A 48,911-nucleotide genomic window follows, 5' to 3' on the forward strand; every position below is an offset into this window, starting at 1 on the left:
GGCCTGCCCGGCCTCCGCAGCCGCCCTCGCCTTCGCCATTGCTCCCCCTCACGGTTCCGGCCGGAATACCGCGGCACCCCCGAGCCCTCCGATGAGACCGTATGCGCGACCGCCGTACACCCGTGCCCCGATCGCGCGGCCGTCACTCCAACCGGCGATCACGGGTACACGCGTTCGCGTTACCCCGGCTCTGTCGGGCAGCTGTGCGGGCGCTCCGCGCCAGGAACCGGATACGGCGACGCTCCGCGTCGCAGCGCCCGGATGTGATTCCTCCCCGGCGTGAACGCCGGGGCATCCTCGCAAGAAACGGGTGAAGTCCGGGACGCAGGCCTCCCGGTACCGCTCACCGACGACGGCCCCACCGTCCACGAGGCGGACCTGGACGAGGCGCTCAACCGCAACGAGCTCGCCCGCGCCCTCCTCGCCACGGAGACCCTCGCGGAGGCGGAAGCGCACAGCCGCGAAATCTGCGGCTACTCGGAGATCGACAACGAGCGCACAAGGGCCAGTCGGCTCAGCACCCAGCCGGAACAGCGGCTCGACCCGGAAGGCACGCTGCGCCAACTCGACCGGTTCGAGGCGGAAGCCCGCGGCCGCGGAGTCACCCACACGACATTCCGCAGCCTCACCGAGGCCCTCGGCCTCAACGGCAGGCAGCGCTGGGACCTGAGAGCGCTCCTGCTCAGCAGCCGCCCGGCCCAGTACGCGGCCCCCCTCTGGTACATCCCTGCCTGAGCGGCCCGGCTCCCTCGCCGGACGGGCGGCCCACCGTGCATCGATCCGGATGAGCGCGCGGGCTGCTTCTGGCATTTTTGGCCTGCAAGGAGTGTCGTTTCCCTACGCTGGATTTGCGGTACAAGTAGGGCCGCGGGCCAGGGGGTTTGAGGATGAGTGCGGAGATCGTTCAATTTGTGGGGCAGGCGGGCCCGTATCTGACAGCAGCCCTGGGGGCCTATGGCGCAGGGGTGTTGACCCGTTCCGAGAACGCCGCGGTGGAGGCGACCGCGAACGTCGGGCGCCGGATGCTCCAGGCGGTGTGGCGTCGTCGGGACGAGCAGGGGCGCGCCGAGCTGGAGGCGGCTGTCCAGGACGCGGCCGAGGAGACCGGCGATGAGGACGCGGCTGCAGCACTGCGGCAGCAGATCAAGCGTGCGGTACGCGAGGACGCCGAGCTGCTGCGGGAACTGGCCGAGTTGCTGCCCGCGGCCGGTGGGCCGGTGACGGTGACCGCGTCGGGTGAGCGGTCCATCGCCGCCCGGACGATCGGTACTGCGATCACCGGTGACAACGCCACGCTCAGGCCGTGAGCAGTGATCACCCGGCCACGCCGAGTGGGCCACAGGCCTCGGGCCCGCGATCGGTCGCTGCCGGCAGCATCGGGGTAGCGATCACCGGTGATGGCGCCCGGGTGGTGATGCTGCCGCCGGAGGCGGTGCGCTGGGCGCGGGAGGTGAGCGCGCCGCCGGGGGCGGCGAATCTGCCGGGATCGGCGTCCGGGGTGTTCGTGGGCCGGGACCAGGAACTGAAGCGGCTGCGGGGGTTGCTGGCCCGGGAGGGTGAGGCCGCGGTGACTCAAGCCCCGTCCCGGACGCGGGCGATCCACGGGCTGGGCGGGATCGGGAAGAGCTCTCTCGCGCTGCACTATGCCCATGAGTACCGGCGGGACTACACGCTGGTGTGGTGGATCGCTGCTGAGTCCACCGAACAGATCGTCACGAGTCTGGCCGCGCTGGCAGTGAGGCTGTGCCCGCAATGGGCGGGAGCGGTGGGCGTGGAGGAGCGTGCGGCCTGGGCGATCGTCTGGCTGCAATGGCATCCGGGCTGGCTGCTGGTCTTCGACAACGTCGAGGACCCGACGGACCTGCGCCACTACCTCGGCGCCCTGGCGGACGGCCATCACCTGGCCACCAGCCGCAAGGCAACCGGCTGGCACACCATCGCCCCGACCATGGCCTTGGGTCTGATGGACCCGGACGCGTCCGCGGACCTGCTGTGCACACTCGCCCTCGGACAGGGACAGTCACCCACCCCGGAACAGCGCCGTCAGGCCGATGATCTGGCCGCGGAGGTCGGGTATCTGCCGTTGGCGCTGGAGCAGGTGGGGGCCTATCTGTACCAGACAGGCACCGATCTGGGCGTGTACCAGCAGTTGCTGGGACGGGTCCTCGACAGGGCAGCGGACGGCACCGACCCGGAACGCACGATCGCCCGCATCTGGCTCCACACCCTGACCGCGGTCCAAGCCCGTGACCCGCTGGCCGTCAAGTTGCTGCAGACGATCGCATGGCTGGCCCCCGATGACATCCCCCGGACCCTCCTCGCCCCGCTGGCCACCGACCCGATCGCCCTGGGCGACGCGCTGGGCGTGCTGCACGCCTACAACATGATCGCCTTCACCGCCGACCGCCAGGGCATCACCGTGCACCGCCTGGTGCAGATGGTGCTGCGCACCCGCGCCACCGCTGATCCCAGCACCGCCGCCCCGGGCCGGCAGGAGGCCGAACAGGCTCTGAAGCAAGCGGGCCCCGACGCGGACGATGCTGCCACGGAGGCGAACACGCGGTGGGAACGCCTGCTCCCCCATGTCTTCGCCCTCGCCGAATCCACATCGCCGAGCCGCCCCGCCTCGACCCAGGCCGTCGGCATTTACCGCGCTGCCGCCCAATACCTGTTCCGGCAGGGCCGCGATGCCCACTCCATCCCCCTGCACAGAGCCGTCCTCGCGCAGTCCGAGCAGGCGCTGGGTGACACCCACCCTGACACCCTGATCATCCGTAACAGTCTGGCCGGCGCCTACCGAGCGGCGGGGTATCTGGAGCGTGCCATCGCGTTGTACGAGTCCACTCTCGCCCAGCGCGAGCAGGTACTGGGTGACACCCACCCGGACACTCTGATCAGCCGTAACAGCCTGGCCGGCGCCTACGAGGAGGCAGGGGATCTGGAGCGTGCCATCGCGTTGTACGAGTCCACTCTCGCCCAGCGCGAGCAGGTGCTCGGTGACACCCACCCGGACACTCTGATCAGCCGTAACAGCCTGGCCAGCGCCTACGAGGAGGCAGGGGATGTGGAGCGTGCCATCGCGCTGTTCGAGTCCACCCTCGCCCAGCGCGAGCGGAAGTTCGGTGACACCCACCGCTTCACCCTGAACACCCGCAACAACCTCGCCCTCGCCTACCTGACGGCGGGGGATCTGGAGCGCGCCATTCCGCTGTTCGAGTCCACTCTCGCCCAGCGCGAGCGGGTGCTGGGCGACATCCACCCCTCCACCCTGACCAGCCGCAACAACCTCGCCCTTGCCTACAAGGCGGCGGGGGACCTGGAGCGCGCCATCGCGCTGCACGAGTCCACTCTCGCCCAGCGTGAGCAGGTGCTCGGCGACACCCACCCTCGTACGTTGACCAGCCGTATCAACCTGGCCGGCACCTACCGGGCGGCGGGGCATGTGGAGCGTGCCATCGCGTTGTACGAGTCCACTCTCACCCAGTCCGAGCAGGTGCTGGGCGACACCCACCCTGACACCCTGATCATCCGTAACAGTCTGGCCGGCGCCTACCGGGCGGCGGGGCATGTGGAGCGTGCCATCGCGTTGTACGAGTCCACTCTCGCCCAGCGTGAGCGGGTGCTCGGTGACACCCACCCCTCCACCCTGATCAGCCGCAGCAATCTCGCCATTGCCTACGAGGCGGCGGGGGATATGAAGAGGGCCCTCCCGCTGTACGAGTCCACCCTCGCCCAGCGCGAGCAGGTGCTGGGCGACACCCACCCCGACACTCTGATCAGCCGTAACAGCCTGGCCGGCACTTACCTGGCGGCGGGGGATGCGAAGCGTGCCATTCCCCTGTTCGAGGCCACCGTCGCCCATCGCGAGGAGGCGCTGGGCGGCACCCACCCCGACACCCTGATGACCCGTAACAGCCTTGCCCTTGCCTACCGGGCGGCGGGGGATCTGGAGCGTGCCATCGCGCTGTACGAGTCCACTCTCGCCCTGCGCGAGCAGGTGCTGGGCGACACCCACCCCTCCACCCTGATCAGCCGCAGCAATCTCGCCATTGCCTATGAGGAGGCGGGGGATCTGGAGCGCGCCATTCCGCTGTACGAGTCCACTCTCGCCCAGCGCGAGCGGGTGCTCGGTGACACCCACCCCTCCACCCTGACCAGCCGTAACAACCTGGCGGGCGCCTGCCGGGCGGCGGGGGATGTGGAGCGTGCCATCGCGTTGTACGAGTCCACCCTCGCCCTGCGTGAGCGGGTGCTCGGCGGCACCCACCCCGACACCCTCGTCACCCGCAACGACCTCGCCCGAGCTCGCCGGACGGGCTGAAATCCTCAGCCCGTCCGGCGTTCGACGCCGGGGCCGTCCAGGCCGAACGGGGGTCTGGGGGCGGGACCGGACAGGGGCGGCGGGGGCGAAGAACCGCCCCGCACCCCTCCCCGGCCGCCGGAGGCTATGCGTGCTCGCGCCACCGATTCGTGATCGGCAGCCGCCGGTCCTTGCCGAACCCCTTCGCGGAGATCTTGGTGCCCGGCGGATACTGCCGCCGCTTGTACTCCGCCGTATCCACCATCCGCAGCGTCTTCACCACCAGCTCCCGATCGAACCCGGCCGCGACGATCGTGTCGGCCCCCTCGTCCCGGTCCACGTACCGTTCGAGGATCGCGTCCAGGACGGGATAGTCCGGCAGGGAGTCCGTGTCGACCTGGTCGGGGCGGAGCTCCGCGCTCGGGGGCTTGGAGATGGAGTTCTCGGGGATCGGGGGAGTCTGGCCGCGTTCCACGGCCGCCCGGTTGCGCCACTCGGCCAGCCGGAAGATCGACGTCTTGTAGACGTCCTTGATGGGGCCGTACGCGCCCACCGAGTCCCCGTACAGCGTCGAGTACCCCACCGCCAGCTCGGACTTGTTTCCCGGCGCCAGCACGATGTGCCCCTCCTGGTTGGAGATGGCCATCAGTGTCGTGCCGCGCAGACGGGACTGGAGGTTTTCCTCGGCCAGCCCCGTGAGGCCCAGCGAGGACATATACGCGTCGAACATCGGCTCGATCGGCACGGTCCGGAAGTTGAGCCCCGTGCGCCGCGCCAGCTCCGCCGCGTCGCCCTTGGAGTGGTCGGACGAGTACTTCGACGGCATCGAGACGCCGTACACGTTCTGCGCGCCCAGCGCATCGCACGCGAGGGCGGCGACCAGCGCCGAGTCGATGCCCCCGGAGAGTCCGATCAGCACGGACCGGAACCCGTTCTTCGCCGCGTACGCCCGCAGGCCTACGACCAGCGCCGAGTAGACCTCCTCGTCGTCGTCGAGGCGCTCCGCGTACCCTCCGGCGAGCTCCGGCTCGTACGCGGGCAGCGGCTCCTCCGACAGCACCAGCCGCTCGATCCGCAGCCCGTCGTCCACAACGCTTCCATCAGCGACTTCGTCGCGGGCGGTCACCGGCGACACGGCCGCGGCCGGCAGCTCGAGGTCCAGTACCACGCACTCCTCCGCGAACTGCGGCGCCCGCGCCACGACCTCCCCGTCCCGGTCGACCACGATCGAGTCCCCGTCGAAGACGAGCTCGTCCTGGCCGCCGATCATGGCGAGGTAGGCGGTGGTGCAGCCGGCCTCCTGGGCCCGCTTCCTGACCAGCTCGAGCCGGGTGTCGTCCTTTTCGCGCTCGTACGGGGAGGCGTTGATGGAGAGCAGCAGCCCGGCCCCGGCGGAGCGGGCGGCCGGCACGCGTCCGCCGTCCTGCCAAAGGTCCTCACAGATGGCCAGGGCCACATCGACCCCGTGGACCCGCACGATGGGCATGGTGTCGCCGGGCACGAAGTACCGGAACTCGTCGAACACGCCGTAGTTCGGAAGGTGGTGCTTGGCGAAGCGCAGGGCCACCCGCCCTCCGTGCAGCACAGCGGCGGCGTTCCGCGGGGTTCCGGCCGGCTGCCCGTACTTCGGCTGGGCGCTCTCGGACCGGTCGAGGTAGCCGACGATCACCGGCAGCTCCCCGAAGCCCTCGTCGGCCAGCCGTACGGCCAGCGCGCGCAGCGCCGCGCGGGAGGCCTCGACGAAGGACGGCCGCAGGGCCAGGTCCTCGACGGGATACCCGGTCAGCACCATCTCGGGGAACGCCACCAGATGCGCTCCCTGCTCGGCGGAGTGCCGGGTCCAACGGACGATCGCCTCGGCGTTGGCGACAAGATCGCCGACGGTCGAGTCGATCTGATTCAGGGCGAGGCGTAGTTGAGGCACGGATCCAGTGTAATCGTCAGAGCGACACAATGGGGTGTGGGGCGCCCCACGTACGAACGCCCCACACCCCGGACCGGCCCGGCTTGTCAGTGACCGATCAGTGACCGCGACGCGCGCGATACGACTCGACGTACCCGGCGGCGGGCGTACCCACCCCGGCAGCACCTGGCGCGGCCCTACGAACGCGCCCTCGCCCCCCGCTCCTTGAGCATGTCGGCCATCAGGTCGATCTCCGACTGCTGCGCGTTGACCATGCCCTGCGCGAGCCGCTTCTCCACCCCGACCGCGCACTTCTCCACACAGCCCTTGGCCATGTGGATGCCGCCCTGGTGATGGTCGGTCATCAACTGCAGATAGAAGACCTCGGCCTGCTTGCCGCTCAGCGTGGCGAGCTTCTTCAGCTCGGAGTCGGTCGCCATGCCGGGCATCAGCGCGCCGTCCTTGCCGGACGCCATGTCGCCCATGCCCATCCACGTCATGGGCGCGTCCGACGAGACCTTCGGCAGCTCCCACAGGTCGAGCCAGCCGAGCAGCATGCCGCGCTGGTTGGCCTGGGTCTGTGCGACGTCGTACGCGAGCCGCCGCACCTCTTCGTCGTCCGTGCGGTCGCGCACGATGTACGACATCTCGACGGCCTGCTGGTGGTGGACCGCCATGTCCCGGGCGAAGCCCGCGTCCGCGGAGTCGGTGGAGGGCGCCTTCGTCCCCGGGGCGTCGCTCTCGGCGACCGCGTACGTGATCGCCCCGGCGGCGACGAGCACCGCCGCCGTGGCTCCCGCGATCCAGCCCGCCTGTCGCATCTGCTTCATCCGGCTCACTGTGACAGGCCGTTGGTGCAGGCGGCGCCCGGCTCGGGCGTCTGCTTGCCCTGCACGAACTCCGAGAAGAACTTGTCGACGTCGGCGTCGCTCGCGCCCGTCACCGTGCGCTGCTTGCCCCATGCGCTGAGCATGATCGGATCCTGCTGGTCCTGGACGGGGCTCATCAGGGTGTACGGGGTCTTCTTGACCTTCTCCGCGAGCGCCTTCACGTCGGCGTCCGAGGCCTTGCTGTTGTACGTCACCCACACCGCGCCGTGCTCCAGCGAGTGCACGGCGTTCATGTTGTTGATCGCCTTGTCGTAGACGTCGCCGTTGCAGTTCATCCACGCCTGGTTGTGGTCACCGCCGACCGGGGGTTCCATCGGGTACTTCACCGTCTTGGTGACGTGGGTCTGGCTCAGTGTGCCCTTCCACGTCTTCACCCCGTCCGCGCCCGTGACGAACTTCCCCGATGACCCCTTCGAGTCGCTCGCCGTGTCGTTCGCGTCCGACTGCGACTGGACCAGGACGACGCCGCCGATGACGAGGCCGACCACGACGACCGCGCTGGCCGTGATCATGAGGATCCGGCTGCGGCGCTCGCGGGCGCGCTCGGCCTTGCGCATCTCTTCTATGCGCGCCTTGCGCTGCGCGGAACCGGTGTTCTTGGCGGAACCCATGGCGAGTCCTTATGGGGGAATGGGACGGTCGGGTCCGCTGATCGTAGTGGGGAGACAGGGACGTTCGTAGAGAGGGCACAGGAATGGCCGAAGGCGTGACCTTCTTCCCGAGGAACTTTCCGATAATTTGAACTATAGATGCACATTATCTATGCTGTCGGAATGCGGCTCCTGCAGTCCACCGACCTGGCCCTGCGCATCCTGATGCGGCTCGCCGTCGCGGGTGAGACCGACCCCACGACCAAGCGGGTCGCGGCGGACATGAGCGTGCCGTACACGCACGCCGCGAAAGTCGTAGCCGAACTCCAGCACATGGGTCTGCTGGTGGCCCGCCGCGGCCGGGGCGGCGGCCTCGCGCTCACCGAGCCGGGTCGTACGGCGTCGGTGGGCGCGGTCGTACGCGCCTTCGAGGGCGACGGCGACGTCGTCGGCTGTGAGGGCCCCACCCCCTGCCCGCTCAACTCCGCGTGCCGGCTGCGGGGCGCCCTTCGGCGGGCCCAGGAGGCGTTCTTCGCGTCGCTGGACCCGCTGACGGTGCAGGACGTGGTCGCCGCGCCGACCGGCCCGCTGCTGCTGGGGATCTCCAGCGGGCCCCGGTCCTGAGACCGGCCGGCAAATAGGGGGCGGCGTCAGTCCTGCGCGAGCCAGAGGTCGGGCCCGAACACCTCGTAGTGGATGTCGGCGGGAGCCATGCCTTTCAGGATGAGCCCGGCCCGCACCGCCCGCATGAACGGCAGCGGACCGCACAGGTACGCGCGCGTGCCCGCCGCGACGGCCACCTCGGAGAGATCGACCAGGCCCGTGCGGTCGGCCTCCGTGGCGTCCCGCTCGTACCAGAAGTGCACGTCCGCCTCCGGGAGCTTCGCGGCGTACGTCCGGTGCTCGGCGCGCAGAGCGTGGTCGGCGGGGGAGCGGTCGGCGTGCACGACGGTGACCGGGGCCCGGTGCCCGGAGAGGGCGAGCTGCTCCAGCATGGCCATCATCGGGGTCACGCCGATACCGGCGGAGGCGAGCAGCAGCGGCGCGTCCGTGGCCTCGAGCACGAGATCGCCGTACGGGGCGGAGACCTCCAGGAGGCTGCCCTCGTGCACGTGCGCGTGCAGGTGGTTGGAGACCTCGCCGTCGGGAGTCGCGGTGCCGTGGACCCGCTTGACGCCGATCCGGCGCACCGGTGAGCCGGGCGCGGCGGCGAGACTGTACTGGCGTATCTGGCGGGCGCCGTCCGGGAGGGTGACGCGCACGGAGACGTACTGGCCCGCCCGGAAGTCCGGCACCGGCCCGTCGTTCGCGGGGCGCAGCTCGAAGGCGGCGACGTCCGCGGTCTCCTCGACGCGCCGCACGACCTTCCAGGGGCGCCATCCGCCGACGCCCTCGTGGTGCGCGTACAGCCGCTTCTCGATGGCGATGAGGGCGTTCGCCATCAGCCAGTAGACCTCGTCCCAGGCGGCCGCGACCTCGGGCGTGACCGCGTCGCCGAGGACCTCGGCGATGGCGGCGAAGAGGTGCTCGTGCACGAGCGCGTACTGCTCGGGCGCGATGCCCAGCGAGGCGTGCTTGTGGGCGATGCGGTTCAGCATCACGTCGGGGCGGGTGTCCGGCTCCTTCACGAGGTACGTGGCGAAGGCGGCGATCGAGCCGGCCAGGGCCCGGCGCTGGGTGCCGTCGGCCTGGTTGCCGCGGTTGAAGAGGTCGCGCAGCAGCTCGGGGTGGGCGGCGAAGAGCCCGTCGTAGAAGCGTTCGCTGATCTCGTCGATGGCCCCGGCGACGGCGGGGAGGGTGGTGCGCACGGTGGCGGCGGACTGCTCGGACAGCATCGGGGACTCCTCTCGTCCGCGCCGCACACTAGTGAAACTTGCATTTGAGATGCAAATTTAGAGGTGAGGGGAGAGCGTGGGGGTCGCCTGTTACGCATACGCGCTGGAGCAGGCAAGATGGGCGACAGGGCGGGACACCTGCTGTACGCGAGGCGTTCAGGCCGAAGTCGGCCGATCGATCTTGGTCGGCAATGCGCATGAAATGCTGTTGTGGTGGGATGCTCAGGTGCCCGACCGCCTCCCACGGGACGGGAGCAGGCGGCCTGACCAGCAAGGATGGGTGGAAGCGGAAGATGGACAAGCAGCAGGAGTTCGTGCTCCGGACACTGGAGGAGCGCGACATCCGGTTCGTACGCCTGTGGTTCACGGACGTCCTGGGCTTCCTCAAGTCCGTGGCCGTGGCGCCGGCCGAGCTGGAGCAGGCCTTCGACGAGGGCATCGGCTTCGACGGCTCCGCCATCGAGGGCTTCGCCCGGGTCTACGAGTCCGACATGATCGCCAAGCCGGACCCGTCGACCTTCCAGGTCCTGCCGTGGCGCGCGGAGGCCCCCGGCACGGCCCGCATGTTCTGCGACATCCTCATGCCGGACGGCTCCCCGTCCTTCGCGGACCCGCGCTATGTGCTCAAGCGCGCCCTGGCGAAGACCTCCGACCTGGGCTTCACCTTCTACACCCACCCGGAGATCGAGTTCTTCCTGCTGAAGGACCGCCCGCTGGACGGCTCGCGCCCCACCCCCGCCGACAACTCCGGCTACTTCGACCACACCCCGCAGAACGTCGGCATGGACTTCCGCCGCCAGGCGATCACCATGCTGGAGTCGATGGGCATCTCGGTCGAGTTCTCCCACCACGAGGGCGCCCCCGGCCAGCAGGAGATCGACCTCCGCTACGCCGACGCGCTCTCCACGGCGGACAACATCATGACGTTCCGCCTGGTCATGAAGCAGGTGGCGCTGGAGCAGGGCGTCCAGGCGACGTTCATGCCGAAGCCGTTCAGTGAGCACCCCGGCTCGGGCATGCACACGCACCTGTCGTTGTTCGAGGGCGACAGGAACGCCTTCTACGAGTCCGGCTCCGAATACCAGCTCTCCAAGGTCGGCCGCTCCTTCATCGCGGGCCTGCTCAAGCACGCGGCGGAGATCTCCGCCGTCACCAACCAGTGGGTCAACTCCTACAAGCGCATCTGGGGCGGCTCGGAGCGCACCGCGGGCGCCGGCGGCGAGGCCCCCTCGTACATCTGCTGGGGCCACAACAACCGCTCCGCCCTCGTCCGCGTCCCGATGTACAAGCCCGGCAAGACCGGCTCGGCGCGGGTCGAGGTCCGCTCCCTCGACTCCGGCGCGAACCCGTACCTGGCGTACGCGCTGTTGCTGGCGGCGGGCCTGAAGGGCATCGAAGAGGGCTACGAGCTTCCGCCGGGCGCCGACGACGACGTCTGGGCCCTCTCCGACGCCGAGCGCCGCGCGATGGGCATCGAGCCCCTGCCCCAGAACCTGGGCGAGGCCCTCACCCTCATGGAGCGCAGCGAACTCGTCGCCGAGACGCTCGGCGAGCACGTCTTCGACTTCTTCCTGCGCAACAAGCGCCAGGAGTGGGAGGAGTACCGCTCCGAGGTGACGGCCTTCGAGCTGCGGAAGAACCTGCCGGTGCTGTAAGCGCAGGTCAAGGTGGGTATCTCGCTGAAACGACACGCTCGCTGAAACGACACGTAGGGCCGACGGTGACCGACCGTCGGCCCTACGGCGTCTTTGACCCGTCAGTCGATGCGGGTGAGCGGAGGGCATTCCCATACCGCGTCCACGACCTCGCGGTGCGGCCGGTACATGCGCAGGATCACGAACCAGGCGCCGCTTTCGGGCGTGGGCAGCCAGTTGGACTCGCGGTCCTCTCCCGGTGATGTGGACTGCAGATGGACCGTCAGACCGTTGTCAGGGTCCATGACGAGCCCGGGCGTGCGGTCCCCGACCGAGTAGCGGCCGGCCGGGTTGGGGATCAGGTTCATGTCCTCGCCGTACGCGGTCAGGGACCAGAAGGCATCGACGGGCGGCATCGCGCCCGCGCCGAAGCGCAGTTCGTACCGGCCGGACGACAGCTTGTTCCCGTCCGCGTCGTCGTAGTTGAGCAGATAGACCGCCTCGTCGGGATCGTTGGCCATGATGCCCGCCAGCGACTGGTCGGCAGCGCGCTTGAGGAAGTCGTCGCCGAAGCGGCCCATCTGCGGTGGCGGATAACGCCAGCCGTTCACCACATGTGCCCACTCACCGCTGAGCATCTGCTGCTTGAGCATCGGCATACCGACAGCCGCGGCCCGGATGAGGTTCTGCTTGACCTGCTCCGGCTGGGCCTCGACATCGAGACCGGGACCGATGCCGACCTCGGCGAACTGCTTGAGCAGGATCGCGTGGTGCTCCGGTGGCGGGTTCTCGGCCAGCATGGCGTTGAGCGTCTTCCAGGGGCCGAGTGGATCCTGCGCGGGCTCCACCGGCGTCAGCACCTCGCGGCTCGCCGGGAGCTGCGCCAGTCCCCCGCCGTCTTTGCCGAAGACGCTGAGCGGAGTGAGCCGGTACTGGGCTTGGAGCGCCTGTACGTTCGGCACATCGGCCTCGCCGTCGACGAGCGTCCTGCCGAGGATCAGGATCCACGGGCTCGGCGCGGTCGCGACGCGGAGCACACCATCGGGAAGCGTCCCGTTCCAGTCCGGACCGACGATCGCGAAATGGCCGGCCTGCGATCCCGTGGAGCGCTGACCTATGTAGTCGAAGTTGTCGGAGGTGATGCCCATCAGCTCGAAGCAGAAGTAGCGATCACCCATGTCCGGGTGCGTGAGGATGACCGGCTCGCTCCGCAGGTCCACCCACGCGGTCGAGTACAGGGTGTCGTTGTTCGGGCATCCGCCGTCCCGGTACGAGGCGTCCAGCAGCCGCTGCGCGTGCCAGAAGTGGTTGACCGCGGCGAACGGCACCGTCGCCGGGTCACGCGCCTGAGTCACCCACTGGTGACGCAGCCGGGCGTTGTAGATGTACGGAAAACCGTAGACGAACGCCTGCTCACCCAGCGTGTAGGCGTACTCCCCACGCCAGTCGCGCACCCGTCCGGTCAGGATGGGGGTCACCGCCTGCCGGACCAGCGGCAGCGCCTGAGGCAGATGCCGGAACCGGTCCACCATGGCCTGGGGGTGCCGTACGGCCTCCGCCGCGGCCCGGCCTGCGGCGGATGCGGCGCTCGCTGCCCGGTTGATGGTGGCTGTGACGCCTACGGCATCGTCCTGCGTCCGCCGAAGCGGACGGTGACGCGCGGACTCGGACATGATCATGTCCCTTCCCCTTGCGAACCCCCCGTACGAACACCCCGTGGGAACACCCCGTGCGAAAGCTCTTTGCACCACTTCTCACCATAGGACTCATCCGGAGGAGCGCCAACGCGGACGAGATCCGGTGGCCCCGTACACCGGAGGAACTCATCGCTCCCTGCCCCGGCGCTTCCCGCAGGCAGTCCGGTTACGCTCAAGGTCGTAGGACCTTGATCCGACAGGAGGCCGGGATGACGGCGGTGCCGGGGCGCAGGAGCACTACCTTCACGCGGCTGCTGCGGCACGGATTCACCGATTCGTCGGCCGCCGAGCGGCTCCTGGAGAGCGCCGAGCTGGCACCCGTACGGTCCGACCCGGTGCTCCTCGACGCGCTGGGCGCGACCGCCGACCCGGATCTGGCGCTGCTCGGACTGGTCCGGCTCGTCGAGGCGCAGGACGGCCACACGGACCGACGGGAACTGCTCGACACGCTGATCGCGGCGAAGCCGCTGCGCGACCGGCTGCTCGGGGTGCTCGGCGCCTCCGCCGCGCTCGCCGACCACCTCGCCCGCCACCCGCGCGACTGGCAGGCGCTCGTGACGTACGAGCCGCGGGACCTGCACCCCGGGGTGGAGGAGTTCGAGCGGGGGCTGGCCGAGGCGTCCGACCCCGTCTCGCTGCGCGTCGCCTACCGGCGCTGCCTGCTGTCCATCGCCGCGCGCGATGTCTGCGGCACCATCGACCTCGCCCAGACCGCCGCCGAGCTCGCCGACCTCGCCACCGCGACCCTGCGCGCCGCGCTGGCCATCGCCAGGACCGCCGCGCCCGACGACGCCGTGCTGTGCCGACTCGCGGTGATCGCGATGGGCAAGTGCGGGGGACATGAGCTGAATTACGTGTCCGACGTCGATGTGATCTTTGTGGGGGAGGCCGTGGACGGGGCTGACGAGCGTAAGGCTCTTCAGGCCGCCACCCGGCTGGCCTCCCACATGATGCGGATCTGCTCCGAGACGACCGTCGAGGGCAGCATCTGGCCCGTCGACGCGAACCTGCGGCCCGAGGGACGCAACGGCCCGCTCGTGCGGACGCTGAGCAGCCACCTCGCGTACTACCAGCGGTGGGCCAAGACCTGGGAGTTCCAGGCGCTGCTCAAGGCGCGGCCGGTGGCCGGGGACCTCGCACTCGGCGCGGAGTACGTCGACACGCTCGCGCCGCTCGTCTGGCACGCCGCCGAGCGGGAGAACTTCGTCGCCGATGTGCAGAAGATGCGGCGCAGGGTGGTGGAGAACATCCCCGTCGCCGAGATCGAGCGTGAGCTGAAGCTCGGGCCGGGGGGACTGCGGGACGTCGAATTCGCCGTGCAGCTGCTCCAGTTGGTGCACGGGCGGGCCGATCTGTCACTCAGGAGCGGTACGACCCTGGACGCGCTGGCCGCGCTGGCCGCCGGCGGGTATGTGGGGCGTGCCGACGCCGTGCAACTCGACGACGCGTACCGGTTCCTGCGGACCATGGAGCATCGCATTCAGCTCTACCGGCTGCGGCGGACCCATCTCGTGCCGGAGAGCGACGCCGATCAGCGGCGCCTCGGGCGGTCGCTCGGGCTGCGCACCGACCCGGTCGGCGAACTGAACCGTGAGTGGAAGCGGCACGCGGCCGTCGTACGGCGACTGCACGAGAAGCTCTTCTACCGGCCGCTGCTCGACGCCGTGGCCCAACTCGCGCCCGGCGAGACCCGGTTGAGCCCCGACGCGGCCCGGGAGCGGCTTGTCGCGCTCGGCTACCACGATCCGGCCGCGGCGTTGCGGCACCTGGAGGCGCTGGCGTCCGGCGTCTCGCGCAAGGCGGCGATCCAGCGGACACTGCTGCCGGTGCTGCTCGGGTGGTTCGCCGACTCGGCCGACCCCGACGCGGGGCTGCTCAACTTCCGCAAGGTCTCGGACGCGTTGGGCAAGACCCCCTGGTATCTGCGACTGCTGCGGGACGAGGGAGCGGCGGCCGAGAACCTCGCGCGCGTGCTGTCCGCCGGGCGGCTCGCTCCCGATCTGCTCATGCGCGCTCCGGAGGCGGTGGCGCTGCTCGGTGAGGGGGACGGCGGCGGGCTCGAGCCGCGCAGCCGGGCGCACCTGGAGCAGGAGATCATCGCCGCGGTGGGGCGGGCCGAGAACGGTGAGCAGGCGGTCACGGCCGCGCGTGGCGTGCGGCGGCGGGAGTTGTTCCGTACGGCCGCGGCGGACATCGTCGCCTCCTACGGCACCGAGGAGACGCCCGCCGTCGCGGACCAGGGCGCGCTCGTGGACCAGGTCGGCGGCGCGGTGTCCGACCTCAACGCGGCGACGCTCGCGGGCACGTTGCGGGCCGTGGTGCGGGACCGCTGGGGGGACACGCTGCCCACCCGGTTCGCGGTGATCGGGATGGGGCGGTTCGGGGGCCACGAACTCGGTTACGGGTCCGACGCGGATGTGCTCTTCGTGCATGAGCCCAGGGACGGGGTGGACGAGCAGGAGGCGTCTCGGGCCGCCAACACCGTTGTTTCGGAGATGCGGCGGCTGCTTCAGGTGCCGAGTGCGGATCCGCCGTTGCTGATCGACGCGGATCTGCGGCCCGAGGGGAAGACCGGGCCGCTCGTGCGGACACTCAACTCCTATGAGGCGTACTACCGGCGGTGGTCGCTGGTGTGGGAGTCGCAGGCCTTGCTGCGGGCCGAAGTCGTCGCGGGGGACGAGGACTTGGGGCGGCGATTCATCGAGCTGATCGATCCGTTGCGGTATCCGGCGGAGGGGCTGGGCGAGGACGCGGTGCGGGAGATTCGCCGCTTGAAGGCGCGGATGGAGTCGGAGCGCATGCCGCGCGGAGCCGATCCGACACTGCACACCAAGCTGGGTCGGGGCGGGCTGTCCGACGTGGAGTGGACGGTGCAGTTGTTCCAGTTGCGGCACGGGTGGGAGGAGCCGGGGCTGCGGACGACGCGGACGCGGGAGGCGCTCGCCGCGGCCTGTGCCGCCGGGCTCGTCTCCGGCGAGGACGCGGCGATCCTCGACGAGGCGTGGGTGCTGGCGACTCGGGTGCGCAACGCGGTGATGCTGGTGCGGGGGCGGGCGGGGGACACGTTTCCGTCCGCCGGGCGTGAACTGGCCGCTGTGGGGCGGTACTTGGGGTACGGGCCGGGACACGTGGGCGACATGCTCGATGACTATCGGCGTACCACGAGGCGGGCTCGGGCCCTGGTGGAGGAGTTGTTCTACGGGGCGTGAGCCCTCCGGGCGTCCGCGGTGCGGTCGGCGGGTCGGGGCCGTGCCGGTACGTCGAGCCCGTCGCCGCCGGATCAGACGTGGGCCGGGCAAGCGAGCCGCTGCTCGATCCGAACGTAAGCGACGGGCTTGCGACATACCGGCACGGCCCCTAGGGCCTGTCCGGCGGATCAGGTCGCAGGGAAGCAACGGCGCCTGATAGCCCAGGTGAGCGGGGTCTGGTGCGTCCAGCTGCAAGGCGGAGGAGGGCGACGACGCGATGGGGGTCCCCCCGCTCGAGCGAAGCCGAGAGTGGGGGAGTCGGCAACCGACGACAACGCCGCAGATGGGCGCACCAGACCCCGCGTCTGCGACCTGATCCGCCGGACAGGCCCTAGGGCCGGAGGGCGGGTGCGGGTGGGTTGGGGGTGGTTGTGTCCGCTGCCCGCTTTCTGCGGGACATCGCCACCCCGGCCAGGACCACCGCCATGCCGGCGATCACCCGGGGGCCGATCCTCTCGTCCAGTACCAGTGCGCCCAGTGCGACGGATACGACGGGGAGCAGATAGCCGACCGTGGCCGCGCTGGTGGGGCCCTCGTCGGCGATCATGCGGTAGTTGAGGTAGAAGGTGACGCCCGTGGCGAGGACGCCGAGGGCGACGACGGCGAGCAGGGCCGTGGCGTCGGGGTGGCTGGGGGCGGCCGTGGGGAGGGCCAGCGTGCTCCAGGCCGTGGCGGTGAGGAGTTGGGCGGCCGATAGGGCGAGGGGCGCGCCGTGGGGGGTGAGGTGGCGGGCCATGTACGCGAAGGCGATCGCGTAGCTCGCCGCGGCGGCCAGGATGGCCAGTGAGCCCAGGCCGACCAACCCCTCGCGCTGCCACGGGGCGAAGATCAGCACGACGCCGGCGAACCCCAGGAGCAGGCCGGTCAGCCGGAACGGTTGGAACGCGCGGTCCGTGCCCAGGAGGGCGCCGAGAAGGAGAGACCACAAGGGGGTGGTCGCGTTGAGGACGCCCGCGATGCCCGAGTCGACCGTCTGCTCGCCCACGGCGAAGAGGACGAAGGGGATGGCGTTGCAGAAGAGGGCCGCGACGGCGAGGTGGCCCCAGAGGCGGCGGGAGCGGGGAAGCCGCTGGCCCGCCGAGCGCGCCAGGAGCAGCAGGACCGCCGTGCCCAGGGCGCAGCGCGTGACCGTGATGTACGCGGGGGACAGGCCGTGGTTCAGGGCCAGTTTGATCCAGAGGAAGCCCGAGCCCCACAGGAGTGCCAGGACGGCCATGCGGAGGGGGCCGGTGAGTGGATGCGGCATGCGTCTACGGTCCCGGACAGCTGGTTTGAGGACAAGCGAAAGGTTTTGCATGCACTGTTAAGGTGAGCTACATGCTTGATGTGCGGCGTATGCAGGTGCTCAGGGCTGTGGTGAGCAGCGGGTCGGTGACGGCCGCCGCGGCGGATCTGGGGTACACGCCGTCCGCCGTCAGTCAGCAGATCGCCGTACTGGAGAAGCAGGCGGGGACCGAGCTGCTGGAGCGGGTCGGGCGCGGGGTGCGGCCGACCGCCGCGGGGCTGCTGCTCACCGAGTACGCGGATGTCATCGGGCGGCAGGTCGCGGAGGCGGAGACCGCCCTCGCGGATCTGCGGGCGGGGCGGACGGGACGGCTCGCGGTGCGCTACTTCGCCACGGCCGGGGCCTCGCTGGTGGCTCCCGCCATCGCCCGGTTTCGCGGTGAACATCCTGGCGTACGGGTCGAGCTGAAGCTGATCGATCCGCAGGATCCGCTGCCCGACGTCAAGGAGGGGCGGGCCGACCTCGCGCTCGTGGTGCGGTCCGGCGGTTCGGGTGGTTCGGGTCCCGAGGGCGTACGGCTGGTGCATCTGCTCGATGATCCGTACCGGGCCGTGCTGCCCAGGGGGCACCGGCTCGCCGGGAAGCGGATGCTCGACCTCGCCGACCTCGCGGCCGAGCCGTGGGTAGGGAGCGAATGGCCGGGGCCCTGCCTCGCCGCCCAGCTCGACGCCTGTGCGGCCGCCGGGTTCAGCCCCGACTTCGTGGTGCAGAGCGAGGACTACGTCACGGCTCAGGGGTTCGTGGCGGCGGGGCTCGGGGTGAGTCTGATCCCTTGGCTCGGACTGGGGGGACGGCATCCGGACGTCGTCATCCGGAAGGTGCGCGCGCCCGAGCCGGTGCGGGCCATCTACGCGGCGGTGCGGGCTACGGTCTCGCCCGGGCGTGCGCTGGACGGGCTGCTGGACGCGCTCCGGGAAGCCGCCCGGAAAGGCCCTGGCCGCATTGACCCTTAGGGCCTGTCGTTTGGATCACGCCGCGGACGCGGGGTCTGGCACGCGCATCTGCGGCGTTGTCGTCGGTTGCCGATGCTCCGCATCGACGCCCTCCTCCGCCTTGCAGCCGCACGCACCAGACCCCGCTCACCGGCGCCGACAAGGCATCGTCGATTCCCCGCGACCTGATCCAAACGACAGGCCCTAGCCGCCGCCACGGGATCCATCCCCGTCGCTCAGGCCTGCGCGGGCAACAAGGGCGCCCCCCGCGTCCCCGGTACCCAGCGCGGCAGCGCGTACGGCAGCGCCCCGTACCAGAGCCGTGCCACCGTGAACCCGAAGGCCAGGCACAGCATGCCGCCGACCGCGTCCAGCCAGAAGTGGTTGGCCGTGGCGACGATGACGATCAAGGTGGCCGTCGGGTAGAGGAGGCCGAGGATGCGGGCCCAGGGCGCCGAGGCCAGGGCGAAGATGGTCAGGCCGCACCACAGGGACCAGCCGATGTGCATCGACGGCATCGCGGCGTACTGGTTCGACATGTGCTTCAGGTCGCCGGAGGCCATGGAACCCCAGGTCTGGTGGACCAGCACCGTGTCGACGAAGTCGCCGCCGTTCATCAGGCGGGGCGGGGCGAGCGGGAAGAAGTAGTAGCCGAGGAGCGCCACCACGGTGGTGGCGAAGAGGGAGAGACGGGTCGCCGCGTAGCGGCCGGGGTGGCTGCGGTACAGCCACACCAGAACCCCCAGTGTCACCACGAAGTGCAGCGTCGCGTAGTAGTAGTTCATGCCGACGATCAGCCATGTCACCGAGTTCACGGCGTGGTTGACCGACTCCTCGACGGCGATCCCCAGATGGTGCTCCACGCGCCAGATCCAGTCGGCGTTGCGCAGCGCCTCGTGCTTCTGCTCCGGCACGGCGTTCCGGATCAGCGAGTACGTCCAGTAACTCACCGCGATGAGCAGGATCTCGAACCAGAAGCGGGGGCGACGCGGGGTCCGCAACCGGTGCAAAGGTCCTTTCCCCGCGGTTTCCTCCGCGACGGAGTGTGGAGCGGCCTGCTCTCGGCCTTCCAGTGTCGTCACGGTTGTCTCACCCATAGGCACAAAGTCTGCCAGAAAAGCCGTACCCGTCCGATCATCCCTTGGTCGGGTTCTGGTCGCATGTTCTACGCCGGGAGGAGTCCTACGAGGAACGCATCTGCTCCTCCTCAAGGACGATTCCGCTCCCCAGGGGCCGAAGCGGTCGAACCGCGCACCACCAGCTCCGGCATGAACACGAACTCGCTGTGCGGCGCCGGAGTTCCGCCGATCTCCTCCAGCAACGTGCGTACCGCGGCCTGCCCCATGGCGGGGACCGGCTTGCGGATCGTCGTGAGGGGCGGATCGGTGAAGGCGATGAGCGGCGAATCGTCGAAGCCCACGACCGATATGTCCTTCGGAACGTCCAGGCCGCGCTGCCGCGCCGCCCGTATCGCGCCCAGGGCCATCATGTCGCTCGCGCAGACGACCGCCGTGCAGTCACGGTCCATGAGGGCGGTGGCCGCGGCCTGACCGCCCTCCAGGGTGTACAGCGAGTGCTGGACCAGCCGTTCCTCGATGTCGGCGGGGCCCAGGCCCAACTGTTCCTGCATCGTGCGGACGAAGCCCTCGATCTTGCGCTGCACGGGCACGAACCGCTTGGGACCCAGGGCGAGTCCGATATGGGTGTGCCCCAGCGAGACGAGGTGCGTGACGGCCAGGGCCATCGCCGCGCGGTCGTCCGGCGAGATGAACGGCGCCTGTACCTTCGGCGAGAAACCGTCGACCAGGACGAACGGGACACCCTGGGCGCGCAACTGCTCGTAGCGCTGCATGTCCGCCGAGGTGTCGGCGTGCAGGCCCGAGACGAAGATGATGCCGGCGACGCCCCGGTCCACCAGCATCTCCGTCAGCTCGTCCTCGGTGGAGCCGCCCGGGGTCTGGGTCGCGAGGACCGGTGTGTAGCCCTGCCGCGTCAGCGCCTGGCCGATGACCTGCGCAAGGGCGGGAAATATCGGGTTCTCCAGCTCCGGCGTGATCAGGCCCACCAGGCCCTCGCTGCGCTGCCGCAGACGTACGGGGCGCTCGTAGCCCAGGACGTCGAGCGCGGCCAGGACGGTCTGGCGGGTGGTCGCGGCGACGCCCGGCTTCCCGTTCAGGACGCGGCTGACAGTCGCCTCACTGACCCCCGCCTGGGCTGCGATGTCGGCAAGCCGTGTGGTCACAGGATTGGACTGTACCGGCCGGGTCTCACCTTGCCCACCAACCAGACGCCGTGTGCGGGCGGTTGAACGGCCCGCTCCGGGCTGCTGCGTCATCGCGCTCCCTCGTGTAGTGGTCGGCTCGGCGTCCCGGGCGTGCGCCGCGGGAAGGGGTGGCTCCTGCAAGGCGCTGACGGACGATGATCCCCGTACCCGGCAGATGTGGCAAGAGCTTGCAGAGTCTTGCACAGGGGGTCCCATGTCTGCTGAGCGGCCTTGTGCAAGGGTTCTGGGACCGCTGGACAGAGGTCACGGACACGTAACTCTCGGCAGTCCTTGCACTTTTTTGCTGCAAGGTCTTTCGTGGCGCTTACATCGCTGTTACGTTCACGTCGCCCGGCGGACGCAACGGCGCAGTCGGCAAGTCGGCAAGGGGAGCGGGCGGGACCGCTGCCTCAACCACTCGGGCTTTCACCCTCAAGGAGATCTCATGCGGCGTGGCATAGCGGCCACCGCGCTGGTGGCGTCCATCGCCCTCGCGGCGACGGCCTGCGGCGGCAGTGACAGCGGCAGCGACAAGTCGGACGGCCCCACCACCATCACCTGGTGGGACACCTCCAACGCCACCAATGAGGCGCCGACGTACCAGGCCTTGATCAAGTCCTTCGAGAAGGCCAACCCCGACGTCAAGGTCAAGTACGTCAACGTCCCCTTCGACCAGGCGCAGAACAAGTTCGACACGGCCGCCGGTGCCAGCGGCGCCCCGGACGTCCTGCGCTCCGAGGTCGGCTGGACCCCGGCGTTCGCCAAGAAGGGCTACTTCCTGCCGCTGGACGGCACCGAGGCCCTCGCGGACGAGAGCAAGTTCCAGCCCAGCCTGATCGAGCAGGCCAAGTACGACGGCAAGACGTACGGTGTGCCGCTGGTCACCGACACGCTCGCGCTCGTCTACAACAAGGAGATCTTCGAGAAGGCCGGCGTCGAGGCCCCCACCACCTGGGCCGAGCTCAAGACCGCCGCCGCCACGATCAAGAAGAAGACGGGCGTCGACGGCTACTGGGGCTCGACCCAGGCGTACTACGCGCAGTCCTTCCTCTACGGCGAGGGCACCGACACCGTCGACGCCGACGCCAAGAAGATCACCGTCAACTCGGCCGCCGCGGTCAAGGGCTACGAGACCTGGGAAGGGCTGTTCGACGGCAGCGGCCTGCACAAGGCCGACACCACCGTCGACGCGTACGCCCACATCCAGGAGGCGTTCGTCAGCGGCAAGGTCGCCTCGATCATCCAGGGCCCGTGGGAGATCACGAACTTCTACAAGGGCTCGGCCTTCAAGGACAAGGCCAACCTCGGCATCGTCAGCGTCCCGGCCGGCTCCACCGGCAAGGCGGGCGCCCCGACCGGCGGCCACAACCTGTCCGTCTACGCGGGCTCGGACAAGGCCCACCAGGAAGCGTCGCTGAAGTTCCTGAAGTTCATGACCTCGGCGGCCTCCCAGGAGACGATCGCCCTCAAGAACTCCACCCTGCCGACCCGCGACGACGCCTACACCGCAGAGGTCAAGGCCGACCCGGGCATCGCCGGCTACCAGACGGTGCTCGCCAACGCCCAGCCGCGCCCGGCGCTGCCCGAGTACAGCTCGCTGTGGGGCCCGCTCGACACCGAGCTGAACAAGGTCGCCGCCGGCAACGAATCGCTGGACAAGGGCCTGAGCGCCGCGGAGACCGCGATCGCCAAACTGGTCCCCGACTTCAGCAAGTGACCCCGTGTGGCCGCCGGATCTGCCTGAATTGGGGGGACAGATCCGGCGGCCATCGGCCTGCGTGCGCCCAACCCCTGATCTTCCAGAAGGTGTCGAACCATGACAGTCGTCATCGACCGCGCGACCGGTAAGCGCCGTGGTGACCGAGGGCCGCGCCCCGGGCCGCTCCAGCGTCTCAAGCACGGGTACCAGAAGTACTGGTACGCGTACGCGATGATCGCTCCGGTGGTCCTCGTGCTCGGCGCGCTGGTGCTCTACCCGCTGGTGCGGGGCATCTACCTGACGTTCACGGACGCCAACAGCCTCAACTCGGCCCGCCAGATCGGCGTCAACCACATCGACGCCACCTACAAGTTCATCGGCCTGGACAACTACGCCGACATCCTGTGGGGCCCGACCTCGTACGACCGCTTCTGGTCGCACTTCATCTGGACGATCGTGTGGACGGCCCTGTGCGTCCTGCTCCACTACGCCATCGGTCTCGGTCTCGCCCTGCTGCTCAACCAGAAGCTGCGCGGCCGCACCTTCTACCGGCTCATCCTGGTCCTGCCATGGGCCGTACCCACCTTCGTCACCGTCTTCGGCTGGCGCTTCATGCTCGCCGACTCCGGCATCATCAACTCCGCCCTCGACGCGCTGCATCTGCCGTCGCCGCTGTGGCTGGAGGACTCCTTCTGGCAGCGCACATCCGCCATCATGGTCAACACCTGGTGCGGTGTGCCCTTCATGATGGTCTCGCTGCTCGGCGGTCTGCAGTCCATCGACTCGACTCTGTACGAGGCCTCGGAGATGGACGGCGCCAACGCCTGGCAGCGCTTCAGGCACGTGACGCTGCCGGGACTGAGGCCCGTCAGCTCCACCGTCGTACTCCTCGGCGTCATCTGGACCTTCAACCAGTTCGCCGTCATCTTCCTGCTCTTCGGTGACACCGCCCCCGACGCCCAGATCCTCGTCACCTGGGCCTACTACCTGGGCTTCGGTCAACAGCCGCGCGACTACGCGCAATCGGCCGCCTACGGCGTCCTGTTGCTGTCCATCCTGATCGTCTTCACCTCCGTCTACCGACGCTGGCTGGCCCGCAATGAGCAGCAGCTCGCGAACTGAGGCAGGAGTCCCCATGAGCACCACACTTCAGAACTCCGCTCCGGCGGAACGGATCCCCACGGACGACGCCCTGCCGCCCCGCAAGTCGCGCCGGCGCGGAGAGAACAGCCTCGCCGGGTCGATCACCTCGCACGGCATCCTGATCGTCGCCAGCCTCGTCGCGCTCTTCCCGATCGCCTGGCTGGTCTATCTGTCCCTCGGCCCGGACAAGGACGACTATCTGCACCCCGGGCGCATCTTCGGCAAGATGACGCTCGACAACTACACGTTCGTACTCCAGCACACGCAGTTCTTCGACTGGCTGTGGAGCACGCTCGTCGTGTCGCTCGGCACCACCTTCATCGGTGTGCTGGTCGCCGCCACCACCGGCTACGCGGTCTCCCGCATGCGCTTCCCCGGCTACAAGAAGTTCATGTGGGTGCTGCTCGTCACCCAGATGTTCCCGGTCGCCGTACTGATGGTGCCGATGTACGAGATCCTTTCGGAACTCCAGCTCATCGACAACTACTTCGGACTGATCCTCGTCTACTGCTCGACCGCAGTGCCGTACTGCGCCTGGCTGCTCAAGGGCTACTTCGACACGATCCCCTTCGAGATCGACGAGGCGGGACGCGTCGACGGACTGAGCCCCTTCGGCACCTTCGCGCGACTGATCCTGCCGCTCGCCAAGCCGGGCCTGGCGGTCGCCGGCTTCTACAGCTTCATCACCGCGTTCGGCGAGGTCGCCTTCGCCTCGACGTTCATGCTGTCCGACACGAAGTACACCTTCGCCGTCGGCCTGCAGAGCTTCGTCAGCGAGCACGACGCGCAGCGCAACCTCATGGCCGCCACCGCCGTGCTGGTCGCGATACCCGTCTCCGCGTTCTTCTACCTTGTACAGAAGAACCTGGTGGCCGGCCTCACCGCGGGCGGCACCAAGGGCTGACGCCCGCCCAGAGACTCCCGCGCGACGCCGTCGCGCGGGTGGCGGCCGCGGTGACCATCCGACCCCGCTGTCACCGCGGCCGCCTCGTCCCGTTGTCCCGACATATACGCCCATGACCCGAACCCCGTTACGCACGCATCAAGGACGCCATGAGCCAGCACTCCGCCGACCAGGCCCCGACCTCCGCCCTCGCCACCGTCGCCGTACACCGCGACTGGTGGCGCGACGCGGTGATCTACCAGGTCTATCCGCGCAGCTTCGCCGACAGCAACGGTGACGGCATGGGCGACCTGGAGGGTGTACGTTCCAGACTTCCGTACCTGCGCGACCTCGGCGTGGACGCCGTGTGGCTGAGCCCCTTCTACGCCTCGCCGCAGGCCGACGCCGGCTACGACGTGGCGGACTACCGGGCCGTCGACCCCATGTTCGGCAATCTGCTGGACGCCGACGCCCTGATCCGCGACGCCCACGGGCTGGGCCTGCGGATCATCGTCGACCTCGTCCCCAACCACTCCTCCGACCAGTACGAGTGGTTCAAGCGTGCCCTCGCGGAGGGGCCGGGTTCCCCCCTCCGCGAGCGCTACCACTTCCGGCCCGGCAAGGGCGAGAACGGCGAACTGCCGCCCAACGACTGGGAGTCCATCTTCGGCGGCCCCGCCTGGACGCGTGTGCCGGACGGTGAGTGGTACCTGCATCTCTTCGCGCCCGAGCAGCCCGACTTCAACTGGGAACACCCGGCCGTCGGCGACGAGTTCCGCTCCATCCTGCGGTTCTGGCTCGACATGGGCGTCGACGGCTTCCGTATTGACGTGGCGCACGGACTGGTGAAGGCGGAGGGCCTGCCGGACCTGGGATCCCACGAGCAGCTGAAGCTGCTGGGCAACGATGTCATGCCGTTCTTCGACCAGGACGGCGTGCACGACGTCTACCGGCAGTGGCGCACGATCCTCGACGAGTACTCGGGCGAGCGCATCTTCGTCGCCGAGGCGTGGACCCCGACCGTCGAGCGCACCGCCAACTACGTGCGCCCCGACGAGCTGCACCAGGCGTTCAACTTCCAGTACCTGGGCACTCATTGGGACGCGGCCGAGCTGCGCTCCTGTATCGACCGCACGCTGGACGCCATGCGCCCGGTCGATGCCCCCGCCACCTGGGTGCTGTCCAACCACGACGTGACCCGGCACTCCACGCGCTTCGCCAACGAGCCCGGGCTCGGCACCCAGATCCGCACCGCGGGCGACCGCGAGCTGGGCCTGCGCCGGGCACGGGCCGCGACCCTGCTGATGCTGGCGCTGCCCGGCTCCGCGTACGTCTACCAGGGCGAGGAGCTCGGCCTGCCGGACGTCGTGGACCTGCCGGACGAGGTGCGCCAGGACCCCGCCTACTTCCGGGGTGCGGGCCAGGACGGCTTCCGCGACGGCTGCCGGGTGCCGATCCCGTGGACGCGCGAGGGCTCGTCGTACGGCTTCGGAAGCGGTGGCAGCTGGCTGCCGCAGCCGCCGTCCTGGGCCGAGCTGAGCGTCGAGGCGCAGACGGGCGTCGCCGGCTCCACCCTGGAGCTGTACCGCACGGCGCTGGCCACCCGCCGTTCCCAGCCCGACCTCGGCGCGGGCGACTCCGTCGAGTGGCTGCGCGTCCCCGAGGGCGTACTGGCCTTCCGCCGCGGCGAGTTCGTCTGCGTCGCGAACACCGGCGCCAAATCGGTCACGATTCCGGCGTACGGCCGCGTGCTGCTCGCCAGCGGTGAGATCACCGAGGCGGACGGCGAGGCGAAGGTACCGGCGGACACCACGGTGTGGTTCACGACGGCCTGACGACGCCGCTCAACAAGGGCCCGCTTCGGCGGGCCCTCTGCCGTTGACAAAAGATCTGATTCCCGCTGCTACCCGGAGGCGGACTGGGCTTCACGCAACCGCCTCCGGCCTTCGCCGGGACTCGACGCCGTGGAGCGTGCGCGCGTGCTTCTCTGGCTTGGTCGGAGTGCTCGACAACCGCCTCGGCTCGACCTCGGACAACAAGCGGTGAGCGTGGGTCGGTTGAGAAGGGCACATCAAGAGACGGTGTGAAAATTCTTGCTGTGCCTTTCAAGACCCTTGCTGTAAAGCTTTCGTCGGCGGTACGTTCTCGCCGGCGCCCGGCAACGAAGCCGCGGCCGCGGCGCAGCGGGGGTCCGAACTGAGCCGCAAGCGCAAGGAGTTCACGCCTGTGATATCGAAATGGCCGGCGCCACCGAAGCGCCGCACCGCGCATGCCGGACGGGTCGCGACCGTCACCGTGACCGCGCTCGCCGCGGCGGCGGCCGTCATGACCCCCGGCTCCACGGCCTACGCCTCCCCGCCCGGCAGCAAGGACGTCACCGCGGTGATGTTCGAGTGGAGTTTCGCCTCCGTCGCCAAGGAGTGCACCAACACCCTCGGCCCCGCCGGCTACGGCTACGTCCAGGTCTCCCCGCCCGCCGAGCACATCCAGGGCTCGCAGTGGTGGACTTCGTATCAGCCCGTCAGCTACAAGATCGCCGGTCGGCTCGGTGACGCGACCGCCTTCCAGAACATGGTCAACACCTGCCACGCGGCCGGTGTGAAAGTCGTCGCCGACACCGTCATCAACCACATGTCTGCGGGCAGCGGTACCGGCACCGGAGGCTCGTCGTACACGAAGTACAACTACCCCGGCGTGTACTCCTCCTACGACTTCGACGACTGCACGGCGACGATCAGCGACTACACCAACCGCACCAACGTCCAGAACTGCGAACTCGTCGGCCTCGCCGACCTGGACACGGGCGAGGAGTACGTCCGCGCGACGATCGCCGGCTACATGAACACCCTCCTCGGTTACGGCGTCGACGGCTTCCGCATCGACGCGGCCAAGCACATCCCGGCGGCCGACCTCGCCAACATCAAGTCCCGGCTGAGCAACACATCGGTGTACTGGAAGCAGGAGGTCATCTACGGCAGCGGAGAGGCCGTACAGCCCACCGAGTACACGGGCAACGGGGATGTGCAGGAGTTCCGCTACGCGTACGACCTCAAGCGTGTCTTCAACAACGAGAACCTCGCCTATCTGAAGAACTACGGCGAGGGCTGGGGGTACATGAGCAGCGGGGTGTCCGGCGTCTTCGTCGACAACCACGACACCGAGCGCAACGGCTCCACCCTCAACTACAAGGACGGCGCCAACTACACCCTGGCGAACGTCTTCATGCTCGCCTACCCCTACGGCGCCCCGGACATCAACTCCGCCTACGAGTGGTCGGACACGGACGCCGGTCCACCCAACGGCGGTACGGTCAACGCTTGTTGGCAGGACGGCTGGAAGTGCCAGCACGCCTGGCCGGAGATCCTCCGCATGGTCGCCTTCCGCAACGCGACCCGCGGTGAGTCGATGACCGACTGGTGGGACAACGGCGCCGACGCGATCGCCTTCGGGCGGGGCGCCAAGGGCTACGTCGCCATCAATCACGAGTCGAGCATCCTGAGCCGCACCTACCAGACGTCCCTCGCGGCCGGCACGTACTGCAACGTGCAGAACAACACGACTGTGACGGTGAACAGTTCGGGCCAGTTCACGGCGACGCTCGGCACGAACACGGCGCTGGCGATCTACTCGGGCAAGTCCAGCTGCTGAGTGGTCTCAGAAGAGGGCCCGTTCACCGATCCCCTGGTGAACGGGCCCTCTTCGCTGCGGTACGTGAAAGTTCTTGCATCGGTTTCAAGACTCTTGCTGTAAGCCTTGCGTAAGCGATACGGTCACGCCGGCGCCCGGCAAAGAAGCCGAGCCGCGGCGTGGGGTCGGACCCGAATGAGCCGTAATCGCAAGGAGTTCAGGCCTGTGATACCGAGATGGTCGGCGCCCTGGGCGCACCGCACCCCCCATCACACCGCGCGGCGCGGACGGATCGCGGCCGTCGCCGTGGCTGCCCTCGCCGCGACACTCGTCCAGCCCCTCGCGGCTCGCGCCGCGACCCCGCCCGCGCCCCCGTCCGACGCGGCCCTCGCCAAGACGGCCGCCCGCAACGACGCGACCCGCGAGCAGTTCTACTTCGTCCTCCCGGACCGCTTCGCCAACGGCGACAGCTCCAACGACGAGGGCGGCCTGACCGGTTCACGTCTGTCGACCGGCTACGATCCCACCGACAAGGGCTTCTACCAGGGCGGCGACCTCAAGGGCCTGACGAAGAAGCTCGACTACATCAAGGGCCTCGGCACCACCGCCATCTGGATGGCGCCGATCTTCAAGAACCAGCCCGTACAGGGCACCGGCGACGACGCCTCGGCCGGCTACCACGGCTACTGGATCACCGACTTCACCCAGGTCGACCCGCACTTCGGCACCAACAAGGACCTGGAGAGGCTGATCTCCAAGGCCCACGCCAAGGGCATGAAGGTCTTCTTCGACGTCATCACCAATCACACCGCCGACGTCGTCGACTACGAGGAGAAGTCCTACGGCTACCTCTCCAAGGGCGCCTTCCCGTATCTGACGAAGGACGGCGAGCCCTTCGACGACGCGGACTACGCCGACGGTTCACAGGACTTCCCCGAGGTCGACGCCGACTCCTTCCCGCGCACGCCGACCGTGACCGCCGCGAAGCAGAACACCAAGGTGCCGTCCTGGCTCAACGACACGACGATGTACCACAACCGTGGCGACTCCACCTTCGCCGGGGAAAGCTCCGAGAACGGCGACTTCTCCGGCCTCGACGACCTGTGGACCGAGCGTCCCGAGGTCGTCAGCGGCATGGAGAAGATCTACGAGAAGTGGGTTCGGGACTTCGACATCGACGGCTTCCGGATCGACACCGTGAAGCACGTGAACATGGAGTTCTGGACGCAGTGGGCCACCGCTCTCGACGCGTACGCGAAGAAGCGGGGCCGTGACGACTTCTTCATGTTCGGTGAGGTGTACTCCGCCGACACGTCGATCACTTCGCCGTACGTCACCGAGGGCCGTCTCGACTCCACGCTCGACTTCCCCTTCCAGGAAGCGGCCCGCCAGTACGCCTCCCAGGGCGGCAGCGCGCAGAAACTGGCCTCGGTCTTCGGCGACGACTACAAGTACACGACCGACAAGGCCAACGCCTACGAGCAGGTCACCTTCCTCGGCAACCACGACATGGGCCGCATCGGGTACTTCCTGAACCAGGACAACCCGAACGCGACCGATGCCGAGCTGGTGAAGAAGGACAAGCTCGCCAACGAGCTGATGTTCCTCAGCCGCGGCAACCCGGTCGTCTACTACGGCGACGAGCAGGGCTTCACCGGCGCGGGCGGAGACAAGGACGCCCGCCAGACGATGTTCGCCTCCAAGACCGCCGACTATCTCGACGACGACGAGCTCGGCACCGACCGCACCCACGCGAGCGACGCGTACGACGCGAGTGCACCGCTCTACCAGCAGATCAGTGCTCTCTCGAAGCTCCGCAAGGACAACCCCGCCCTCGCGGACGGTGTGCAGACCGAGCGGTACGCCGCCGACGGCGCCGGTGTCTACGCCTTCTCCCGTACGGACGCGGCCACCGGCACCGAGTACGTCGTCGCCGTGAACAACGCCGGCGAGGCGAAGACGGCGACCTTCGCCACGGGTTCGGCGGACATGACGTTCCGCGGGATCTACGGCACCCGGGCCACCGTCACCAGCGGCACCGACAACAAGGTCACCGTCACCGTCCCGGCCGGTTCCTCGGTCGTCCTCAAGGCGGCGGGCAAGCTCGGCGCACCCGCCTCGAAGCCGACGCTCACCCTGAAGGCTCCGGACGCGGGCGCCACCGGCACCGTCGAGCTCTCCGCCGACGTCGCCGGCGGTCAGCTCGACCGAGTCGTCTTCGCCGCCCAGGTCGGCAACGCCAAGTGGCGGACGCTCGGCTCGGCCGACCACGCCCCGTACAAGGTCACCCAGGCCATCGGCAAGGACGTACCGGCCAAAACCGCCTTGCGTTACAAGGCAGTTGTCATCGATTCGGCCGGACGCGCATCGAGCACCACGGCCACCTCGGTCACGGGCACCCCGCCCGCCGAAGAGGTCCCGACGGCGTCCTCGCGCGACTACGCGATCGTCCACTACAAGCGCACCGACGGCGACTACACCGACTGGCGACTCTACGCCTGGGGCGACCTCGCCGACGGTGAGTCGACGACCTGGCCCGAGGGCCACGACTTCATCGGCCGCGACGCCTACGGGGCCTTCGCGTACGTCAAGTTGAAGCCGGGTGCCTCCAGCGTCGGCTATCTGGTGATCGACAAGGACGGCAACAAGGACGTCTCCGCCGACCGCACCATCGACGTCACACAGACCGGCGAGATCTGGGTCGAGCAGGGCAAGGAAACCGTCCTCACGGAGAAGCCCGATTACCCGGCGCAGGACAAGACGAAGGCGGTCCTGCACTACCACCGTGCCGATGGCGACTACGACGGCTGGGGACTGCACGTCTGGACGGGCGCCGCGACGCCCACGGACTGGTCGAAGCCCCTGGAGCCGGTGAAGACTGACGCCTATGGCGCTGTCTACGAGGTGCCGCTCACCGAGGGTGCCACCAGCCTCAGTTACATCCTCCACAAGGGCGACGAGAAGGACCTCCCCACCGACCAGTCGCTCGACCTCTCGGCGAACGGCCACGAGGTGTGGCTGTTGAACGGCCAGGAGAAGTACCTGCTCCCGCAGCCGGCGGGCAGCGCGGCCGCGCTCGACCTGACCACGTCCAAGGCGGTCTGGATCGACCGGAACACGGTCGCCTGGAACGGTTCCGACGCGGCCGTGTCCACGCAGCTGCTCTCCTCGCGCGACGGCTCGATCGCGGTGAAGGACGGCGCGCTGACCGGGGACGCCAAGTGGCTCCGCCTGTCCAGGTCCGCCCTCACCGACGCCCAGAAGGCCGCTTTCCCGCACCTCAAGGACTACACAGCCTGGACCGTCGACCCGCGTGACCGGGACAGGGTCCGTGAAGCGCTGAACGGTCAGATCGTCGCCTCGCAGCGCGCCGTGAACGGAGCGGTGCTCGCGGCGACGGGCGTTCAGATCGCCGGCGTACTGGACGATCTGTACGACGCGACGAAGGCGGACCTCGGCCCGACCTTCCGAGGCGGCCGTCCCACGCTTGCCGTCTGGGCGCCCACCGCGCAGAGCGTCTCGCTGGACCTCGACGGTTCCGCGGTCAGGATGAAGCGGGACGACACCACCGGCGTCTGGTCCGTCACCGGCAAGAAGTCCTGGGCGAACAAGCCCTACCGGTACGTCGTCAAGGTGTGGGCGCCGACCGTACAGAAGGTCGTCACCAACACGGTCACCGACCCGTACTCGGTGGCCCTGACCGCCGACTCCCAGCAGAGCCTCGTCGTCGACCTGGACGCCAAGTCCCTTGCCCCGAGCGGCTGGTCGACCCTCAAGAAGCCCGAGGCGGTGGCGCTGAAGGACGCCCAGATACAGGAGCTTCACGTCCGGGACTTCTCGGTGGCGGACTCCACGGCCGAGCACCCGGGCACGTACCTCGCCTTCACCGACAAGGACAGCGACGGCTCGAAGCACCTTCAGGAACTGGCCAAGTCCGGTACGTCGTACGTGCACTTGCTGCCCGCCTTCGACATCGCCACCATCCCCGAGAAGAAGTCCGACCAGGCGACCATCGACTGCGACCTCGCCTCCTACCCGGCCGACTCCGACAAACAGCAGGAGTGCGTGGCGAAGATCGCCGCGAAGGACGCCTACAACTGGGGCTACGACCCGTACCACTACACCGTTCCGGAGGGTTCGTACGCGACCGACCCGGACGGCACGGACCGTACGGTCGAGTTCCGCGAGATGGTCAAGTCGCTGAACGAGGACGGCCTGCGGGTCGTCATGGACGTGGTCTACAACCACACCGCCGCCAGCGGCCAGGCCGACACGAGCGTGCTCGACAAGGTCGTCCCCGGCTACTACCAGCGGCTCCTCGCCGACGGCAGTGTCGCCAACTCCACCTGCTGCGCCAACACGGCGACCGAGAACGCCATGATGGGCAAACTGGTGGTGGACTCGATCGTCACCTGGGCCAAGGAGTACAAGGTCGACGGCTTCCGCTTCGACCTCATGGGGCACCACCCCAAGGCCAACATCCTCGCGGTCAGGAAGGCCCTCGACGCGCTCACCCTGGCCAAGGACGGCGTCGACGGGAAGAAGATCATCCTGTACGGCGAGGGCTGGAACTTCGGCGAGGTCGCCGACGACGCCCGCTTTGTGCAGGCCACCCAGAAGAACATGGCGGGCACCGGGATCGCGACCTTCTCCGACCGGGCGCGGGACGCCGTACGCGGTGGCGGCCCCTTCGACGCGGACCCGGGCGTCCAGGGCTTCGCTTCCGGTCTCTACACCGACCCCAACTCCTCGACGGAGAACGGCACGTCGGCCGAGCAGAGGGCCCGTCTGCTGCACTACCAGGACCTCATCAAGGTCGGCCTCAGCGGCAATCTCGCCCGCTACCGCTTCACCGACACCGACGGCAAGGAGGTCAAGGGCTCCGAGGTCGACTACAACGGACAGCCGGCCGGTTACGCGGACGCGCCCGGTGACGCCCTCGCGTACGCCGACGCGCACGACAACGAGTCGCTGTTCGACGCGCTCACCTACAAGCTGCCCGCCACGACGAGCGCCGACGACCGGGCGCGGATGCAGGTGCTGGCCATGGCGACGGCCACCCTCTCGCAGGGCCCCGCCCTCTCCCAGGCGGGTTCCGACCTGCTGCGCTCCAAGTCCCTGGACCGCAACTCGTACGACAGCGGAGACTGGTTCAACGCCATCCACTGGGACTGCCGGGACGGCAACGGCTTCGGCCGCGGGCTGCCACCGGCGGCCGACAACGCGTCCAAGTGGCCCTATGCCACACCCCTGTTGAGCTCGGTAATGGTCGGCTGCGAGCAGATCGAGGGTAGCTCGGCCGCGTACCAGGACCTGCAGCGGATCCGTACGACCGAGAGCGTCTTCTCGCTCTCCACGGCCGACCAGGTGCAGTCCGAGCTCTCCTTCCCGTTGTCCGGGAAGGACGAGACGCCCGGAGTGATCACGATGGAGCTCGGCGACCGCGGCGATCTCGTCGTAGTCTTCAACGCGACGCCCGAGCGGCAGAAGCAGTCCGTGAGCGACCTGGCCGGGACGGCGTACGCCCTCCACCCGGTGCAGGCGGCGGGCGCGGACCCGGTCGTCAAGTCCTCGTCGTACGAGGCGACATCGGGCACCTTCGCCGTTCCGGCCCGCAGCGTCGCGGTGTTCTCCCGGTCGGCGCGGTAGCGGGTTAACGTGGTGGGGCGGGCCCGAAAGTGCGGGGGCCCGCCCCACCTCCCGTGCCCCGAGGGGCTGTTCACATGGACGGCAACGGCAAGGACACCGACTCCACCGTGCTCGTGGTCGACGACACGGCGGCCGGCCGCTACGCCATGGCCGCCGTACTGCGCCTCGCCGGGCACGAGGTCGTCCCGGTGGCGGGCGCCGGTGAGGCGCTCCGGGAGCTCGACGCACGGATGCGCGCGGGCACCCTGCCCGACGTGGCGCTGGTCGACGTCGGACTGCCCGACATGGACGGCTTCGAACTCTGCCGCCGGCTCAAGGAGCAGCCGCCCCTGGCGGCCCTGCCGGTCGTGCACTTCTCCGACGCCGCCACCCCCTCCGCCGGGGCCACCTACCGTTGCCGGGGTCTCGAAGCGGGTGGCGAGGCATATCTGACGGTGCCCGCCGAGCCGGAGGAGATCCGGGCGGTCGTGCGGGCGGCGGTGCGCGCGGCGCGGGCGCGCTCGGGTGCCGAGGCGCTCGCACGGCAGCTGACCCTGCTCTCCGAGACGATCGTGGCCGTGCAGACGGCGGGCTCGCTGCGGGACCTCGCCGAGGCGGCGGCCGAGGGCACCGCGCGACTCAGCGGGGGGCCCGCCGCCGTCTTCGTCCTCGGCGAGGAGGGCGAGCTGGTGTGCGGGACGGCGCGCTGCCGTGCCCGCTCCTGGCTGCCGGACCTGGGCGCGCACCAGGCCGTGGCCCGGCTGATCGCCCGGATCATGGGGGGCCGCACCGCGCTGCGCGCCACCGTCGTCCCCGACCCGCTGTGGCCGGCCGGGTTGTTCCGGGCGGGTCGCCCCGACGACGCCCGCCTGGTGCTGGCCCGCACCCCGGACGGCACGGCGTCGGTGTGCCTGGCCACCCCGGCGTACGACAGGACGGTGGAGCCCGAGACCCACACCCTGGTGGCCCGGCTCGCCCAGGCCGCCGCACTCGCCGCGGAGCCGCTGCGCAGGTACCAGATGGAGCGCCGGGTCGCGCTGACCCTGCAGCACAGCTTCCTGCCCAAGACGTTGCCGGAGCTGCCGGGCGTGGAGGTCGTGGTCCGCTATGTGCCGGCCTCGCGGCAGGCCGAGATCGGCGGCGACTTCTACGCGGCGCAGCGCACCTCACGCGGCGTGCTCACCGCGGTCGGCGACGTCGTCGGGCACTCCCTGGACGCGGCCACCGTCATGGTCGAGCTCCGGCACGCGCTGCGCGCCTACTGCGTCGAGGACCCCGACCCCGGCGTGCTGGCCCGGCGGCTCGACCGGATGCTCCGCCACCACCACCCCGAGGTCACCGCCACCGTCTGCCTGGCGCTGGTCGACCCGGACACCGGGCATACGTGGATCGCCAACGCGGGCCACCTCCCGCCGCTGCTCGTCGACGACGCGGGCAACGCCGAGTACGCGAAGGCCGCGGGGCCGCTGCTGGGCCTCGGCCTGGACCGGCAGCCGCCCGTCGAGCTGACCCTTGCCCGCACGGACCGGCTCCTCATGGTCACCGACGGGCTCATCGAGACCCGCGGCACGGACCTCGCCGTATCCCTGGAGCAACTGCGCACCGCCGCGGCAGCCGCCCCGCCCGGCACCGCCGCACTCTGCGACACACTGCTCGACCGCTTCGGACACGACCGGGACGACGACATCGCGCTGCTCGCGCTGCGGCTGGGGTGAGCGCTACGGCTAGGGGTGAGCGCTGCGGCTAGGGTGATCGAAAGACCCCTGGAACAGGAGTGCGCATGCCGAACATCACCGTCGAGCGTTCCCCGGCGCTCGACCACGTCGACTGGAACGGGTTCGCCCTCGCGCTGCACCCGGTGATCGTCGAGACGGCGGCCGCACGGATCGAGGCGTGCAAGACGCGGGTCCTGCGCACCGAGGACGAGGTGGTGGGAGCTGACGCGGACAGGCACGCCATCGTGAACGTCTCGCTCGCCCTGCTGGCCGGCCGGAGCGACGAGACCAAGGCGAAGCTCACCGAGGCCGTACTGGAGCTGCTGCGCAAGTACGTCGAGCCCGTCGACGGACTCACGCTGCACATGTCCGCCGAGGTACGCGATCTCGACCCGTCGTACCGGAAGGTCGTGGCGTAGCCCCTGCAACTAGGACCTGTCCGGTCGATCACGGTGGAGGAAAGCAGCGGCGCCTGTCCGACGCCGGTGAGCGGGGTGTGGTGCGTGCAGCTGCAAGGCGGAGGAGGGCGTCGACGCGATGGGGGTCCCCCCGCTCGAGCGAAGCCGAGAGTGGGGGAGTCGGCAACCGACGACAACGCCGCAGATGTACGTGCCACACCCCGCGTCTCCGCCGTGATCGACCGGACAGGTCCTAGGCGGGTGAGGCCAGCGAGATCAGCCGGACGGCGAGGTCGGTGAACGGCCCGTCGCCCGGCTCGCCCTGGAGTGCCTCACGCAGCAGCGCGCTCAACTCCTCGTCGTGCGCGGCGCTCACCGCCGCCAGCGCCGCGAAGTCGTGCACGAGCTGCACCTCCAGCTCGGCGCGCGGAATCCGCCGCCCGTCCAGCCAGATCAGCGCCGTCGATTCGACGAGCGATATCCATGAGCGGATCACCAACTCGAGCCGGGCGGGCGGATCCTCGACCTTCAGATGGGAGAGGATCTGGATGTACGCGGCCTGCCGCACCGCGTCGACGAGCGCGTTGGTCGTCGACGAGCCGACCGCCGGGCCGCCGCGCATCAGCGCCGAGAAACCGGGCCCGTGGTCGTCCACGAAGTCGAAGAACCGGCGCATGACCCGCAGCAGCCGTGACCCGAGCGGTCCCTCCCGCGGTTCCACGAACCGACTCGCGAGGTCGTCCGCCGCCCGCCGCAACGCCGCCTCGTACAGGCTGAGTTTGCCGGGAAAGTAGTGGTAGACCAGCGGTCGCGAGATCCCCGCGGCCGAGGCTATCTCGTCGATCGAGACCTCGTCGGGCGAGCGTCGGCTGAAGAGGTCGAGGGCGACGCCGATCAGCTGCTGCCGCCGTTCCTCGACACCCATCCTGCGGCGTACCCCGGTTGTCATGCGAACACCTTACCGATCGCAGCCGATCCGGAACGGACCGATCCGGGCCGCGATCGTTCACATGTCCAGCACGATTCGCTCACCGCGCGCCCGCGATACACAGATCAGCATCGAATCGGCACGCTCCGCATCGGTCAGAGCTCGTCCCGGTGCTCGATCTCCCCTTCCAGTACCCGCTGTTGGCAGGTCCCGCAGAATCCCTGCGCGCAGGAGTACATGGTGTTCGGCAGTTCCGCGCGTACGGCGGCGAGCACCGTGGAGTCGGCGACGGTCACCGTCCGTCCGCTGCGGCACAGTTCGACCTCGAAGGCACTGTTGCCCTCGGCCGAGGTGTGAGGGGTGAAGCGCTCCACGCCCCACTTGTTGATGCGATCGTCAGCTAGCCGGACCCAGGACCCAGGCCCTAACGCAGCCCTGTGATCTCCCGCCCGTCCGTCAGGCTCCCCTTCAGCCCCGCCTGCGCTCCCTGCTCGGTCCGTACGGCGAGCAGGGTGCCCTGCGCGGATCCGCTGACTCCGCCCGTCGCGTTGATCGACGCCGTGTCCTTGCTGCCGGCCGCGAGGAGATACCAGGCCCCCGCGCCCGACTTCCACAGCACGCCCGCCAGCACGTGGGGGTCGCGTGAGCCGCACGCGGGCGAGTTCTCGGCCTTCGCGGCGATCGCCCCGTACGCCCCGTCCGGTGTGTGGAACTGCGCCAGGACGCGCGTGCCGCCGCCCCGCCAGGTGTCGGCCCGCGTGCACACCCACGTGGCCGTGCCGCTCGCGTCGGGCAGCGGCTGCTGCGCGTACTGCCAGGCGTTCACGGACCGCACCCCCTCGGAGCGCACGGCGGCCAGCGAGCAGGCGTACGGCGCCCAGTCCCGCAACGCGGCCGTGCCGGCGGCCTCGTGCGGAGTGGAGGGACGGCCCGTGGTGAGGTGCGCCGGGATCAGCTCGCCGAGGTCGGTCGACAGGCGGGTGCCGGAGGCGTCGGTCAGTTGCAGCACGTTCCACGAGGTGCAGTCGCCGGTCCGCTGGACCGGGCTGGCCAGCGGGGCGGTGACACCGTCGGGCGAGCGGTCCAGGCCCATCGTGCCGGCGGTCGGCGTCCTCAGATCGCGCTCGGCGGCCTTGGTCACCCAGGGGGCGGTCAGATAGCGGACGTTGCCGTCGGTCCGGTTGAGGAGGACCGCGCCGGCCTCGGCCATGGTGGCACCGTCGGCCCGGGCGAAGTCGAGCGCCGCGCCGCTGGTGCCGTCGCGCGGCTCGGCGTACCGGGCGATGCGCAGCCCGTCGTACAGCAGCACCACGCGCGCCTGGTCCACGTCCCCCGCGTACAGCAGCTGCGGCGGTCCGGGCGGGGCGCCCTCCTGGGTGCCGGGTGTCGCGGAGACCTGTACGGACTTGCCGGGCCGGGCCCAGACGGAGAGCGCGCGGTGCAGCAGCGCGGTGTCCTGGGTGAGGTTCCCGCGGGCGGGCCACACGGAGAAGTCGGTGCGCGAGGACGCCCGCCAGACCGTTGGGGCGACCCGCGTCAGCTTCCCGGGGTTCAGGGCGGCTTGGGCGGCCGGGTTTCGCGCGGAGGAGGGCGCGGCGGCGCCGTCGGGTCCCCAGCCGCCGCCGGGCAGCGCGAACAGCGCACCGCAGACGGTGAGCGCAGCCCCGGCGGCGAGGGCGGCCTTCAGGTGCTGCCTGCGCCGGATCAGGTCGGTGGGCCGGGCGTGCAGCGAACAGGGGTCGAACTCGGGGGAGTGGAGCAGCGATTCCTGCGCCTCGACACCACCGGCCTCCGTGAGCGCCGCGCCCGGGTCCTCGGCCCCCGCCGCCGTCAGCACCTTGTGCACGTCGGCGTCGGAGAGCTTCTCCATGCTCCGCAGTACATACGCGGCGCGGGCGGGGCCGGAGAGCGCGGAAAGCCGCTGGTCCAGGGCGAGTTCGTCGGCGCCGCCGGAGCGCGGGAAGAGCCTCAGACCCCACACCTGGGGCAGCAGCGGCGGCAGCTGGGAGCGGGTCGGCCACGCCCTGCGCCGCAGTGGGAGGCCGGCCTCCAGCGCCGTACGCACGACGTGCAGGCGTACGAGGGCGTAGCCCGGGTCGCTGTCGCGGCCGGTGGCCTGGGCCGGGATCGGGGACGTGGACGTACGTCCTCGGGGGAGCGCGCGCTGGGTGAGGGCGTGCGCGGTCAGCACCCGTCGGTTGCGGCCGAGGCTCGGCGGCAGCACCAGATAGGCGAGCCGGACGAGCCGCGGGTAGTGCTCGACGAGCGCGGCCTCGGCCTGCTCGACGTCGACGACCGGTCCTGAGGGGGGTGCGGGGCGTGGGGCTACATCCTGTGACTGCACGTTCAGCAGAACGAGCGAATCCGTGGATGGTCACTTGCCTCCGGGGGGTTACGCCTGGGGCTCCACGAGCAGTCGCGCGTAACGTGCCATCGACCGCTGGTAGCGAGGCAGATGGGGAGCGAGGGCGCCGATCACCAGGGACAGGCCCTCGCGTTCGCGGCCCAGGTCGGCCAGGCAGAGCGCGAGGCAGGCGCGTACGGCATCGTCCAACTCATCGGACGCGGCGTCGAGTTCGGGGGTGAGGAGCTTGACGCCCTCCTCGGCCTGCCCGAGGTTCCGCAGCGAGCTGGCGAGTTGGATCTTGGTGCGTCGGCCGCGGTAGCCGTCGAGTCCGCGGGTCAGTGCCTCCTGGTACAGCGGCACGGCGCGGTCCGAGCGGCCCGTCGAATCCCAGGCGCAGGCCCGCTCGAACGGCCCGAGCGGGCTGTCCGCGGGCAGCTCGGCGACCAGTCCGTCGATGACCGCGCGGAATTCCGCCGCGGCCGCCTCCGTCTCGTCGTAGTCGTCGAACGTGGCCCAGGCCGCCGCCGTACGCTCTTCCCAGTCTTCGTTCACGGCCCCACTCTCGCACGCCCGGGTGCGGCTCGGCCGGTCGTTTTGGCCGGTCGATTGAGCGCTGGGCGCGCGGGAGCCGTATCGAAGGCCAGGGCCCTCGCCGGGGCTCTCCACGGCGTGGGCGCCGACAGGTACCGGAGGAACGTATGAGGTTGACACGCGAGAAGCTGAGCGGCCGCGGCCTTGCGGTCGTGGCGGCCGTGGCGCTGTTGGGGCTGACCGGCTGCGGCGGGGCGGACGAGGGCGGCACGGCCGACGAGGTCCCGGCCACGGCGACCGGCAGCCTGGAGGATCTGGCGGCCGAGGTGAAGTGCAAGCCGGACATCCAGACGGACGCCGACGAGATCCGCCAGGGCGTCTGCAAGATCAGCAACGGCAAGTTCATCCTGGCCACCTTCGCCACCGACCGCGGCCAGCGCGAGTGGCTCAATGAGGCCAAGGACTACGGCGGTTACTACCTCGTCGGCGCCAAGTGGGTCGCCGTCGCCGACCAGAAGATGGTCACGACGCTGCGTGGCCAACTCGGCGGGACCATGGAGGAGGGGAAATCGCACCACGCGGGAAGCAGCGGTGGTGGGGAAACCGGGAGCACGCACTCCGGTCACAGCGGCTGACCGAGCAGGATCCGGGGAAAGCGAAGGCACGCGAGGCAAAGCGAAGGCCGGCGGTGGGAGATCCCACCGCCGGCCTTCTCAGTGCCGTGCTAGCTCTTCAGCAGAGCTCCTACTGGCACTTCTTGCCGGTGTTGATGCACTTGACCATCTTGTTCATCACGTTCTCGTCGAAGACGTTGATGAAGTCGTCGTGGTCGGTGCTCGCCTTGTGCAGCTGCTCCGGGAAGCCGTCCACCGCGTAGGCGTTGGTCACCGCGCCGTTCTCGAGGGTCGGGGCGGCGAAGTTGTAGATCAGGCGCATCGTCAGCTGCGGGATCGCCTTGAAGCCGTTGGCGCAGTTGCCCTGGGCGTCGGCGAAGGCCACATGCGTACGGTGGTTGGCGCTGTCGATGTTCTGACCGTCCCAGCAGCTCTGGAAGGCGAAGCTGCGCACCACGTTGCTGCCCTGGGGGCAGATCGGGTACTGCTCCGTCAGCTGCACCTTGTTCTCGAAGCCGGTGCAGCTCCAGTGGGCGTTGGCGTTGCCGAGACCGTTGGTCAGGGTCTTCGCGTCACCGGTGATGATCCGCAGGAACTTCGGCATCGCGACGACCTTGCTCTTCGCGTTACCGACGAACTTGATCTCAGCCTTCTGGACCTGCTGGATCGCGCCGACGTTGCCTTCCTTGCCACCGCCGTCGTTGTTCTGGTCGAAGTCCTGCGTACCGTCCTGGATACGCACGACCGGCCAGTAGTACGACGACTTGTCGCCCTGGTTCTGGCAGCTGGTGTCGGCCGCCGCGAACGTGTCGTTGTTGGCGAAGGCGTCGTTCGACTGGTTACCGACGTAGTCGTGCAGGTGGTGCGCGCCGTTGGTGACACCGGGCGCCACGATCACGTTGTCGGTGTTGAAGTTCTTGTTCTCGTTCTGCCCGCAGTTGGACGTGAACGTACCGGTCGAGCCACCGGCACGGGTCCGGGCCTTCTTGGAGACATTCGCCTGGACCGTCGTGATGTCGACGAAGTCCGCGGCGACGGGACCGTTTCCGGCCTGACCGCCGTTGCCGGCGGGCTCGGTCGGGGCCGCGGTGGCCTCGCCGCCGTCGCCGTTCTGGTCATCGCCGTTCTGGTCATCGCCGTTTTGGTCATCGCCGTTTTGGTCGTCGCCGTTTTGGCCGCCGTTGTTCTGACCGCCATTGTTCTGCCCGCCGTTGTTCTGGCCACCACCAGCGTTGGTCTGGTTCGTGGTGGCGCCGGTGCAGGTGGCGAGGGTGTCCAGCGAGTCCGGTGCGGTGCCGCCGACGCGGCTGATCTCCAGCTGGATCCGGTCGATGATCACCGCACGGTTGTTCTTGAGCGGGCCGAGCACGGCGTTCTGGACGAAACTGGCGTCCCGGGCCTGTGCGTCCCGCGTGGTGGCCAGGCGCTGGTACGAGTCGGTGATCTGCTGGTCGAGCGTGGCGAGTTCGCCGTCGACTTCCTTACGGGCCTGGTTGGGCACGCTGGTGAGCTTCTGACCGACATCGGGGCAGCTGATGGTGGCTACCTGAGAGGCGGCGGCCTTCGTCGTGTTCGGGCTCGAGTTGGTCTCGTGTGCCGATGCGTAGAAATTCGCCCAGACAAGCCCGCCCCCGCCGATCGCTAGGGCTGCCGACGCGGCAATGGCGCGAACGGCCAGCGGCGAACGTCGTTTACGTGTGTTGCGTCCCATGGAACTCCTCTGACTTCCTTGCGGGGCAGCGAGGCGCCCGACAGGAGTGAAGCGGCTCCATTTCATACGCACGGGGCTCCTGGGGTGTTCAGAAACCTCGGAAAATCTTAGAAGTTCATGAGGTCATTTCCGGCACAATGGGCCCAGAAGCCCACGTTTTCCCGGGAGTTGATCTCCGAATTCAGGTTTGAACAAAATTCAGTGACATCTCGGTGGTATCGAATGGTATCCGCTGAACCACCGTCAGTGATCGTCCTGATCTTGATAAGCGACGGTGTTGGAGGTGAGGTTGGCGCACCGTCAGGGGCGCGTGCGGAGGAGCTTCGCCTCCGCCTCCGGGGCCAGCCCCACCGCGGGCCGGTCGACGCGTCGGGGAGCCACCCCGCCAAGCCCCCGCAGCCAGCCCCAGGTGTCGGAGACCGTCTCCGACACCGTCCGGCATCGAAGCCCGGCCCCCACCGCCCGGGAGACATCCGCCCCGTACAGCGCGTCATACATGTCACTCCCCGCAGGCACCCACACCGGCAGCTGCGTCCACGGCTGAATCCCCGCCCCCAGAATCACCTCGGGCTCGGTCCAACGCAGCTCCGCCCTGCCCCCGGTCACCCGGACACACGCGTCGAGCAGCGTCCCCATCGTCGTATGCCCCCGCGGAGCGACCAGGTTGTAGGCCCCGCCCAGCTCCCGCTCCACCGCTCCGAGAACCCACTCGGCGAGATCGCGGACATCGACGTACTGGACGGGAAGATCGCGCGGACCGGGGGCGAGGACGGGACCGCCACGGGCGATCCGGGTCAGCCACCACGGCAGCCGGCCGATGTTCTCGTACGGCCCGAGGATCAGCCCGCACCGCACGAGCAACGCGCGTTCCGCGCCGAAGGCGGAGACGGCGGCCAACTCGCCGCCCAGCTTGTCCCGCGCGTATTCGGTCCGCTCCGCGTCCGCGGACGCCCCTTCCACGAGCGGGGCGTCCTCGGTGTACCCGGCGGGCGGAGCCCACGCGTACACGGAACAGCTCGACACGTACACATACCGCCCGCCCCGGTCGACCAGCAGCCGCGCCGTGTCGCGGATGGCCCGCGGCGCCCCCGACCAGGTGTCGACCACGACATCCCACTCGCCGTCGCTCTCGGCGAGCGCCGCGAGCCCGTCCATGGCGGTCCGGTCACCCAGCAATGACCGCACCCCGGCAGGGGGTTCGTGCCGACCGCGGTGGAAGACGGTCACGTCCCAGCCGCGGCCGAGCGCCGCCTCCACGATCGCGCGTCCCACGAACTCCGTACCGCCCAGCATCAGAAGCCTCATACCGGCGACTCTGCACGGACCGCCCGCCGGACGGAAAGGGAATCTGCTGACAGGAGATCTACGGTCCGTGGGTTACGGTCAACGCCCGGTCAGCGGCGTGTACTTGTACCCGACCCGCCGCACCGTCTGGATCGCCTGACGGTGCTGCGCGCCGAGCTTGCGCCGCAGTCGCGCGATGTGGACGTCGACGGTCCGACCGTCGCCCACGTGCCCGTAGCCCCACACGGTCGTGACCAACTGGTCCCGGCTGTGCACCCGGTTCGGGTGCGCGACCAGATGCGCGAGCAGTTCGAACTCCAGGTAGGTGAGGTCGAGCGGCCGTCCGTCGACCTCGACGGTGCGCTGCACGGCGTCGACGCGGACGAGCGGGTTGTCGTCGGCGGCGGACGGCATCGGCTCGGGCCGGTCCGGCACGGCGACCGGCAGCACGGGCTGTTGGTCGGCCGGTACGAGGACCAGATAGCCGATCATCGGCGGCTGGCCCGGCAGCACGGGCAGGGTGTGCGCAGGGGCGGGCAGCCAAGTGGAGCCCGGCGGCAGGAGGTCCGCGACATCGACCACCTCGTCCCGGTCGACGGCACGCAGTCGATGCCGTGCCGAACCGGTGGACGGAGCCGTCGCGGCGGAGGAGAAGGAACGAGTGTTCGCCATGAGAGGTCAGCTCTTTCGCGCGAGAAGTTCGTCGGGGAGCTCGACGACCGTGAGTTCGTGGTCTCGATGGTCGAGGACGTACGTCGTGCGCGCTGGCCGAAGGCCGGGGGTGTACGGCTTTAGAGGGCCGGCGCGTTCATCGCGCGGCAACACACCCGGTCGAAGTCATGGTGCTGACGGGAAGGCCAGAAGGGCTCGAGGTCGGGGCGACCTGTCGCGGTGTACTTCTGGAAGCTGGCCATGTCCCCATTGAAGCAGAAGCGGGAGCCGGGCAGGAGCCTCCGCTCCCGGGTTCTCACGGGACGGACGCTCTTGGCGTCACCTTCTCGGCCGTGAACGGCCGAGCTTGTACGGCTCGGCGTTGTTCACACCTTGTCGCGCTCCCGACTGTCCGCTACGACGGGACGGTCAGGGGTCGCATCTCCCGCCTTCCGGCTACACCGGGGGCGGGACGGGCATGGTGACGAATACCCACGCCGAGCGTGCGCGGTCGCGCACGTTGACCCCGGCGACGACGTCGGCGGGCCCGGCGAGGCCGCACCGACGACAGCTGAAATGGTCCCGGGTGGGCCGGTTGGCCCGCCCGGTGTGCCCGCAGCGCGGGCAGCGCTGCGAGGTGTAGGCCGCATCCACTTCCAGGAACGGCACCCCGGCCCGGCGGGCCTTGTAGGCAAGGTGCTGTCCGAGCTGGTGGAACGGCCAGGAGGAGAGCGTGCCCCGCCGGTCGCGGCGTAGCCGTACCCGCTCACGGATCCCGTCCAGTTCCTCGACGGCGATTCCGCGACCGGTGCGTTGCGCAACGGACACAATCTCTTTGGAGATCACGTGGTTCAGGTGGGTGGCATGGCGCTGTTCCCTGCGCTTGCGGCGGGAAAGTCGCCGCCGGGCGGAACGGGTCTTCTTCTTCTTCTGCAGTTCGCCGCGTTTACGGGCCTGCCACCTGCGGTAGCGCGACAGGCGGCGGCCCTGGTAGTTGGTCCCGTCAGACGTGGTCGCAAGGTTGGCGATGCCGCGGTCCACCCCGATCCAGTCCACCGGCTCGGACATTGCGGCGTCGGGGATCTCGCAGGTCGCGATCAAAAACCACTTCCCGCCCCGCCGGATGAGGTCGCTCTCGCCGCGCCGGTACTGGACCAGGGTCTTGAGCTGGTCGGGGTGGCCGGTGTAGCGGATCCCCTTCATCCGCCCGTCCACCGTCCAGAGGGAGACGGTGCGCGCGTCGTGCTGCCATGACAGGCAGCGGTCGTCGAACGGCTGGGCCGCTTCCGGCCGGAAGGCGATCGGCGTACCGACCGCCTTGCGATACCGCCGGGAGGTCGAGGGCCCCAGATTCCCGGCGCGCAGGTTGGCCCGCAGGGTGGCGTAGGCGTCGACCACCTTCTTCACCGCCCGCACCGCCGGCTGCGCGGACAGCCCGAAGGTCGCCTTCAGGTCCGCGTACACCTCCTTCTGCAGACCGTTGCGGTCCCTCAGGTCTCGGTCGAAGGCGATGGTGGAGGCATGGGTGGCGGCCCTGTTGCAGGCGCGCAGGGTCGCCTCCAGTGCCGACGCCTGCACAGGCGTCGGCAGCAGCTTCACCTGCACCACCAGCTTCACAACCCCGGACCGTAGTACGACCACCGCACACACGGCCGCCCGATGCCCGGACATCACCACTGCCAGTGACCTGCAGGGCGGTTGTTCGTATTGCCTGGCTCCGCCAGGCAGCCGTGCGGGCGCCCCGCGCCCGACGACGAGTGCAGATGCGGCGACGCTCCGCGTCGCAGCCACGGGAGGCGATTCCTCCCCGGCGTGAACGCCGGGGCATCCTCGCCAGAATCAGGTGAAATTGACGGCGCACAAGCGGAGAGGGCGCCCACCGGGATGGTGAGCGCCCTCTCGACGAAGTGCGGGGGATCAGACCTGTCCGGCCTTCTCCAGCGCGGAGCAGCAGGTGTCGACGATCAGCCGCGTCACGACGTACGGGTCGACGTTCGCGTTCGGGCGGCGGTCCTCGATGTAGCCCTTGCCGTCCTTCTCGACCTGCCACGGGATACGGACCGAGGCACCGCGGTTGGAGACGCCGTACGAGTACTCGTTCCACGGGGCGGTCTCGTGCAGGCCCGTCAGGCGGTCGTCGATGCCGGCGCCGTAGTTCTTGACGTGGTCGAGCGGCTTCGAGCCCTCGCCCAGCGACTCGCACGCCGTGATGATCGCGTCGTAACCCTCGCGCATCGCCTTCGTGGAGAAGTTGGTGTGCGCGCCCGCGCCGTTCCAGTCGCCCTTGACCGGCTTGGGGTCGAGGGTCGCGGAGACGCCGAAGTCCTCGGCGGTGCGGTAGAGCAGCCAGCGGGCCACCCACAGCTGGTCCGAGACCTCGAGCGGCGCCAGCGGGCCGACCTGGAACTCCCACTGGCCCGGCATGACCTCTGCGTTGATGCCGGAGATGCCCAGACCCGCCGTGAGGCAGTTCTCGAGGTGCGCCTCGACGACGTCACGGCCGAAGATCTCGTCCGAGCCGACACCGCAGTAGTAGCCGCCCTGCGCGGCCGGGAAGCCGCCCTCGGGGAAGCCGAGCGGGCGCGCGCCCTTGAAGAAGGTGTACTCCTGCTCGATGCCGAAGATCGACTCCTGCGCGCCGAACTTCTCCGCGACCTCGGCCAGCGCGGCACGGGTGTTGGACTCGTGCGGCGTCATGTCGATGTTCAGGACCTCGCACATGACGAGGACGTCGTCGCCGCCGCGGATCGGGTCCGGGTAGGTGGCGACCGGCTTGAGTACGCGGTCGGAGGCGTGACCCTCGGCCTGGTTCGTGGACGACCCGTCGAAGCCCCAGATCGGCAGCTCGGCACCCTTGGCTGAGTCCGCCAGTATCTTCGTCTTCGAACGGAGCTTGGCCGTCGGCTCGGTGCCGTCGATCCAGATGTACTCAGCCTTGAAGGTCACGGGCCACATCCTTCGGGGTGGGTCTTTGGGCGCACTGCGGGTGCTGCGGCGCTGCGGCACTGGGGCGCCGCGGTAATGCCCGGCAGCTTGTCAACAGGCGGTTTCCCGATCATTGCTCGAATGTGAACCCCGTGTTACCTGATGCCTCTGTGCTGCGGCTCACTCGCCGAGAGCGATTCGCGACCGCTATGGGCGGGCCGCTCCCGGGGCCCGGGCGCGTCGGCGTCCATGCACCGTCAACGTCCCGCCGCGGGTGCGGCGGCTCGTATGCGATGGGTTTGCGGGCGCGCAGCTGTGGGGGAGCTGTCGATGCCGAGGCGGTGGTCCTGCCGCTCGTGGCCGCGAGCGGCAGGATCCGCGAGCGCGTGCCGGGTGGCCGCCCGGCACGCGGACATCCTCAGCGGTCGTAGTGGCTGATCACCCCACCTTCTCGATCAGTGCCCTGCGGATCAGGAACTTGCCGGGCTCCCGTACCTGCTCGAACGCCGCGTTGTTCAACAGGGCGCAGCTGCCGGAGACCGACGTGACCTGCACGGTCGTCGACTTGTTGTTGTCCAGGTTGGTGACCTTGAGCGTCGTTCCGGCCGGGAACTGGTTGCTGGACGCGGCCGGGGCGCCGCCCTCGCCGGAGAGGGTGACGGTCGAGCCGACGCAGACCTGCGAGCCGGTGGCGCCGTCGCCACCGGCGCCCTGGGTGGGTGCGGTGGTCTGCTCTTCCGCGGGCGGGGTGGTCTGCTGCGCGGGTGCGGTCGCCGCCGGCTGCGTGGCTTGGGAGTCCTGAGCCGACTCCCCGACCGTGCAGCCCGACGCCTCCTGCTGGACCTTGATCTGTGCGATGACGGCCTCGCGATTGGCGATCCGGGCGTCCGATTGGGCGTCGGGGTTGGCCCGCTGCCCGTCGATGAACGTCTGGTTGTTGCCGAGCGCGGTGGCCAGCCCCTGGCAGACCGTCGAGTTGGCCGCGTTCTGTACCGGGGCCGCGTTGGACGTGGCCGCCATGGCGAAGGCGCCGCCCCCGGCCACGGCCGCCGCGCTGACCAGCAGCGCGATCTTCTTCTTGGGGCTGAGAGTTCTCCTGCGCGACATGCGGGCCTCCTGTCCCCGGCCGCCTCTGTCGGCGTCCGGATGTGATCCGTACGCCGCTATGTACGAGATGCCGAACGGGGTCGCTCAACGGCTCACGCGAGTCACTGGAGTGACCTGGGTCACATGGGGTGTCTAACGGGACAAGGCGTCCCGTACCGCCTCCTCGGTGCGGGCCACGACGGCCGTCCCGTCGTCGGCGGTGATGATCGGCCGCTGGATGAGCTTCGGATGCTCGGACAGCGCCTTGATCCACCGTTCCCGTGAACTGCCGTCCCGCGCCCACGACTTCACTCCGAGGTCCTGGGCGGCGGCCTCCTGGGTCCGGGTGATGTCCCAGGGTTCGAGCCCCAGCCGGTCCAGTACGTCCCGGATCTCGTCCTCGGTGGGTACGTCCTCCAGGTAGCGGCGCACGGTGTAGTCAGCGCCTTCCGCGTCGAGCAGGCTGATGGCGCCGCGGCACTTCGAACAGGCCGGATTGATCCAGATCTCCATGCCGTACATGGTACGAGCCCGAGCGGTGCTGTTCGAATTCCGGCTGTCCCACGCGCACCTCGCGAACCAGGTGTGACGCAATGGCAATTCCCTTTCCCACCTGGCCGTTTGGCGGGACTTCGGGCTCCCTGGATGTCAGTGGCAGCCAGTAAACTGGAAGCAGTGTTCGAGGGTGTCGCCGGGAGGTCCGGACGGCGCCCTGACCGCGACAGGAGGATGCCCGTGCCCGCTGCCGCACTGAAGCCGCTGCCTACCCAGTCCACGTCGAAGAGGGCGGTCCTGATGGACCTGCCGTACGAGCCCGTGGAGAAGCGCCCGCTGCCGCCGGGGCGTGCGCGTGAGTGGTACGTCACGCACAACCGTCGGCTCAAGGCGATGCGCCTCGCGATCGCTCTGCTCGACTCCGGTGTCTATGTGCCGAATCAGGCCCGCAACGAGAAGATACGCAGCACCGCGGAACTCATCGGTGTCCATCCGCCGTCGGACACCACGTGCCACATGGTGCGGGCGTTGATGCGTTACTCGCGCTGAGCGCGGGGTCGGTGCCGGGGGCGGCGGGGGCGGGTTTCTTCACGCCGTCGGGTGTCCGGTCGGGCCTGGACGGTCCGATGCCCACCACGATCACTCTGGTCGGGGTGGGGCGGTGCCGTC

General features: G+C 69.5%; 34 protein-coding genes and 2 pseudogenes. 17 read left to right on the forward strand and 19 right to left on the reverse strand.

Annotated elements, in window-relative coordinates:
* Nucleotides 1-312: 312 nt before the first annotated feature.
* From AB0D57_RS33215 to AB0D57_RS33225, 3 genes and pseudogenes are all read left to right on the forward strand, one after another.
* Nucleotides 313-735, forward strand: a pseudogene (locus AB0D57_RS33215) (DUF1152 domain-containing protein); the annotation flags it as partial.
* A gap of 152 nt (nucleotides 736-887) precedes the next feature.
* Nucleotides 888-1,307: a hypothetical protein gene (locus tag AB0D57_RS33220; RefSeq protein WP_362081609.1), complete on the forward strand. Its 420-nt coding sequence runs from the start codon at nucleotides 888-890 to the stop codon at nucleotides 1,305-1,307.
* Nucleotides 1,304-4,321: a tetratricopeptide repeat protein gene (locus AB0D57_RS33225; protein WP_362081612.1), complete on the forward strand. Its 3,018-nt coding sequence runs from the start codon at nucleotides 1,304-1,306 to the stop codon at nucleotides 4,319-4,321. The genes AB0D57_RS33220 and AB0D57_RS33225 overlap by 4 nt, the downstream gene beginning before the upstream one ends.
* Before the next feature lie 124 nt (nucleotides 4,322-4,445).
* Here AB0D57_RS33225 and AB0D57_RS33230 read toward each other — a convergent pair whose 3' ends face one another.
* The 3 genes from AB0D57_RS33230 to AB0D57_RS33240 all read right to left on the reverse strand — a co-directional run bounded on the left by AB0D57_RS33230 (nucleotide 4,446) and on the right by AB0D57_RS33240 (nucleotide 7,704).
* Nucleotides 4,446-6,224: an NAD+ synthase gene (locus AB0D57_RS33230; protein ID WP_362081615.1), complete on the reverse strand. Its 1,779-nt coding sequence runs from the start codon at nucleotides 6,222-6,224 to the stop codon at nucleotides 4,446-4,448.
* Nucleotides 6,225-6,400: 176 nt separating this feature from the next.
* The gene (locus AB0D57_RS33235; RefSeq protein ID WP_362081705.1) at nucleotides 6,401-7,024 is read right to left on the reverse strand and encodes a DUF305 domain-containing protein; all 624 of its coding nucleotides are present in this window, start codon (nucleotides 7,022-7,024) and stop codon (nucleotides 6,401-6,403) included.
* Between the two features lie 14 nt (nucleotides 7,025-7,038).
* A complete protein-coding gene (locus AB0D57_RS33240; protein ID WP_362081618.1) occupies nucleotides 7,039-7,704 on the reverse strand; it encodes a DUF3105 domain-containing protein in 666 nt (221 codons plus the stop codon).
* A 162-nt stretch (nucleotides 7,705-7,866) separates the two neighbouring features.
* Between AB0D57_RS33240 and AB0D57_RS33245 the strand changes: the two genes are divergently transcribed.
* Nucleotides 7,867-8,307 (forward strand): Rrf2 family transcriptional regulator, encoded by a 441-nt coding sequence (locus AB0D57_RS33245; protein ID WP_362081621.1) that lies wholly within the window; start codon nucleotides 7,867-7,869, stop codon nucleotides 8,305-8,307.
* A 26-nt stretch (nucleotides 8,308-8,333) separates the two neighbouring features.
* On the opposite strand, the gene AB0D57_RS33250 is transcribed toward AB0D57_RS33245, so the two are convergent.
* Nucleotides 8,334-9,518, reverse strand: coding sequence for a globin domain-containing protein (locus AB0D57_RS33250; RefSeq protein WP_362081624.1), 1,185 nt, complete (start codon nucleotides 9,516-9,518; stop codon nucleotides 8,334-8,336).
* A 293-nt stretch (nucleotides 9,519-9,811) separates the two neighbouring features.
* Between AB0D57_RS33250 and glnA the strand changes: the two genes are divergently transcribed.
* Nucleotides 9,812-11,173, forward strand: coding sequence for a type I glutamate--ammonia ligase (gene glnA, locus AB0D57_RS33255; RefSeq protein WP_362081627.1), 1,362 nt, complete (start codon nucleotides 9,812-9,814; stop codon nucleotides 11,171-11,173).
* Between the two features lie 101 nt (nucleotides 11,174-11,274).
* Here glnA and AB0D57_RS33260 read toward each other — a convergent pair whose 3' ends face one another.
* Nucleotides 11,275-12,825: a DUF1254 domain-containing protein gene (locus AB0D57_RS33260; protein ID WP_362081630.1), complete on the reverse strand. Its 1,551-nt coding sequence runs from the start codon at nucleotides 12,823-12,825 to the stop codon at nucleotides 11,275-11,277.
* A gap of 233 nt (nucleotides 12,826-13,058) precedes the next feature.
* Here AB0D57_RS33260 and AB0D57_RS33265 point away from each other — a divergent pair, with 233 nt between their 5' ends.
* Nucleotides 13,059-16,058, forward strand: coding sequence for a bifunctional [glutamine synthetase] adenylyltransferase/[glutamine synthetase]-adenylyl-L-tyrosine phosphorylase (locus AB0D57_RS33265; RefSeq protein WP_362081633.1), 3,000 nt, complete (start codon nucleotides 13,059-13,061; stop codon nucleotides 16,056-16,058).
* A gap of 370 nt (nucleotides 16,059-16,428) precedes the next feature.
* On the opposite strand, the gene AB0D57_RS33270 is transcribed toward AB0D57_RS33265, so the two are convergent.
* A complete protein-coding gene (locus tag AB0D57_RS33270; protein ID WP_362081636.1) occupies nucleotides 16,429-17,343 on the reverse strand; it encodes a DMT family transporter in 915 nt (304 codons plus the stop codon).
* A 71-nt stretch (nucleotides 17,344-17,414) separates the two neighbouring features.
* On the opposite strand from AB0D57_RS33270, the gene AB0D57_RS33275 reads away from it, so the two are divergent.
* The gene (locus AB0D57_RS33275; RefSeq protein WP_362081639.1) at nucleotides 17,415-18,335 is read left to right on the forward strand and encodes a LysR substrate-binding domain-containing protein; all 921 of its coding nucleotides are present in this window, start codon (nucleotides 17,415-17,417) and stop codon (nucleotides 18,333-18,335) included.
* 215 nt (nucleotides 18,336-18,550) lie between these two features.
* On the opposite strand, the gene AB0D57_RS33280 is transcribed toward AB0D57_RS33275, so the two are convergent.
* Complete coding sequence (locus AB0D57_RS33280) at nucleotides 18,551-19,411, reverse strand: phosphatase PAP2 family protein (protein ID WP_362081642.1); 861 nt, start codon at nucleotides 19,409-19,411, stop codon at nucleotides 18,551-18,553.
* A gap of 110 nt (nucleotides 19,412-19,521) precedes the next feature.
* Nucleotides 19,522-20,556, reverse strand: a complete 1,035-nt coding sequence (locus tag AB0D57_RS33285; RefSeq protein ID WP_362081645.1) for a LacI family DNA-binding transcriptional regulator — start codon at nucleotides 20,554-20,556, stop codon at nucleotides 19,522-19,524.
* A 466-nt stretch (nucleotides 20,557-21,022) separates the two neighbouring features.
* Between AB0D57_RS33285 and AB0D57_RS33290 the strand changes: the two genes are divergently transcribed.
* The 8 genes from AB0D57_RS33290 (at nucleotide 21,023) to AB0D57_RS33325 (ending at nucleotide 35,691) form a co-directional block, all read left to right on the forward strand.
* Nucleotides 21,023-22,294, forward strand: a complete 1,272-nt coding sequence (locus AB0D57_RS33290) for an extracellular solute-binding protein (protein WP_362081648.1) — start codon at nucleotides 21,023-21,025, stop codon at nucleotides 22,292-22,294.
* Nucleotides 22,295-22,393: 99 nt separating this feature from the next.
* The gene (locus AB0D57_RS33295; RefSeq protein WP_362081651.1) at nucleotides 22,394-23,398 is read left to right on the forward strand and encodes a sugar ABC transporter permease; all 1,005 of its coding nucleotides are present in this window, start codon (nucleotides 22,394-22,396) and stop codon (nucleotides 23,396-23,398) included.
* A 13-nt stretch (nucleotides 23,399-23,411) separates the two neighbouring features.
* Nucleotides 23,412-24,323, forward strand: a complete 912-nt coding sequence (locus AB0D57_RS33300; protein WP_362081654.1) for an ABC transporter permease subunit — start codon at nucleotides 23,412-23,414, stop codon at nucleotides 24,321-24,323.
* Nucleotides 24,324-24,472: 149 nt separating this feature from the next.
* Nucleotides 24,473-26,137: a glycoside hydrolase family 13 protein gene (locus AB0D57_RS33305; RefSeq protein WP_362081657.1), complete on the forward strand. Its 1,665-nt coding sequence runs from the start codon at nucleotides 24,473-24,475 to the stop codon at nucleotides 26,135-26,137.
* 490 nt (nucleotides 26,138-26,627) lie between these two features.
* On the forward strand, nucleotides 26,628-27,950 hold the full coding sequence (locus tag AB0D57_RS33310; protein ID WP_362081708.1) for an alpha-amylase family protein: 1,323 nt from the start codon (nucleotides 26,628-26,630) through the stop codon (nucleotides 27,948-27,950).
* Nucleotides 27,951-28,154: 204 nt separating this feature from the next.
* Nucleotides 28,155-33,578 (forward strand): pullulanase-type alpha-1,6-glucosidase, encoded by a 5,424-nt coding sequence (gene pulA / locus AB0D57_RS33315; RefSeq protein ID WP_362081660.1) that lies wholly within the window; start codon nucleotides 28,155-28,157, stop codon nucleotides 33,576-33,578.
* 74 nt (nucleotides 33,579-33,652) lie between these two features.
* Nucleotides 33,653-35,272: a fused response regulator/phosphatase gene (locus AB0D57_RS33320; RefSeq protein ID WP_362081663.1), complete on the forward strand. Its 1,620-nt coding sequence runs from the start codon at nucleotides 33,653-33,655 to the stop codon at nucleotides 35,270-35,272.
* A gap of 65 nt (nucleotides 35,273-35,337) precedes the next feature.
* Nucleotides 35,338-35,691, forward strand: a complete 354-nt coding sequence (locus AB0D57_RS33325; protein ID WP_362081666.1) for an isomerase — start codon at nucleotides 35,338-35,340, stop codon at nucleotides 35,689-35,691.
* A 232-nt stretch (nucleotides 35,692-35,923) separates the two neighbouring features.
* Here AB0D57_RS33325 and AB0D57_RS33330 read toward each other — a convergent pair whose 3' ends face one another.
* From AB0D57_RS33330 to AB0D57_RS33345, 4 genes and pseudogenes are all read right to left on the reverse strand, one after another.
* The gene (locus tag AB0D57_RS33330; RefSeq protein ID WP_362081669.1) at nucleotides 35,924-36,619 is read right to left on the reverse strand and encodes a TetR/AcrR family transcriptional regulator; all 696 of its coding nucleotides are present in this window, start codon (nucleotides 36,617-36,619) and stop codon (nucleotides 35,924-35,926) included.
* A 57-nt stretch (nucleotides 36,620-36,676) separates the two neighbouring features.
* Nucleotides 36,677-36,969 (reverse strand): annotated as a pseudogene (locus tag AB0D57_RS33335) (2Fe-2S iron-sulfur cluster-binding protein); the annotation flags it as partial.
* A gap of 53 nt (nucleotides 36,970-37,022) precedes the next feature.
* Nucleotides 37,023-38,942 (reverse strand): hypothetical protein, encoded by a 1,920-nt coding sequence (locus tag AB0D57_RS33340; protein ID WP_362081672.1) that lies wholly within the window; start codon nucleotides 38,940-38,942, stop codon nucleotides 37,023-37,025.
* A gap of 48 nt (nucleotides 38,943-38,990) precedes the next feature.
* The gene (locus AB0D57_RS33345; protein ID WP_362081675.1) at nucleotides 38,991-39,497 is read right to left on the reverse strand and encodes a tetratricopeptide repeat protein; all 507 of its coding nucleotides are present in this window, start codon (nucleotides 39,495-39,497) and stop codon (nucleotides 38,991-38,993) included.
* A gap of 146 nt (nucleotides 39,498-39,643) precedes the next feature.
* Here AB0D57_RS33345 and AB0D57_RS33350 point away from each other — a divergent pair, with 146 nt between their 5' ends.
* Nucleotides 39,644-40,111, forward strand: coding sequence for a hypothetical protein (locus AB0D57_RS33350; protein WP_362081678.1), 468 nt, complete (start codon nucleotides 39,644-39,646; stop codon nucleotides 40,109-40,111).
* Between the two features lie 109 nt (nucleotides 40,112-40,220).
* Here AB0D57_RS33350 and AB0D57_RS33355 read toward each other — a convergent pair whose 3' ends face one another.
* From AB0D57_RS33355 to AB0D57_RS33385, 7 genes are all read right to left on the reverse strand, one after another.
* Nucleotides 40,221-41,801 carry a DUF1996 domain-containing protein gene (locus AB0D57_RS33355; RefSeq protein WP_362081681.1) on the reverse strand — a complete coding sequence of 527 codons (1,581 nt, stop codon included), beginning with the start codon at nucleotides 41,799-41,801 and terminating at the stop codon, nucleotides 40,221-40,223.
* A 300-nt stretch (nucleotides 41,802-42,101) separates the two neighbouring features.
* Nucleotides 42,102-43,106 carry an NAD-dependent epimerase/dehydratase family protein gene (locus AB0D57_RS33360; RefSeq protein WP_362081684.1) on the reverse strand — a complete coding sequence of 335 codons (1,005 nt, stop codon included), beginning with the start codon at nucleotides 43,104-43,106 and terminating at the stop codon, nucleotides 42,102-42,104.
* A 78-nt stretch (nucleotides 43,107-43,184) separates the two neighbouring features.
* Entirely contained in the window at nucleotides 43,185-43,757 is a 573-nt protein-coding gene (locus AB0D57_RS33365; RefSeq protein WP_362081687.1) for a winged helix-turn-helix domain-containing protein, read from the reverse strand.
* Nucleotides 43,758-44,192: 435 nt separating this feature from the next.
* Entirely contained in the window at nucleotides 44,193-45,353 is a 1,161-nt protein-coding gene (locus AB0D57_RS33370; protein WP_362081690.1) for a transposase, read from the reverse strand.
* Nucleotides 45,354-45,653: 300 nt separating this feature from the next.
* Nucleotides 45,654-46,682: a glutamine synthetase gene (glnII, locus tag AB0D57_RS33375; RefSeq protein WP_362081693.1), complete on the reverse strand. Its 1,029-nt coding sequence runs from the start codon at nucleotides 46,680-46,682 to the stop codon at nucleotides 45,654-45,656.
* 417 nt (nucleotides 46,683-47,099) lie between these two features.
* Nucleotides 47,100-47,768, reverse strand: a complete 669-nt coding sequence (locus AB0D57_RS33380; protein ID WP_362081696.1) for a hypothetical protein — start codon at nucleotides 47,766-47,768, stop codon at nucleotides 47,100-47,102.
* Nucleotides 47,769-47,900: 132 nt separating this feature from the next.
* Entirely contained in the window at nucleotides 47,901-48,260 is a 360-nt protein-coding gene (locus AB0D57_RS33385) for an arsenate reductase family protein (protein ID WP_362081699.1), read from the reverse strand.
* A gap of 222 nt (nucleotides 48,261-48,482) precedes the next feature.
* On the opposite strand from AB0D57_RS33385, the gene AB0D57_RS33390 reads away from it, so the two are divergent.
* Entirely contained in the window at nucleotides 48,483-48,791 is a 309-nt protein-coding gene (locus AB0D57_RS33390) for a hypothetical protein (protein ID WP_362081702.1), read from the forward strand.
* Nucleotides 48,792-48,911: the final 120 nt, after the last annotated feature.

The organism is Streptomyces sp. NPDC048275 (genome assembly GCF_040652275.1).
Lineage (GTDB): Bacteria > Actinomycetota > Actinomycetes > Streptomycetales > Streptomycetaceae > Streptomyces.

Coding starts and splice junctions, on each gene's coding strand:
- AB0D57_RS33220 (WP_362081609.1), top strand. CDS start 888: ATGAGTGCGGAGATCGTTCAATTTGTGGGGCAGGCGGGCCCGTATCTG.
- AB0D57_RS33235 (WP_362081705.1), bottom strand. CDS start 7,024: ATGCGACAGGCGGGCTGGATCGCGGGAGCCACGGCGGCGGTGCTCGTC.
- AB0D57_RS33240 (WP_362081618.1), bottom strand. CDS start 7,704: ATGGGTTCCGCCAAGAACACCGGTTCCGCGCAGCGCAAGGCGCGCATA.
- AB0D57_RS33245 (WP_362081621.1), top strand. CDS start 7,867: ATGCGGCTCCTGCAGTCCACCGACCTGGCCCTGCGCATCCTGATGCGG.
- AB0D57_RS33250 (WP_362081624.1), bottom strand. CDS start 9,518: ATGCTGTCCGAGCAGTCCGCCGCCACCGTGCGCACCACCCTCCCCGCC.
- glnA (WP_362081627.1), top strand. CDS start 9,812: ATGGACAAGCAGCAGGAGTTCGTGCTCCGGACACTGGAGGAGCGCGAC.
- AB0D57_RS33260 (WP_362081630.1), bottom strand. CDS start 12,825: ATGTCCGAGTCCGCGCGTCACCGTCCGCTTCGGCGGACGCAGGACGAT.
- AB0D57_RS33265 (WP_362081633.1), top strand. CDS start 13,059: ATGACGGCGGTGCCGGGGCGCAGGAGCACTACCTTCACGCGGCTGCTG.
- AB0D57_RS33270 (WP_362081636.1), bottom strand. CDS start 17,343: ATGCCGCATCCACTCACCGGCCCCCTCCGCATGGCCGTCCTGGCACTC.
- AB0D57_RS33275 (WP_362081639.1), top strand. CDS start 17,415: ATGCTTGATGTGCGGCGTATGCAGGTGCTCAGGGCTGTGGTGAGCAGC.
- AB0D57_RS33280 (WP_362081642.1), bottom strand. CDS start 19,411: ATGGGTGAGACAACCGTGACGACACTGGAAGGCCGAGAGCAGGCCGCT.
- AB0D57_RS33290 (WP_362081648.1), top strand. CDS start 21,023: ATGCGGCGTGGCATAGCGGCCACCGCGCTGGTGGCGTCCATCGCCCTC.
- AB0D57_RS33295 (WP_362081651.1), top strand. CDS start 22,394: ATGACAGTCGTCATCGACCGCGCGACCGGTAAGCGCCGTGGTGACCGA.
- AB0D57_RS33300 (WP_362081654.1), top strand. CDS start 23,412: ATGAGCACCACACTTCAGAACTCCGCTCCGGCGGAACGGATCCCCACG.
- AB0D57_RS33305 (WP_362081657.1), top strand. CDS start 24,473: ATGAGCCAGCACTCCGCCGACCAGGCCCCGACCTCCGCCCTCGCCACC.
- AB0D57_RS33310 (WP_362081708.1), top strand. CDS start 26,628: ATGACCCCCGGCTCCACGGCCTACGCCTCCCCGCCCGGCAGCAAGGAC.
- AB0D57_RS33320 (WP_362081663.1), top strand. CDS start 33,653: ATGGACGGCAACGGCAAGGACACCGACTCCACCGTGCTCGTGGTCGAC.
- AB0D57_RS33325 (WP_362081666.1), top strand. CDS start 35,338: ATGCCGAACATCACCGTCGAGCGTTCCCCGGCGCTCGACCACGTCGAC.
- AB0D57_RS33330 (WP_362081669.1), bottom strand. CDS start 36,619: ATGACAACCGGGGTACGCCGCAGGATGGGTGTCGAGGAACGGCGGCAG.
- AB0D57_RS33350 (WP_362081678.1), top strand. CDS start 39,644: ATGAGGTTGACACGCGAGAAGCTGAGCGGCCGCGGCCTTGCGGTCGTG.
- AB0D57_RS33355 (WP_362081681.1), bottom strand. CDS start 41,801: ATGGGACGCAACACACGTAAACGACGTTCGCCGCTGGCCGTTCGCGCC.
- AB0D57_RS33360 (WP_362081684.1), bottom strand. CDS start 43,106: ATGAGGCTTCTGATGCTGGGCGGTACGGAGTTCGTGGGACGCGCGATC.
- AB0D57_RS33365 (WP_362081687.1), bottom strand. CDS start 43,757: ATGGCGAACACTCGTTCCTTCTCCTCCGCCGCGACGGCTCCGTCCACC.
- AB0D57_RS33380 (WP_362081696.1), bottom strand. CDS start 47,768: ATGTCGCGCAGGAGAACTCTCAGCCCCAAGAAGAAGATCGCGCTGCTG.
- AB0D57_RS33385 (WP_362081699.1), bottom strand. CDS start 48,260: ATGGAGATCTGGATCAATCCGGCCTGTTCGAAGTGCCGCGGCGCCATC.